The sequence below is a fragment of the Sphingomonas sp. genome (assembly GCF_039595165.1).
In the GTDB taxonomy this organism is placed as follows: Bacteria; Pseudomonadota; Alphaproteobacteria; order Sphingomonadales; family Sphingomonadaceae; genus Sphingomonas.
This window is the reverse complement of the sequence record NZ_JBCNMA010000015.1, coordinates 1-49,671: the sequence shown is the minus strand read 5'-3', so window position 1 is coordinate 49,671 and position 49,671 is coordinate 1. Positions and strand designations below refer to the sequence as shown.

The window sequence follows — 49,671 nt, the reverse complement described above, 5'->3', positions numbered from 1 at the left end:
CTCCGGGTTGCAGGGCATATCGGCCGTCCGACGAACCTACCCCTCCGTCAGCGCTACGCGGCGCCACCTCCCCCTCCGGGGAGGGTGCTTACCCGCCCACCCTCACGGCCAGTTGATCGCGAACCGCAGCGTTGTCGGCACCGCGCGCACGGGCACGGTCATGTGCCCCTCTCCCGCGAAGATCTCCGATTGCGTGCGCAGCCCAAAGGCCGACAGCGGCGCCATGCGCCGGACGAAATCCTCGGCATCCCAGCGCTCGAGGATCGCTTCCTCGCGGTCGCCCGCGACTACCAGCAGCCGGCTCGCCTTCGGTACGCTTCCCGCCCGCAGCCGGCCCACGAAGTCGCGTTCCTCCTTCAGGGTCAACGCCTCGTGCCAGAAGATCGACGGGCTCGCCGCGATGATCGCATGGAACGCGTCCGGTCGCGTATAGAGCACATGCAGCGCGAACAGCCCGCCTAGGGAATGGCCGAATAGCGACTGGCGGTCGGGATTGATCTTGTAGCGCTTGCCGATCTCGGTACGCAACTCACCGGTCAGGAAATCGCGGAACCTGTCCCAGCCCCCGCTCTTCGACTTGGCGAATTTGGCATAGGCGCCCGATGTCGTCGGCGCCCCGGTGAAATCGTCGATCCGCCGCACGTCATAGGCTTCGTCGGTGGGATAGCCCACGCCGACCACGATCGCCTTGTCGCCGGGCGACCATTCGGTCATCCGCCGCGTCTCCGCGAAGGAGGCGAACAGCGCGTTGCCGTCGAGCACGTAGAGCACTGGATAGCCCCCTTCGGGCGGAGCCGCTTTGGGGAAGGACAAGAAGATCCGATAGACCCCGCCATGCGCGGCCTTCATGTCGAACGTCGCGGTCTGCGGCATGGTATAGCCCGGCAGCGCCGCCGGCTTTTCCCGCCCCGATGCGGGCATGGCCAACGCCAGCGTCGCCATCATCGCAAGCGTCTTCGCACCAGTCATTGGCACCTCCCCAAGGATTCGCGCGTCAGGCTAGCCCCGCCCGGCCGATCGCCAAAGGCAACGCCGGGGTAAGCCGCAACGCAGAACGGGTAAGGTCAGGCGCCGAACGCCATCGGCGGCCACCGCCCCGCCCACGGGCTGGCGATCTCCAGCTCTTCGCCCAGCCCCAGCAGCAGCTCGTCTCCGCCCTGTGCCGCGGAGAACATCGCACCTACCGGCAGCCCTCCCTCCCCCGCGGACAGCGGCAGCGAGATGCTCGGCGTGCCGGTCATGTTGTGGAGGGGCGTGTAGTTCACATAGCCGAACAGCGCATCGAACAACGCGTCCGTCGGCCGAGTCGGCGCGAGATGGCCGAGCGGTGGCGGCACGCTCGCGGTGACTGGCGAGAGGACCACGTCGAACCGCTGATGGAATGCCGTGAGCGCCGTCGCACCGCGATCGATCTGCGCCAGCGCTTCGGCCAGCAGCTCCGGGGTCACGAGCGCGCGCCGCTCGGCCAGCCCGAGCGTCCAGGGTTCGAGCACGTCGTGCGCGCGATCGCCATAGTGATCGGCGACCTCGCCGCCGAGATAATCCCACAGCGTGGTGAAGCCGGTGAACATGGCCGCGCGGTCGATCGGCTGGCTGACCTCCTCGACACGATGCCCCAACGTCTCGCACAGCGCCGCCGCGCGCCGCACCACCGCCTCGACTTCGGCCTCCGGCCCGGTGCCGTCGAGGCCGATCAGGTCGAGCGCGATCCGCAGCTTCCGGCCGGCCGGAATCGCCGTGCCCTTCCCGGCAGGGCGCAGCAGCCGCGCCACCCAGATGGTGTCGCGCATCGACCGGCCATAGAGACTGTCGGAGCACAGGATGTCGTCGACCAGATTATAGGCGCGCGCGCGCAGGTTCCACCCGCGGCTCGGCTTGAATCCGACGATCCCACAGTTCGAGGCGGGAATGCGGATCGATCCGCCCGCGTCGCTCGCGGTGGCGAAGGGCACGAGCCCCGCCGCTACCGCAGCGCCGGCCCCGCTGCTCGACCCGCCCGAGCTGCGCGAGACGTCCCACGGATTGCAGGTCGGGCCGTAGAGCAGCGCCTCCCCGCTCGCGTTGAGCCCGAACTCGGGCATGGTGGACATTCCCACCGGCACCATCCCCGCGCGATCCAGCGCCCGTGCCAGGGGAAAGGCGCGGCGGGCGACCTCTCCCTGCTTCGCGCGCGATCCCGCCTCGCACGGGAAGCCGGGATATTCGAGCGAAGCCTTGAGCAGATAGGGCACCGCCGCCATCGCCGCCTCGCGATCCACCCGCGCCACGGCCTCACGCGCATGGCCGAAGGCGCGCACCGCCACCGCATTGAGCGCTCCGTCCAACGCCTCGATCCGCAGGATCGCCGCCTCGACCAGCGCCTGGACCGGCACCTCGCCGCGTCGCACCAGCTCGGCTTGGCCATGCCCATCGAGCCGCGCGATCGCGTCGGCCTGCGCAAGCGTCATCGACATGCGTATCTCATCCCCGAATTGCTGATCGATCTGCACAGCGAGCTCGACGATTCGTCCAGTCCGCCACCCGTTTCCCCGGCGCGTTACCCGTCACGCCGCGCGCGCGGCCACCTCCGGCGGCGCGACCAGCCCGAACAGGTCGCGCGGATCGGCGGGCGCGGTGATCAGGTCGAGCGTCTCGAACCGCCCGGTCTCCGTGGCGAGATCGCGCAGCAGCCGCAGCGCGGCGAAATCCTCGACCGCGAAACCGACCGAGTCGAACAGGGTGATCTCGTCGCGCCGTGTGCGCCCCGGCGCCGCGCCGCTGATCACCTGCCACAGCTCGGTCACCGGAAAGTCGGCCGGCATCTGCTGGATCTCGCCCTCGATCCGCGTCTGCTCGGTCAGCTCGACGAACACGCTCGCCCGCGACAATATGTCCTTCTGCAGCTCGGTCTTGCCCGGGCAGTCGCCCCCCACCGCGTTGAGGTGCATCCCCGCGCCGACCATGTTGTCGGAAAGGATCGTCGCATGCGCCTTGTCGGCGGTGACGGTGGTGACGATGTCCGCCCCCATCACCGCGCCGCCCGGCTCCTCGCACGCCGTCACGCGCACGCCCTGCGCGGCCATGTTGCGCACGAACTTGGCGGTCGCCGCAGGGTCGATGTCATAGACGCGCAGCGTCTCGATCCCCAGCACCGCGCGGAACGCCATCGCCTGGAACTCGGATTGCGCGCCGAGCCCGATGATCGCCATCGTCTTCGCATCGGGCCGGGCGAGATGCTTCGCCGCCAGCGCGGACATCGCCGCGGTGCGCAGCGCCGTCAGGATCGTCATTTCGGACAGGAACACGGGATAGCCCGTCTCGACCTCCGCCATCAGCCCGATCGCGACCACCGTCTGCAGTCCGCGCTCGAAGTTATACGGGTGCCCGTTGACATATTTGAAGCTGTAGAGCGCCTCGTCCTGCGTCGGCATCAGCTCGATAACGCCGCCGGGGCTGTGGCTCGCCAGCCGCGGAATGCGCTCGAACCGGTCCCAGCGGCGGAAATCCGCCTCGAGATAATCGGCCATGCGCGCCAGCACCGCTTCGATCCCGATCTGCGCTACGATCTGCCTGATCTGCGCCACGCCGACGAACTGCACCATTTGACGCCTCCTCTGCTCCGCCGGGATGCTAGGAGGCGTGGCGGCGCAGATGACAGAGGCATGCTGTGCAACTTCATGCGCACTTCTCGACAGCTTGCGCATGCACTCCGCGCAAGTTGCGGACCCGTCCGCGTGCGGAAACTGGCCCGTGACAAGCTGGCGCGGGGCGTCTCGACTGGATCGATGCACGAGCTCGACGATCTCGACCGCCGCCTGATCGCTGCCCTGCGCGAGGATGCGCGCATGCCGATCACGCGGCTCGCCGCGGTGCTCAAGGTATCGCGCACCACGGCGCAGGCGCGGCTCGACCGGCTGCTCGAGAGCGGTACGGTGCTCGGCTTCACGATCCGTGCGCGGCAGGCGAACGATCAAGTGCGCGCGGTGATGATGATCGAGATCGAGGGCCGATCGACCACCGCGATCATCAAGCGGCTGCGCGGCTTCCCCGAGCTCGCGGCGCTGCACACCACCAATGGCGGATGGGACCTGGTCGCCGAGATTACCGCCGCCAGCCTCGCCGATTTCGACCGCATCCTGCGCGAGGTGCGCCAGATCGAGGGCGTGCTGAACAGCGAGACGAGCCTGTTGCTCAGCAGCCTCTAGGGCGTCGCTGCGCCCATGGCAGCAGGAACACCATCGCGGCGGCGATCAGCCCGCCCAGCCCCATGGTGAGCGAGACGACGAGCAAGCTGCTGCCGCTCGCGAACAATGCGCCCGCGACGACGGGCCCAAGCGCCGATCCGCCGCGGCCCATGCCGATCACGAACCCCGTCCCGCTCGCGCGCAACGCTGCCGGATAGGTCTGCGCGAGGATCGGGTAGAGGCCGACCACCCCCGCATTGATGAAGAAGGCGGCGACGGCCGCAGTCGCGGACAGGCGCGCGAGGTCCGCGCCCGCAAGCCCGAACGCCCCGATCGCGACGAAGCCGACCAGCATCGCCCCACCCACCAGCGGCCGCAAGTTGAAGCGCTGGCTGGCCAAGCCGATCAGCACGGCGCCGCTGAGATTGCCGACATTGGCCCATACCAGCACGCGTCCGGCCTGCGCCGCGTCGAACCCCAGGTCGACGACGATCTTCGGAATCCACTTCTGGATGTAGTAGAAGAACAGGATCTGCGCGAAATACGCGATGGTCAGCAGGATCGTGATCCAACGAAAGTCGCGCGCGAAGAGCGACGCGATCGACGGCTTGACCTGCACCTTAGGCAGCGCTGGCAGCGCCGCCACCGCTGCATGCCCCAGCCGCGCGAGCGTGCGGTTGATCGTCTCCAGCGCGCCCGGCGGCCGCCGAGCGATCAGCGAGTCGATCGATTCGGGCAGGAACAGCAACGCGAGCGGGATCATCGCAGCGCTCGCCACGCCGCCCAGCATGAACACCGAGCGCCAGTCACCGGTCGAGGCGAGCAGCGCCGACGCCACCAGCCCGCCCAGGATCGCCCCGGTCGAATAGCCCGCGATGTTGAGCGCGACGTTCAATCCGCGACGCTTGTCGTTTGAGAACTCCGCCACCATCGCGCTGGTCGAGGAGAGCATGCCGCCGATGCCGACGCCGGTCAGGAAGCGGATCGCCGACAGCATCTCCACCCCGCTCGCGACGGTCGCCGCGAACATGCCCGCGGTCATCAGCGCAAGGCACCCCAGGATCGTCGGCCGGCGCCCGATACGGTCGGCGACGTTGCCGATCAGCACCGATCCCGCCGCCATGCCGAGCAGTTCCATCGACAGCACGATGCCCAGCGTGGCCCTGTCCACCTTCCATTCGGCGGCGATGCCCGGCGCGGCGAAGCTGATCGCCAGCACGTCGAACCCGTCGAGCGCGTTGAGCGCGACGCACAGCGCCACCACCACGATCTGCAGCCGGTGCATTGGCGCGGCCGCGATCGCCGCGCGCGGATCGTTGGTCATGTGCCCCTCCCGCCGGCGACGGTCCGCAATGGCCGCCCGGTCGCTTCGTTGAACCTGCCTGCTTGGCTTAGCCGAGCGTCGCGAGATGCCCGGCGACGATCGCGGCCATCTCGGGCCGCCGCTCGAGGCAGCGCGACACCGGCCCCACCACCACCACCGACAGTCGCCGGTCGCTCCCGGACAGCGGCATCGCCACGCCGGCCAGGTCGGGCGTGTATTCGATGTTGCTCTGGTGCCAGCCCATATCCGCGGCTTCCGCCAGCCGCGCCTCGACCGCCTCGGCGCTGTCCGGCGTAGTCGGCGACCAGCGCACGAAGTCGATCTTGCGGTAGAGCTTCTCGCGTTCCTCGCGCGGCATCTGCACCAACAGCGCGCGCCCGGCCGAGGTGGCGTGGATCGGCACCCGGTCGCCCACCTTGGCGAAGTAGCGCACCGGCTGTCGCGATTCGGCGACGTCGACGAAGGTCGCAAAAATCCCGGCCGGCGCGGAGATCGCGGCGGTCTCGCCCGTCGCCTCCATCAGGTCGCGGGCGAGACGCTGGAACTTCTCGGGCAGCGGTTCGGCCTGCGCCACCGCCTCGGCCAGCGCCAGCCAGCGCGGCGAGGGATAATAGGCGCCGCGCGCGCGCGGTTCGTAGAGATAGCCCATCGACGCCAGCGTGCCGATCAGCTTGAACGTGCTCGATCGCGGCCAGCCCAGATCGTCGGCCATCTCGGCAGGCGTCGCCGGGCGCAGGCGGCGCGCGAAATACTCCAGCACTTCGAGCGCGTTGGCGGCCTGACGGACGGTGTTCATGGCTGCCATATGACGCAAGCGCCGCGTCTTTGCGAGCGCGCCTGACGGCGCTGGGCGGCACCGGCCCGCTTCCCCGGCCGGCCATCCATAGAATAGTGGCGCTGGGTGGCCGGGTGGGGAAGCGGGCCGATGCCGCACTTGAATGCGTGAGCATTCGACAACAACTCAGCGCGCCGTGAAGCCGCCATCGACCGGCAACGCCACGCCGGTGACGAAGCTCGCCTCGTCCGAAGCCAGCCACAATGCCGCATCGGCGATCTCCTCCGCCTTGACCAGCCGCCCCATCGGGACATTGGCGATCAGCTTGGCCTCGTTGGCCGCGGCCTCCGCCGGATCGCCGCTACGCCCGGTGAAGCCGGCCTTCATCGGCGTGTCGGCGAGCCCCGGACACACCACGTTGACGCGGATCCCGTCGCCCGCCAGCGCCAATGCCAGGCTCTTGGTCAGCCCCACCACGCCCCATTTCGCAGCCGAGTAGATCGGGCTCATCATCGATCCCACCAGACCCGACACCGACGAGGTAAAGATGATCGATCCGCCCCCGCGCTTTCGCATGTAGGGTGCGACCTGCCCCGCTCCGAGCGCCGCCGCAGTGACGTTGAGGTCGATCGCCTTGCGATAGGCGTCGATGTCCAGATTCTCGACCGAGGCAGGGCCCGGCATCCCGGCATGGGCCCACAGGATATCCGCCCCGCCCAGCCATTCGGCGGCGGCGTGGATGCTGCCCTTCGCATCTTCCGGATCGAGCAGGTCGGCGGTGATGCCCGTCACCTTGTCCGCGCCGAACGCGGCGACGAGCGCGTCGAGCGCCTCGCGGTTGACGTCGATCGCCGCCACCTTCGCGCCCTCGCGCACGAAGCGTTCGACCCCAGCACGGCCTATCCCCGACGCAGCGGCGGTGACGATGGCGAGCTTGCCGTTCAGACGCATATGTACTTCCTCAGCTTGCGAAGGGATCGGGGAAGTTCCCGGTGGTGGAGACGATGGTGGTCTTGGTCTCGAGGAACGGATCGAGCCCCTCGATCCCGTTCTCGCGGCCCCAGCCGCTCGCCTTCACCCCGCCATAGGGGGTGGACCAGCGGATGTAGCGATAGGTGTTGACCCACACCATGCCGGCCTCGATCCGTGCCGCCACGCGATGCGCGCGCCCGGTGTCGCCCGACCACAGGCCCGCGGCGAGGCCGTAGGGTGTCGCATTGGCGATCGCGACCGCCTCCTCCTCGCCCTCGAACGGAATGATCGCGGCGACCGGACCGAAAATCTCCTCCTGCGCGATCCGCATGTCCGCCGAGACGCCGGCGAACACGGTCGGTTCGACGAAATAGCCGCCGGCGAGGCCGTCGCGATCGATGCGGTTGCCGCCGGTCACCAGCTCGGCGCCCTCGTCCCGGCCGATGCCGACATAGGACAGGGTCTTGTCGAGCTGCTGCGCGTGTGCCTGCGGTCCCATATGCGTCGCGGGATCGAGCGGCATGCCGACCCGCACCCGCCCCGCGCGCTCGCGGAAGGCCTCGACGACGCGCGCGTAAATCGAACGCTCGACCAGCACGCGCGAGCCCAGCGCGCAGCTTTGCCCGCACAATGCCCAGGCCGATCCGGTGGCAGCGTTGAGTGCGTTTTCGAGATCGGCATCGGCGAAGATGATGTGCGGCGCCTTGCCGCCGAGCTCGAACGTGCAGCGGGTCAGCGTGTCCGCGCCGGCCTTGAGGATCGCCTTCGCGGTCGATCCCTCACCGGTAAAAGTGATTTTGGCCACGTCGGGATGCGCCACCAGCCGCGCCCCCGCGACCGGCCCGTCGCCCGGCACGACATTGACCACTCCAGGCGGAAACCCCGCCGCCTCGAACAATCGCGCCAGCGCGAGCGAGGAAGCCGGCGTCGACTCCGCAGGCTTGAGCACAACCGTGCACCCGGCTGCCAGCGCGGGGCCGAGCTTCCACGCCGCCGCCATCATCGGCACGTTCCATGGCGTGATCGCCCCGACCACGCCGACCGGGTGTCGGGTGGTGAAGGCATGGACGCTCTCGTCCATCGGGATCGTCCGTCCGCCGAGCTTGTCGGCGAGCGACGCGAACCAGTGATAATATTGCGCGTGCAGCCCGATATCGCCGCGCGACTCGCGCACCGCCCGGCCATTGTCGCGCGTCTCGATCTCCGCCAGCGCATTCGCTTGGGTCGCATAGAGATCGGCGAAGTTGCGCAGCAGCGCCGCGCGCTCCCATGGCGGCATCGTGCGCCACGGTCCCTCGAACGCCGCCTTCGCCGCCGCGACGGCGCGATCGACGTCCGCCGCCCCGCCAAAAGCCACGTCGCCCCACGGCTCGCCGGTCGCCGGATCGATGCTCGGCCGCACGCCGCCATCGATCGGCGCAACCCATTCCCCGCCGATGAACAGCTTGTCGAAGGCTAGCCCGTTCAGCATCCCGACTCCAATAAATTTCTATATGGAGACTATTTTGTCTCCATATAGAAATTTATGTCAAGAGGGAGGAACCGAAGCCGCCCTGCTGGAGGAGATCCGAGTCATCGAGCTGAGCGCGAACAGCTGTACGGCGCCCGCCGAATATGGTTTCGATGCGGGCGAGATCGAACGGTGATCGCAGACGGCATCGTCAGCGGCTGAGGCACCCCGCCACGAACCGCGCCCCGTCGGCGATTCCCTGACGCGCCACCGCCGCGAGCGACATCGCCTCCAGAAAGCTGTGCGTCGTGCCGGGATAGACGATGGCCTCGGCCGCCACGCCTGCCGCACGCAGCCGGGCGTCCATCACCAGCGACTGCTCGGTCAGCAGGTCGCATTCGGGGATGACGAGAAGCACCGGCGGCAGCGCGGCAAGATCGGCGAGCAGCGGGCACGCCAGCGGATCGCTGCGCTCGCGCTCGATATCGGTCAGATAGTTGGCGTAATAGCTCACCGCTTCGGCGCGATCCATGATCGACCCCGGCCCGCCGAACCGCGCCTCGGCTTCGTCCGACACCGTCGTCGAGAAATAGCCATAATTGGACAGGATCGCACTGACCAAGCCCTCCTCCCCGCGGTCGCGCAACCGCAAGGCGGTCGCGAAGCTCAGATTCGCTCCAGCCGAGTCCCCGCCGATCGCCAATCGTGCCGGATCGACGCCGAGCTCAGCGGCATGCGTTCTCAGCCACAGCATCAGCGCCTCGATCCGGTTGAGCGCGACGGGATATTTGTGCTCGGGCGACAGCGGGTAATCGACCCCGATCACCGCGAACCCGCCCGCTGCCGCATATTCGCGCATCAGCCGGTCGTGCGTGTCGATCGAGAACAGCGTGAACCCGCCGCCGTGCAGGTAGACCAGCGCCGGCGCGGGATCGCCTGCGCCGTCGGGCAGGTACACACGCACGTGCAGCTTGCCCGCGCCGGGATCGAACACGCGCTCGATCGTTCGCGCCATCCGCGGCCCGCCCTCCGCCCAGCGCGCCCGTACCGCCTCGCATACCGCACGCTGTTCGGGGAAGCCGAGCGACTCCAGCGGCGGATGCTGCGCCCATTCCGCCCTCATCTCGCGCAGGAACAGCGCGATCTCCGGATCGAGCGTCACCTCACCGGCAGCCACTGCGCGTCCTTCCCCTCGGCGAACCACGGTGCGGGCAGCTTGCGCGCCACCGGCCACAGCTCGTCCAGCGTATCCGCATCGAACAACTGCCCGCCGCGCATCACCAGCTTCAGCGACCGCGTGTTGCGGATGTCCGCCAGTGGATCACGGTCGAACACGACCAGGTCGGCATATTTGCCCGCCTCCAGCGTTCCCATGTCGCCCAGTCGTCCGATCGTCTCTGCGGCGCCCGCGGTCGCCGCATGCAGCACCGCCATCGGCTTCATCCCGCCCAGCGTGTGCGCTTCCATCTCATAGTGGAATCCGATTCCCGGCTCGTCGCCGTGCGATCCCATCCCGACCAGCCCGCCGCTCTCCGCCAGCTTCGCCACGTCCGCTGCGAGCACCGGCATGCGCGAGGCATCGAGCGAGCCCCATTCGCGATGCCCAAGCTTGTGCGCGATCGCGGGCGGCGACCAGAAGCGCCTCACTTTCGCGTCCAGCGCGGGGTCGTATTTCGCGACATAGTAATGCCGCCCCGCCGGACCGCTGGTGTTGATCAGCAAGGTCGAGACATAGCTCGTCCGCGTCAGCGCATAGAGCTTGAGAACGTCCTCCTGCAGCGGCGCGATCGGCAGGGCATGCTCGTTGCCGGCATAGCCGTCGAGTATCTGCGTCAGGATCAGCTTGGGGTTATGGCTGCCCTCGGTGGTCGGCAGGATGCCCTGTTCGCGTGCAGCCATCGCGATCCATTGCCGCACCGTCCGGCTCTCGCCGCGATATTGCTTGATGTTCCTGAGGCCCCACGCCTCGCGATAGCGCCGCAGGATCGCGCGCGCCTCATCTAGCGAGGCGATCCGCTCCTTCGAGAACAGCGCCGGGCCGGTCGAGCGCAGCCGCGGCCCCACGATCAGCCCGGCATCGATCAGGTCCTGATAGGCGACCTGGTCGATCCCCAGGGTCGAGGGATCGAACGAGGTCGTCACGCCATAGGCCAGCCGCGCCCGCAGCCCCCAATCCTCGTACGAGATGACGTTGCGCCGCACTCCGCCGATATGATCGTGATCGTCGATGAAGCCCGGCGTAACCGTCTTGCCGTCGAGTTCGCGCACCGGCGTGCCGGGCGGCACCGCGAAGCTCCCGCGGGGCCCGATCGCGGCGATGCGGTCGCCGGCGACGAGGATGTCGGCATCCTCGACCACCTTGTCCCCGCCTGCCATCGTCAATGCGCGAGCGCCACGCAGCAACAAGCTCCCCGCCGGCTTCGCCCGCGGCAGCTCGGCGACCAGTTCGACATGAGTCTTCGGCACGGGCGCCTTCGCGTCGGGCAGCACCTGCACGAAATTCCCGACCGACCAGATCAGGCTGCCATCGGCGCGCCAGTCGAAATAATCGGCGCCCATGTCGGTCACCCGCCGCGCGGGATTGCCCGGCACGGTCAGGTCGACCTCGGCCTTGGGGTCGGCTGGCACCGGCACGACGTAAAGCTGCTCGCTGGTCTGCGCCGCGATCCACTTGCCGTCGGCGCTGATCCGCATATCGTCGGCGGTCGCCAGCACGTCGGTGAAGTAATAACCCTGCGCCTTCACCATAGCGACCCGCCGCTTGGCGCCGCTGGCGAGATCGATCGCCACCAGCCCGTCATCGCTCATCAGATGCGCGATCCCCGGCTGGCCGCTCACGAAATGCGGCTTCTGCCCCAGCCGGCCGCTGGCCACCACGCGCGCCACGCCGCCCGCCGCCGGGATCGCCACCAGCTCGCCCGGCCGCACCGCGCCGAACTCGAAGCTCGATTGCTGCCGCGCCGCCGCCGCGGAGCGCACCGCAAGGATCGTCCTGCCGTCCGGCGTGAAGGCAGGATGGGTATAGAAGGCCGGGACATCGCTCACCTTGACCGGCTTGCCCGAACCGTCCGCGGCGATCGTCCACACCGTCCCGCCCGCACCCTCGCTCCAGGTCACATAGACGATGCGCTTGCCGTCCGGGCTCCAGCTCGGCAGCGACGGTGGATCGCCGGCGATCGGCAAGCGCACCGCAGCGCCGCCGGCGAGCGGCTGCACATAGACGCTGCCCAGCGCCGCGAACGCCAGGCGCTTGCCGTCGGGCGACGGCGTCGTCCCCTGCGGCAGCTTGGCGCGCACCGGTCCATCTGCCTCGCGGAAGGAAATCCGCGTGGACGGTCCGACCTCGAGGCTCAGCTTGGCGGTGAATGGAACGCGCGTCGCCACCGATCCATCGACGGGTCGCCGCTCGATCTTGCCGTCCACGGCGATCAGGATTGCCTTGCTGTCGGGCGTGAAGGTGTAGCGCGGGATCAGGTCCATCCACGCCGCCCCGTTCATCAGATCGAGCGGCGCGGGGCCGAGGTCGCGATCAACGCCGGTCGCCAGCTCGCGCACCCGCAGCCGAGTCTGCGCCATCCGCCGCGTGGCGTAGGCGAGCAACTTGCCGTCGGGCGAGATCGCCGGGCGGAAGAAGGTCTCGCTCCCCGCTTCGCGCCCGCCCGAGCTGCCGACCACCGTCTCCTCTTCCCCGGTCGCCAGGTTGCGCCGGACGATCGTCCAGGGCACCGGCTCGTCGTACGACAGGTCGCCGACGCGCCGCGCGTAGTAGAGCCACTTGCCGTCGCGCGACGCGGCCGCGCCGAGCGTGCTCTGCCAAGCCGAGCGCGGCGCATCGGGCTTGAGCCTGGCCGGAGCGACCAGCTCGCCCAGGCCGCCGTCCACCGGATGCTTCCACAGTTCGTAGCGATCCCAGCGGATGCGCACCCGACTCACATAGATGTGGCGGCCGTCCGCACTCCATTCGGGCGAGCTGCGCACCGCACCGTCATCCTCCTCGGTGATCCGCCGCGCCCCGCTGCCGTCGGCGCGCGCGATCCACACATTGTCGCCGCCCGAGCGGTCGCTGACATAGGCGATCCACTTGCCGTCCGGCGAGAAGGTCGGCTGCACCTCGAACGCGATGCCTTGCGCGATCGGCACCGCGCGTCCGCCCTTGGCCGGCATCGCGTAGAGCTCGCCCAGCATGTCGAACAGGATCGTCTTGCCGTCGGGCGAAACGGCGAGCGACATGAAGGTGCCGCTCGACACTTCATATTCGAGCGTGCGCCGCTCCTGGAGAGGCAGTGCGTCGTCCGCCAGCACGGGCGCTGCCAGCACCGTCATCGAGAGCAGACCCAGCAACATGCGCTTCACGCCATCAACCCCGCGAATGATTCGTCGCCCTGACCCGCCGCGCCGGTGCTACCCGGCCAGCTCGCGCGAGCGCGCCGCCGCCGCTTCCACGACCGCCCGGGCAAGCCGGTCGATCGCATCGTCCTGATCCAGTTGCGCCAGCCCCGCCGCGGTCGTGCCGCCCGGGCTCGTCACCTGCCGCCGCAGCTCGGCAAGCTCGGCCGGGTCCGCGGCGGCCAGCGCCGCCGCGCCGGTGAAGGTCGCGCGGGCGAGCTGCATCGCCAGCGCCGCCGGCAGCCCTTCATCCGCACCCGCCTTCGCCAGCGCCTCGGTGAAGCGGAAGAAATAGGCCGGCCCGCTGCCCGAGACCGCGGTTACCGCGTCGATCTGCGCTTCGTCATCGAGCCACACGACCTGGCCGGTCGGCGCGAGCAGCGCATTGACCGCGGCAAAATCACCCATCCGGACCTCGCGCCCGGCGACCGCCGCCGTAATCCCCTGCCCGATCGCCGCCGGCGTGTTGGGCATGGTCCGCACGGTCCGCGCGCTGCCCAGCGCGTCGTCCAATCCCTGCAGCGTGATCCCGGCCATGATCGACACCAACAGCGCGTCACGGACCGCCAGCGGACGCAGCGATTCCGCGATGGACGGGAACACCTGCGGCTTCACCGCCAGCACGACCGCGAGCTCGCCGCTCGCTTCGACATCGGCGAGCGCGTCCAACCGCTCCGCACCTTCGGGCAGGTCCGCCGCCATCGGATCGAACACGCGCACGCGGTGCGCGCCCTGCCAGCCGCGCGCCATCGCTCCCCCCATGCGCCCGCACCCGACCAGCAGCACCTCCATCAGCGCACATCCCTGTAGCGTTCGGCCAGCAGGTCCTGCCGTGACCGGTTCGATACCCGACGCCCCTCGACGATCACGGCCGTCGCGTTGGTCGAAGGCTCGAGCGGGTCGCCGTCCCACACCACCAGATCGGCCTCGCTACCGGGCACCAGCGTCCCGCCACCCTTGCCCCAGATGCTGAGTGGATTGACCGTCACCGCGCGCAGCGCGTCGGCATAGGGCAGCCCGTTCGCCACCGCGATCCCCGCACCCTCGCGCAACGCCATCCCGGCATTGTAGTTGGAGTGGATCCGCCCGCCCGCGAGGCCGAAGGCGACCTTCACGCCCGCCCGGGTCAGGATCGCGGCATTGTCCTGCCGCGCGCCCAACTCGTCGAAGCTGCCGGGCAGGTTCGTCGAGGGATCGAGCACCACCGGGATCTTCGCCGCCGCCAGCGCGTCGGCCGCGCGCCACGCTTGTGCGCCCTCGACGATGATCACGCGGATGCCGAAATCCCCGGCCAGTTTGATCGCCTCGCGAATGTCGGACTCGCGGTTGGTGTGGATCGCCAACGGCGTCTCGCCCGCGATCACGCCGCGGATCAGCTCCTCGCCCGCACGGCGCGCGCGCCCCGGCGGCGGGCCGCGGCGATCGCGTTTCTTGGCGTCGCCCGGATCGCGAGCTGCCATCGCGTCCTTGGCGTCACTCAGCACCTTGCGCAGCACGGTCCATTGCTGCGCGCGCGAGCCGAGCTTGTCCCACGCCCCGCCGCCGATCACGGCATAGACCGCGACCTCGCGCTCGCCCAGGATGTCGACGCCCTCTCGGAAGCGTGCGATCACCGGCTCGCCGGCGAACACCGGGATGCGCGACAGCGCGGGATAGACCAAGGCACGGGTGATGCCGTCGGCGCGGATCAGGTCGACCAGGGTCGAATTGCCGTTGAGCGCGCGCGCCGGATCGAAACCGGGATTGCGATCGTCGGCCGATCCCTGATCGCGCGTGTCGGCCGATGCGGTCTCGATCAGCCCGACCTGCGTCGCGCCGTTCATCAGCCCCGGCGTGACCGGCTTGCCGCGCGCATCGATCACGGTGGCACCCTGCGGCACCGCGCCGCCCGGCGCGACCGAGGCGATCCTGCCGTTCTCGATCACGATCGTCGCATCCTTCACCGGCTCGCTCGCTTCCATCGTCCACGCTTCGGCATGCGTGACGGCGAGCGTCTGCGCCCCGGCGGGCGCGGCGGCCAGCGTCAGCAGCCAGGCGATGGTCCTGGTCATCGCACGCCTCCGCGCCCGAGCTCGAAGTCCGACACCGGCATACTCGCCGGCGTCGCCCGGTCCCATGCCACCGCACCGTCGATCAGCACGAGGTCGGCCTTGCTGTAGATGCTGAACGGATCACCCGACCACAGCACCAGGTCCGCGCGGTATCCCGGCGCGAGCGTGCCCACCTGCTTGTCCAGCCCCAGCAGCTTGGCCGGGTTGCTGGTGGTCCATTTGATCATCGTCTCGGGCGCAGTCTCGATTCCGATGCGTCGCCCCGCCGCCGCCGCCTTAGCTGCGGTGATGTTGAGGCGCTGGCCATCGGCGGGCGAGTCCGAATGCATCATCACGCAAACGCCGGCGCGTTCGAGGAGCGGCGCCTCGGCGCGCACCGCGTCCTGCGCTTCCATCTTGAAGCCCCACCAGTCCGCCCAAACCGCGGCACAGGTCCCGCTCTCGCGCAGCAGGCCCGGCACCTTGTACGCCTCGGTCGCATGATGGATCGCGCCGATGCGGAAGCCGAATTCCCTGGCGATCGACAGCACCGCGGCGATGTCGCCCGCGCGATAGCAATGCAGGTTGACCCGGATGTCGCCCGCCATGATGCCGAGCAGCGCTTCCTTCTTGAGATCACGCCCGACCTTGCCGGCGGCGCGCTCGCGACCATAGGACTGCGCATCAAGGAACGCCTGCCGCATATAGGCGATCACGCCCTGCCGGCTGGTCGGCCCCTCATTGTCCTTGCTGGCGCCCCAGCTCTTGGGGTTCTCGCCACAGGCCATCTTGAAGCCCTGCACGCCGTCGGCCACCTTCATCCCCCACACGGTCGTCGCGCGCACCGGCTTCACGATCACCGACCGGCCCGCGAAGATCGGGGTCGACCCGGGCAGGACCTGGATCGTCGTCACGCCCGCCGCGAGCGCGCGATCGAACGCCATGTCCTGCGCGTTGACCGCGGTCTCGATCCACGTATCGGCCGCATTGGGCGTCGCCACCTCGGCCACGTCGGAGGCTTCGCGGTCGATGTCCGTCAGCGGTTGCGTGAAGGTGCCGTCATGGCTGTGCACGTCGATCACCCCGGGGGTGATCCACCGCCCCCTGGCGTCCACCTCGCGCACGCCCGGATTGTCCAGTTCCTTGCCGACCGCCACGATCTTCCCGCCGCGCACCAGCACGTCCCCGCCATCGATCCGCCCGCCCGCGCCGTCGAGGATCGTCGCGCCGCGCAGCAACATGTCGTCGGGCGCCGGGGCCCGGTAGCGGCTCGGGAAGGGATTCTCTCTCCACAACGGGGTCAACATCTGCGCCCCGCCCGGCATCGGTGCAGCCAGGAGCGCTGCCGCCGCGATCGCCGAGCCGAACCGAATCCTCCCCATCGTCAGCGCCCTCCGTTGAACCTTCGCATCCACGCCACCGTCCCGGCGTCGGGCAGCGCCCCCAGGATCGCGTCCAGCGTGGCGCCGTCCTCGTCCTGCCCCAGCTTGAACTTGCCCGAAAGCCCCGTCACTCGCGCCCGGAAGCCGATGATCCGCGTGAGCATCCCCGCATAGCGCTCGCCGAGCTCCGCGACGTCCCATGGCGCCGGCCGGCCGGCCTCCATCGCGTCGATCAGCACCTTGAGCGAATATTCGGTCAGCGCCGCGTCGAACGCCACCTCGGCGCCGATCTTCACCTGGGCATAGTTCCAGGTCGGCGCCCAGTCGCGCCGCCCGGCATGCTCGGGGCTGACATAGGCGTTCGGCCCGCTGAACAGAATCGTCGCGCCCGGATCGCGCAGCAGCGCCGCGTGAAGCGGGTTGGACCGCATCAGATGCCCGATCAGCTCCGTCAACCGGCCCGCCTCGTCATATACGCCGACCAGCGGCAAGAGGCTCGCCTCGAGCGCCCCCGCACCGCCGCCGCACACCCAGGCGAGCGGATGGCCTTCGATCAGCGCGCGCACATCGGCATCGCCGAAACGCTCGAACAACGGCCGTCCGTCCCTGCGCTTTTCCGCCGCGCCTGCAGCTGTTTCAGCCCCGTCCATCTGCCCCGACGCCTGTGATTGATGGCCCCCTTCTTCCCCACGGTCCGGCGTGCGGCAAGCACCAAGACCGAAAAGCCGCGGGGTCCAGCGCGGCGTTGCCACCGGCGGTTCGCGGCATTAGCCTTGGCCCCCATCACGCTTTTCATTGATGGGAGGAACCGGTCCAATGCTGCGGCCATGGCAAGTCAGTCTGGGAGAGCGAATCGATCCCGCGCGCGACGTTCCCATCTATATGCAGATCATCCAGGCGCTGATTCGCGACATCGAACGCGGGCGCCTGACCTCGGGCACCTACCTCCCCTCCAGCCGCGAGCTGGCGCACGTGCTGGGCGTCAACCGCAAGACGGTCGTGCTCGCCTATGAGGATCTGATCGCCCAGGGCTGGCTCGATTCCGCCGGCACGCGGGGTACGATGGTCTCCGCCTCGCTTCCCGAGCCCGCCAACAAGCAGCGGACCGAAGCCGAGGCGACGATGAGCAACGTCCCGATCGACTATCGCTACGCCACGCCGCCCGAACGCCCGCTCGCGCTCCCGTCGGGTCCCGGGCTCAAGCTCGACGAGGGCGCGCCCGACGGCCGCCTGTTCCCTGCCGAGCTGCTCGCCCGCGCCTATCGCGCCGCCGCGCACCGCGCCTCGCGGGAGAACCGGTTCCAATATGGCGACCCGCGCGGCACGCCGGCCTTGCGCGAGAGCATCGCGGCGATGCTCAAGAGCCAGCGCGGTCTGCCCGTCGCCGCCGAGAATATCTGTATCACCCGTGGCAGCCAGAACGGTATCTTCCTCGCCGCGCACGTCCTCGTCCGCCCCGGCGACACGGTGATCGTGGAAGCGCTGACCTATGAGCCCGCGGTCGCCGCCTTTCGCGCGCTCGGCGCCAACGTCGTCGCGGTCGGGCTGGACGAAGACGGGATCGACATCGACGCGGTCGAGCATGCCTGCCGCCGCAATGCGGTGCGCGCGGTGTTCGTGACGCCCCACCACCAGTTCCCGACCACCGTCTCGCTTCGTCCCGAGCGCCGCTTGCGCCTGCTCGAGCTGTCGCATCAGTTCGGCTATGCGATCATCGAGGACGACTACGACCACGAGTTCCATTTCGAATCGCAGCCCCTTCTTCCCATGGCCGGTTATGGCCCCGGCCACGTCATCTATGTCGGGTCGATGTCGAAGCTGCTGCTGCCTGCGTTGCGCATCGGCTATGTCGCCGCGCCGCCGCCGGTGATCGACGCGATCGCGCACATGGTCTCGCTCACCGACGGCATGGGCAACGCACTGACCGAGGATGCGGCCGCCGAGCTGATCGAAAATGGCGAACTGCGCCGTCACGCGCGGAAAGTGCGGCAGGTCTATGCCAAGCGCCGCGAGAGCTTCGCCGCCGAGATCGATCGCACGCTCGGCGACATCGCCGACTACAAGATGCCCGACGGCGGCCTCGCCTTCTGGCTGCGCTTCCGCACCGATCTCGACGCGATGGAGGCGCGCGCCGCGGCGATGGGGCTGCGCTTCGCATCGTCGCGCTCATTCATGACCCGCGACGACGCCCCGCGCGGCCTGCGCATCGGCTTCGCCAGCCTCAACGAGCACGAGGCGCGAACCGCGGTCGTCGCGCTGCGCGAGGCGGCGGGGTAATTGGTCCCCTGATATAGTGCACAGTTGGATGTTTTCCGATCCAGGACGAAGGCAGAGGCTCGGCGAAAAGGGAGGACATCACATGAAGCGTCTCGCACTCGCCATTGCCGCCTTGGCCCTGCCGCTGGCTCCCGCCGCGGCACAGGAAGTACCCAAGCCTGCGCCTGCCGCGGAAGCCTGGCCCGAAGCATGGTTCGAGATCTTCAAGCTCGCGCCGGGCAAGCAGGAGGAGTTCATCCGCCGCATCGCCCAGGCGGACGAGGTCGCGGCGGCGGGCGGCCAGCCGCCGATCCAGCTGTTCTTCCATGAGAATGGCGCCGATTTCGACGTGATCATCTTCAAGCCCGTCACCGGCTTCAAGCCGACCCCGGCGCAGCAGGCGGCGATGGACGCCAAGCGCAAGGAACTCGGCATGGAAAGCGGCCCGGCCTATTTTGTCGGCATCCGCGAGCTGATCGCCGAGCATACCGATTCCAAGACCTATGGCCCGCTCTCCGCCGCCAAATGGCTCGCGCGGCTCGACAAATGGCGGGCCGAGAATCCGCCGCGCAAGAAGGGCGGCGAGTGATGCTCGGCCGCCGCAGCGTCCTTGCGATCGGCGTCGGCACCGCGGCCGCCGCCATGACTCGCTCCGCCTTCGCGGCGGAGGGCGACCTCGACGCCGCCTATATCAATGCCAAGGTGTGGACCGGCGCAGGCCCGGACACGCGCAGCGACGCGATCGGCGTCTCGGGCGACCGCATCGTCGCGATCGGCGCCGCCGCGGTCCGCGCGCGTACCGGCAAGCGCACCCGCGTCGTCGACCTGCAGGGCGCGTTCGTCACGCCGGGCTTCATCGATCCCCATGTCCATTTCGTGAAGGCCGCGACGATGCTGTCGCAGCCCTCGCTTCGCGACGCGGCCGATCCCAAGGAATTCGTCGCGCGCATCGCCGCCGCGGCGAAGGGGCTGCCCAAGGGCCAGTGGCTTGAAGGCGGCAATTGGGACCAGGATCGCTGGGGCGGCGAGATGCCGCACCGCAAATGGATCGACGCCGTCACCCCCGACACGCCCGTCGCGGTGACCCGCTATGACCTCCACATGCTGTTCCTCAACTCGCTGGCGCTCAAGCTCGCGGGGATCGACCGCAACACCGTCTCGCCGCCGGGCGGGGTGATCGAGAAGGACGCGGACGGCGAACCGACCGGCATCATCAAGGATTCGGCCAAGGACCTCGTCCTTCGCGCGATCGGGGAGCAGACCCCAGAACAGATCGACGCCGTCACGCGCCAGGGGATCGAGCTTGCGCTCAGCAAGGGCGTGACCCAGGTTCACCCGACCGAGCTCGAGACGATCAGCTTCGATTCCACTCGGCGCCTGCGCGCGAAGGGTGAGACGGGGCTGCGCTTCCGCCACTATCTCCCGCTCAAGGACTGGGAAGCGCAGGCCGCGCTGATCGCCAGGGAAGGCCGCGGCGACGACTGGGTCCAGTGGGGCGCGTGCAAGGTGGTGTTCGACGGATCGCTGGGCTCGCGCACCGCGCGCTTCTACGAACCCTATCTCGACGAGCCCGGCACCCGAGGCATCGTCGTCACCGATCCCGCCGATCTGCGTCGCTGGGTCGAGGGCGCCGACAAGGCCGGGATCCAGGTCACCGCGCACGCGATCGGCGACGAGGTGAACGACATCGTCCTCGACACCTTCGCCGCGGTGGCCAAGGTCAACGGCCCGCGCGACCGCCGCTTCCGCGTCGAGCATGTCCAGCACATGAAGCCCACGGCGATCCCACGCTTCAAGGCGCAGGACGTCATCGCCTCGGTCCAGCCCTACCACGCGATCGACGACGGCCGCTGGGCGGTACGCCGCGTCGGCGAGGAACGGCTCAAGACCAGCTTCGCTTTCGGCTCGCTCGTCCGTTCGGGCGCGCATGTCTGCATGGGTTCGGACTGGCCGGTGGCGCCGATCGACCCGCTCACCGGGCTCGAAGCCGCGGTCGACCGCGAGACCCTCGACGGCAAGAACCCGCAGGGCTGGCATCCCGAGCAGCGCGTCACGCTCGCCCAGGCGATGCGCTGCTACACGCGCGAAGGTGCTTATGCCGGCTTCAACGACAAGAAGCTCGGCCTGATCGCCCCCGGTTTTCTCGCCGATTTCGTCGTATGGGATTGCGACTTTTTTGCGATTGACTCGCATTTACTTCTCAAGGCAAAGGCCCTGCGCACCATCGTCGGGGGCGTCCAGCGTTACGGCTGAGGTGCTTACCCGCCATTGTTGCGAAGTTACCCGATTGGACCCTTGCGCATCACCAAACTGGATGTTTCACGGCCCAATCCCGACTCGCATGTTACCGTGGCGATATGAGTCTGGCCCAGAAGCAGGCCGTATCCGGAGGGACACGCAAAGGCCAACTGAGGCCAGTTTCGGGGGAAGTTGATATGGTTGCCCATCGCATCGCAGTTCGAGGCGCCGGCCTCACGGCTCTCGCCACCGCGCTTCTTGCCATGCCCGCCGTCGCGCAGGACGCTGGCGAGAGCGAAGACGTCGTCATCACCGCCCAGCGCGACAACCAGACTCAGGTCAGCCGCAACGGCTCGCTCGGCGCGCTGGGCGATAAGGACGCGATGGACACACCGTTCGCGGTCAAGAGCTACAATGAAGCGCTGATCCTCAACCAGCAGCCGCTGACGCTCGGCGCGGTGCTCGAGAACGATCCCTCGGTGCGCACCACGCTCGGCTTCGGCAACATGTCCGAGCAGTTCGTCGTCCGCGGCTTCAACCTGTTCGGCGAAGACATTGCGATCGACGGCCTGTTCGGTGTCACGCCGCGCCAGTTGGTCTCGCCTGAGCTCTACGACCAGATCCAGATCCTCAACGGCGCCAGCGCCTTCCTGTTCGGCGCCGCGCCGGGCGGCTCCGCGCTCGGCGGCACGGTCAACCTGACGCCCAAGCGCGCCAAGGACCGCAATACCAACCGCCTCACCGTCAACTATCTCTCGGACAGCCACTTCGGCGGTGCGTTCGACTTCGGCCGCCGTTTCGGGGAGGGCAAGGCGTTCGGGGCGCGCATCAACGGCGCGTTCCGTTCGGGTGACATCTCGATCGATGACGAGTTCCGCCGCTCGGCGGTGGTCGGCGGCAGCTTCGACTATCGCACCGACAACCTGCGCGTCAGCCTCGACCTCGCCTATCAGAACGTCAAGGCGCAGCACATGCGCCCGATGGTCCAGCTCAACAACTTCTACGGCGGCGCGACCACATTGCCGCGCGTCCCGCGCGCCGATATCAACTACGGCCAGAGCTGGTACAACCAGACGATCCGCGACGTCTTCGGTATCGTGAAGCTCGAATATGACGTGACCGAAAACCTCATGGTCTACGCATCGGCCGGCGCGCGCGACACCGCCGAGCGCGGCGTCTATCAGGGCTTCCAGGTCCTGAACACGACCGACGGGACGTTCACCGCGACCGCCAACGGGCCCGCCACGCTGGTTTCCGGCGCCGCGTTCGTCACCGGATCGAACATCCCCCGCAACGACAACAACGAAGCCGCGCAGGCCGGCCTGCGGCTGAAGGGCGAAGGCCTGGGCATCACCCACCAGCTCAACATGGGCTATTCGCACAGCCGCTACGTCAACCGGAACGCGTTCGAGTTCAGTTCGTCGGCGCCCGCCACAGCGCCGCGCAACAATCTCTACAACCCGGTGCAGGTCACGCGCCCGCCGCTGACCTCGCTCGTCTCCGGCAACCTCGCCGATCCGAACCCGGCCAACCGCACGCGGCTCGACAGCGTCTTCGTGTCCGACACGCTGGGCTTTGCCGAGGATGTCGTGCAGCTGACGCTCGGACTGCGGCACCAGAGCATTCATTTCCGCGCCTACAACATCAACACCAACGTCCAGACCAGCGAGTACAAGGAAAGCGTGACGACGCCGGTCGTCGGCCTGGTTATTCGCCCGAGCGAGAATATCTCGCTCTATGCCAACCGCATCGAAGGCCTGTCGCAGGGCCCCACGCCGCCGGCCACCGTGATCAACAACCGCGACGTCTTCCCGCCGTTTCAGTCTGTGCAGTATGAAATTGGCGGCAAGGTCCAGTTCGGCCGCTTCAATGCGTCGATCGCGGCGTTCCAGACCGATCGGCCGCAGGGCATCACCATTCCCACGGCGCCGGGCGTGACGCCCGCAGGCACGATCTTCGTCGTCGACGGCCTGCAGCGCAACAAGGGCATCGAGGTCAGCGTCGACGGCGAGCCGCTCAAGGGCCTGCGCATCATCGCCGGCTTCTCGATCACCGACGCCAAGCAGCGCCGCACCCAGGGCGGTCTGAATGACGGCCGCGACGCGGTCGGCGTGCCGGAATATACCGCCAACGCCAATGTCGAGTGGGACGTCTATGGCGGGCTGACGCTCACCGGCCGCGTGATGCAGACCGGCAAGCAGGCGTTCAACGTCACCAACACCATCATCCTGCCGGAATGGACTCGCTTCGATCTCGGCGCGCGCTACGTCGTCGCCGTCGCCGATGCGCCGGTCACCTTCCGCTTCAACGTCGATAACGTCGCCAACAAGCGCTACTGGGCGTCCTCGCTCGGCGGCTATCTCGTTCAGGGCATGCCCCGCACCTTCAAGGCCTCGGCCACGATCGACTTCTAGGGACGTTGATCCGGCAGCGATCGGGGACCAATTCCGATCGCTGCCGCGCCATTCGCGGCCTGCGACTTGGCCCCCTTTCCTTTCGGAAAAGTGGATGTTTTGCGGTCCTGCGCCGCACGTCACACCCGCGCAATGACCGCGCCTGCTTCCCCCGCGCGCCGCTCGCCGCGCCGCACCATCCTCAAGGTCCACCGCTGGCTCAGCCTTGGTGCGGCGCTGTTCTGGCTCCTTCAGGCACTCACCGGCGTGCTCATCGTCTTCCACTGGGAGATCACCGACGCCGGCATCGCCGGCGCGCATCGCCCTACCGATCTCGGCGCGATCGAGCGCCGCATCGGCGTGATCGCGCCGCGTGACAGCGGGGTGACGGTCAAGTCGGTGTGGACTGCGGCCGGCTATGCGGACCGCTACAACATCATCGTCGAGGATGCCGAGGGCAACGGGCGCACCATCCGCGTCGCGGGCGACGGCACCGAGCTTCGCACCACGCGCGCGGGCGAGACCACGCTGATGGGGTTCCTGGTCGGCTTCCATCACGACCTGCTCGGCAGCTGGGGCAGCTGGATCGTGTCGATCAGCGGCATCCTGCTGTGCACCAACCTGATCCTCGGGCTCGTGGCCGCCTGGCCGAAACGCGGCACCTGGCGCCTCGCGCTCAAGCCCGCGACGCGCGGTCCGGCGGCCGCGCGTCTCTATTCATGGCACCGCGCGCTGGGCCTGTGGGTGGCGGGCCCCGCACTGGTGATCGCCGCCACCGGAACATTGCTCAAGTTCGAGGGCGGAGTCGGGGACCTGATCGGTGCCGCGCCCGTCAAGCTCGCCGCCAACCCGCCGGTCGGCGACCCCGTCGGCTTCGCCACGGCCGCGAGCGCTGCGCTCGCCGCGATCCCGGGCAGCAGCCTCACCGCCGTCGCCTGGCCCAAGAGCGATGACGCGACCTATACGATCCGCGTCCGCGCGCCCGGTGAGATCCGCCGCGCTTATGGCGGCAGCATCGTGCTGGTCGACGCCAATACCGGCGTGGTGCGCGGCACCTTCCCGATCGCCCAGGCCGGGCCCGCCCGCGCGTTCATGAGCGCGCTCTTCCCGATCCATACCGGCGAGGCGGGCGGGCTGCCTGGCCGCCTCCTCTCGATCGCGATCGGCCTGTGGCTGATCACGATGATCGTCGCCGGCGCGCTGCTCTGGCTGCGCCGCCGCAAGCCGAGGAAGACTGCATGAAGCCGATCACCCTGCCGCTCGCCGCGATGGCGATGGCCAGTCCCGCGCTGGCGCAGGATTCGCGCCTCGACGCGCTCGAGCGGCAGCTGGCCGATCAGCAGCAACGCATCCGCCAGCTCGAGGCGCTGGTGGCGCAACAGGCGGCATTGCTGGAGCGGTTCAGCACCGCCGCACCGGTGCCGGTGCCCGCCCCCGCCGCCATGCCGCCGCCACAGCTCGCCGCCACCTCCGAAACACCTGCCTCGGCCCCGGCGTCTGCCCTGCGTATCCCGGGTCTCGACGTCGGCGGCGATCTGCGCATTCGCCAGGAATGGAATTATGGCGGCGCGCGCGATCGCTCGCGCTCGGTGCTTCGCGCCCGCCTCCGCGCCAGCTACGCCATCAACGACAAGCTCGCGATCGGTACCCAGATCGCGACCGGCGATCCCGACGATCCCAATTCCACGGACGTCACGCTCGGCAATTTCCTCGACGATTTCGCAGTCTCGCTCGATCAGGCCTGGGTCCGCTATGCCGATGGCGGCTTCACCGCGGTGGCCGGCAAGTTCCCGCAGATCTTCCAGCGCACCGATATGGTGTGGGACGGCGACGTCTCGCCGCAGGGCCTCGGCGCGAGCTATGCGGTCGATCTCGGCGGCGGCGCGAAGGCCGATGCTCGCGCGCTCTATTTCGTGATCGACGAGGCCTCGACCGCGCGCGACAGCGACATGCTCGGTGGCCAGGTCACGCTCGCCGCCCCCCTCGCCTCCGATCTCAAGCTCGGCCTCGCGGGCAGCTACTATCATTATCGCCTCGGCTCGGTCGCCGGCGCGGACATGGGCGATTTCCGCGGCAACCTGCTGAGCGGCGGCCGCTACCTCTCCGACTTCCACCTGGTCGAGGCGCTCGGCAGCCTGACCTATGCGGGCGTGTCGCCGCGCTGGCCGATCGCCTTCACCGCCGACTATGTCCGCAACCCCGGCGCCGCGGTTCCCGGCGACACCGGCTTCAACCTCGAGCTCGCCGCTGGCCGCACCGCGCAGCCCGGCGACTGGCGCCTCGCGTATAACTATTCGGAGGTCGAGGTGGACTCGGTGTTCGCCGCGTTCAGCCACGACAATCTCGATCTCTCGACCAACTATCGCCTCCACGGTCTCGGCCTCGGCTATGTCCCCATCCCGAACCTGCTGCTCGACCTCGCCTGGTATCATTATCGGCCACTCGACGCGCGCTACACCACCGCTCCGCTCACCTGGCTCGACCGTGTCCGGCTCAATTTGATGGTGAGCTTCTGATGCTGTTCTCCGCGCTAGCCCTGGCGGCCGTCTCGCCTGCGGAGGCGCCCGAGCCGCAGGATGGCACGCGCCCGCACAGCCACACCCACGCCCCGGCCGAGATCGAGGAGGCGCACGGTCCGCTGCTCCTCCAGCTCACCTACACCAGCGAGGTGATCGCCAGCGCCGCGGGCGGGATCGAGCGCGGCGCGCGCTATCTCGACAATCTCGACCTGGTGTTCGAAGCCGATCTGGAGCGTATCGCCGGCTGGACCGGCGCGCAGCTCCATCTCTACGGCCTGTACAACAACGGCAACACGATCAGCGACCTGGTCGGCGACAGCCATGCCGTCAGCAATATCGAGACCGGCGTGCGCGCGTTGCGCCTGTACGAGGCCTGGATCGACCAGAAGTTCGGCGAGCGCGTCTCGCTCCGCGCCGGCCTCTACGACCTCAATTCGGAGTTCGACGCGCTCGACGCCTCGGGCCTGTTCGTCGGCAGCGCGCACGGCATCGGCACCGATTTCAGCCAGACCGGGCGGAACGGCCCGTCGATCTTTCCCTCCACCTCGCTCGCCGCGCGGCTCCAGGTCGAGCCCGCCACGGGCTGGGTCGTGCGTGCCGCAGTGCTCGACGCGGTCCCCGGCGACCCTGCCCGCCCCGGCCGCACGGTGATCCGCCTGCGCGAGGACGAGGGCGCGTTGCTCGTCGGCGAGCTCCAGGCGCCGCTCGGCACCGGCGGCAAGCTGCTGCTCGGCCATTGGCGCTATACCGCCCCCTTCGACCTGGCCGACGGCAGTGGTACCGCAGCCGGCAATGCCGGCACCTATATCCGCGCCGAGCTGCCGCTCAGTGCCGCACCTGGCCGCCGCATCGACAGCTTCGCCCGCCTCGGCACCGCCGCCGGCCGCTTCAACATGTTCGATTTCTTCCTGAGCGCCGGGCTCAAGTTCACCGGCTGGATTCCCGGCCGCGACGCGGACGAGTTCGGCATCGCCCTTGCCGCCGGCTTTACCGCGGAGCCCTATCGCACTGCCACCGGCGCCACCGCCGCGGAAATCGCGGTCGAGGCGACCTGGCGTACCCAGCTCGCCCCGTGGCTCGCGGTGCAGCCGCATGCTCAATATATCCGCCGCCCCTCGGCCGATCCGACGATCCCGGATGCACTCGTCCTCGGCATCCGCACCGAAATCGGCATCGACCTGTTCGATCTCTAGCGGAGCGCGTAGGCGCGCGAGCCGCGAGCGCCCGAACCTCGCTACAGCCGTCCCTCGCGGCTCGGCTCGGGCATGAGCAGCGCCGTCAGGAACGCCGTTCCCGCCGCGAACGCGACATACCAGTAGAAGGCGCTCTCGACGCCCATCTGCTTGCAGAGCAGCGCGACCCATTCCGCCGTCCCGCCGAAGATGGCGGCGGCGACGCTGTGCGCGAAGCCGACGCCGAGCGCGCGGATATGCGCCGGAAACAGCTCGGCTTTGAACAGTCCGCTGACCGAGGTGTAGAAGCTGAGGATCAGCAGCGCCGCCACGACCAGCGCGAACGCCGCGCCCGGCGTCGCGCCCGCGCCGGCGATCAGCGACAGCAGCGGCACCGCGCCGAGCGTCATCAGGCCCGAGAAGATCAGCAGGCAGGTGCGCCGCCCGATCGTGTCCGACAGCCGCCCGATGATCGGCTGCAGCAGCATGAACACCACCACCGCCGCGGTCATCACGCCGCTCGCCACCTGGGCGGTCATCCCGGCGGTGTTGACCAGGAATTTCTGCATATAGGTGGTGAAGGTATAGAGGCAGATCGCGCCGCTCGCGCTCAATGACACGACGAAGAACACCGACCTGGGGTGCGCGGCAAGCGCCCGGAAGGTGCCGGCATCGACGTCTGGCGTGCCGATCTCGCCGGTCTCGTGCATGTGCTTGCTGAACAGCAGCACGGTGAGCGCCAGCACCGCGCCGATCGCGAACGGCACGCGCCACGCCCAGGCCCGGATCGCCTCGTCGCCCAGCGTCTGCTGCAGCGCGACCAGCACCAGCAGCGCGCTGAGCTGCCCGCCGATCAGCGTGACAAACTGGAACGAGGCGATGAACCCTCGGCGGCCCTTCTTGGAGATCTCGCTGAGATAGGTCGCCGCCGCGCCATATTGCCCGCCGGTCGAGAAGCCCTGCACCAGCCGCGCGATCAGCAGCAGCGCGGGCGCGATCGCTCCGGCCTGCGCATAGGTCGGCAACGCCGCGATCATCAGCGAGCCGAAGCCCATCATCAGCACCGACAGCACCATTCCCGCACGCCGCCCCTTGCGGTCCGAGAAGCGGCCGAAGAACCATCCGCCGAGCGGCCGGATCAGGAAGCCCGCGGCATAGATGCCCGCGACGTTGAGCAGCTGCGCGGTCTGGTCGCCCGCCGGGAAAAAGGCCGAGGCGAAGTAGAGCGAGGTGAAGGCATAGACGTAGAAGTCGTACCATTCGATGAGATTGCCCGCGGAGCCCGCAACCACCGCGCGGATGCGCTGCGCGGGAGTCAGATGCTCGGTCGACGAGCTGGCGGCGGGGGTGGCCACGGCGGCGCTCATGCCGTTTCTCCCGCCACCGCGGCGGAACGGCCGGGGCCTGCGCCGGCAACGCCGGCGTGGATGAGGCTCTCGATTTCGCTTTCCTCCACCCCGCATTCGCGCAGCACGTCGCGCGTGTCATGACCCAGCGCGGCCGGCGGCGTATCGTCCACGCGCGCGATTCCGGCGAACTCCACGGGCTGCGGCAAGGTGCGGCAAATCTCGCCGGGATAGGACGAGCCCACATCGAAGAAACCGACATCGGCGAGGTGGGGATCGCTCAGCAGGTCGTCGAGCAGATTGACCTCCGCGCACGGCACGTCGCGCGCCGACAACGCCTCGATCCAGGCCGCGGTGCTCCGCGCGGGCAGTACCTGGGCGACGATGGCGTACAGGTCGTCGATGCGCGACTGTCGCATCCGCGCATCGACGAACCACGGCTCCTCGCACACGCCGCTGCGGTCGGCCTCGGCGAGGAACCGGCGCCACTGCTCCCCGGTATATGGCAGCACGGCGATCCATCCGTCGGCGGTGCGATACGGCCGCCGGTCGGGCGACATCACGCGCGGATAGCCGAGCGCGCCGTCGGTCGCGAACGTCGCACCGGCGAGGTGCTCGTTGAGCACGAACGAAGCGAGCGCCTCGAACATCGGAACCTCGACGCGGAACGGGCCGGGATGGCCGTTCCCGCGCGCGACGAGCGCCGCGAGGATGCCGTAGACCACGTGCAGCGCGGCGACCTTGTCGGCGAGGATCGTGGGCATGAACTGGGGCTCGCCGCCGCGCGCCGTGGAGAGCCCCGCGACCCCGCTCGCAGCCTGGATGATGTCGTCGAACGCCGGGCGATCGCGGTATCGTCCGCGCTGGCCGAACCCGATCGCCGCGCAATGCACGATGCGCGGGTTGGTGGCGGCGACGCGGTCATGGTCCAGGCCCAGCCGCGCGGCGGCATCGATGCGCATGTTGTGCAGCAGCACGTCGCTTCGCGCGATCAGCCGATCGAGCGCCGCCCGGCCGCGCGGTTGCTTGAGGTCGAGCGCAATCATGCGCTTGTTGCGGTTGTTGTTGACGAACAACGCGCCGCCGCTGCTGGCGCCGGGATGGGAGTCGCGCGCCACGTCGCCCGTCAGCGGTTCCACCTTGATCACCTCGGCACCGAGATCGGCCAGGATCTGGCCGGCGAGCGGTCCGAGCACGACCGCGCCGACCTCCACCACGCGAACGCCCTCGAGCAGCGGGATCACGCAGCCGCCTCCTGTCCGTATGTTGGGTCCTGCACGATCCTCACCCTGCGATCCTCTTTTTTTATTCGGCGCCAGCGTAGATGAAGCGGTCCGGCGCTCAATGTCCGCGATGATATGATTTGATGTCGCGCGGGGTGCGGGTTTGACGACCGCGCGGCCGGCGATAGTCTGCCGCGTCATGCATCAGCGCCTGACCCTTCCCCAGCTCGAGGCCTTTCTGCAGCTCGAGACCAGCGCCAGCTTCCGCGACGCCGCGCTCCAGCTCGGCGTGTCGCAGCCCGCGCTGAGCCGGACGATCCAGCAGATCGAGACGCGGCTGGGCGTGCGCCTGTTCGATCGCGACACCCGGCACGTGCGCCTGACCGCGGCGGGCGAGCAGTTGCGGCCGATCGCGGTCCGGCTGCTCAAGGACTATGAGGAGTCGTTCAGCGACTTCGAGGCCTATGTCGAGGGCCGCGCCGGCCGCGTGCGCATTGCCGCGCTGCCGTCGGTCGCGGCCACGTTGCTGCCCGGCGCCGTGCGGCGCTTCCGCCAGTCGCACCCCGGCATCACCGTCGACATCTGGGAAGATGTCGGCGCGCCGGTGCATCGCGTGGTCGAGGAGGGCGAAGCGGACATCGGCATCGCGCCGCCGCCCGCCGAGACCCGCGGCTTGAACTTCCGCGCGATCTATCAGGACGCGCTGGTGCTGGTGTGCCGTGGCGATGATCCGCTGGCGAAGTCGACGCGGCATGACTGGACCGTGTTCCGGGAGCGGCCGTTCATCGCCATGTCGCCGGACACGGGGTTGCGCAGCCTGATCGACCGGGCATTCGCTACGGCCGACGTGACGGTCGACCCGCTCTTCAACTGCAAGCAACCGGCGACCGCGGCTGCGCTGGTCGTGGCCGGACAAGGCATCACCGTACTGACGCGACTGACCATCGAGCAGATCCGCGCGCCCGAGCTGACCTGGTGCGCCCTCGACAGCCCCAAGGCATCGCGCCCGATCGGGCTGGTGACCTGCCCCGCGCGGTCGATGATGAGCCCGGCGCGCGACTTCATGCGCGACCTGGAGATCGAAGCGCGCGCGCTCGCGCTCGCCGCCGAAGGCAGCTGACCACCAGGCGTCGTTCCACGCGACGTTATGAATAGATCAGCTAAATGTCATTGCTGCTGCGGGCGGCTTGCGAACACTCTCCCCCAATCCGGTCATACAGGACGCCGGCAGATCACGGTCACGAGGCCGTGACGCACATGGGGAGGTCGAAAAATGCGCAACGACGCGAGCAGCCCGCGTTTGTCGAGGATCCTGGTGTCGGCGAGCCCGGCGGCGCTGGCGGCCGCAATGCTGATCGCCGCCCAGCCCGCCCTCGCGCAAACCGCGCCTCAGCCGCAGACCGCTCCGCAAAGCGCGCCCGAACGGCCGAGCGGACTGCCGCCCGCGGCGCGCCAGGCGGAAGCCGAGGCCGAGGCCGCGGCACAGGAATCCTCCGGCACGCCCGAAATCACCGTGACCGCGACCCGCGTCATCCGCGACGGCTATTCCGCGCCGACCCCGCTGACGGTGTTCGGCGAGGAGGATATCGAGCGCGCGGGCGAGGCGAACGTCTTCTCCGCCGCGGTCCAGCTTCCGTCGCTCGCGGGCAGCAACTCGACCTCCACCTTCGGCACGACGCAGAGCACCGGCACCGGCGGCCTCAGCACGCTCAACCTGCGTGGCCTCGGCACCAATCGCACGCTGACCCTGCTCGACGGCCAGCGCGTCGTCGGCGCGCTCAACATCGGCGTCACCGACGCCGGCGCCTTTCCGCAGGCGCTGGTCAAGCGCGTCGAGATCGTCACCGGCGGCGCCTCGGCATCCTGGGGTTCGGACGCGGTTGCGGGGGTCGTCAACTATGTGCTGGACCATGAATTCACGGGGGTGAAGGCGAACGTCAATGGCGGCATCACCACCTATGGCGACAACAAGCAGGGCATGTTCTCGCTGACCGTCGGCACCAAGTTCCTCAACGACCGTGCGCATCTCATCGTCAGCGGCGAGATCCAGCGTAACGAGGGCATTCCGCGCGGCATCGGCAAGCGCGACTGGTACGACGGCACGCGCATCCTGCAGCGGACGATCGCGGGCACGCCCGCCGGGGAGCCGCAATATCTCGTGCTGCCCAACGTGGTCGACATGCGCCTCGCCCCCGGCGGCCTGATCACCGCCGGCCCGCTGCGCGGAATCGCGTTCGGCCCGGGCGGCGCGCCGTACAATTTCCAGTACGGACCGATCGTCGCCAGCCCGAACATGTCCGGCGGCGACCAGAGCGGCGACGTCGGCAACAACTCGAACCTCGACGCCGAGCAGCAGCGCGACACGCTCTATGTGCGGCTCGCCTATGACTTGAGCGACAGCTTCACGCTCTACGGCACCTACAATTACGGCGCGGTGCGCACCCGCGCCCATTCCTATCCGGGCCAGTACCGCACCGGCACGCTGACGATCCAATGCGACAACGCCTTCCTGCCGCAGTCGGTCCGCACGGCGTGCGCCAACAACAGCATCACGAGCTTCCAGTACGGCAGCTTCATCGCCGATCTGCCCGACACGATCGCCGTGAACGAACGCAACATGGACCGTTTCGCGGTGGGGCTCGACGGCAAGTACAGCCTGTTCGGGCGCGACTTCACGCTGAGCGCCTATTACGCGCACGGCACGACCTATACCGAGAGCCGGATCCTCAACAACACGCTCAACAACCTGCTGTTCGCGGCGATCGATGCGGTTCCGGGGCCGAACGGCACCGTGGTGTGCCGCTCCGCCGCGGCGCGCGCGGCGGGCTGCGTGCCGCTCAACATCATCGGCACCGGGGTCGCATCGCAATCGGCGATCGACTGGATCTCGGGCGAGCCGTGGCTGCGCACCTGGCTGACCCAGGACGTCGCCGCGATCAGCACGTCCGGCGAGCCGTTCGACCTGTGGGCCGGTCCGGTGTCGATCGCGCTCGGCGCGGAGTACCGGCGCGAAGCCTTCGAGCAACAGGCCGATCCGCAGTCGATCGGCAATGCCGGAAATCCGCTGCTGTCGGCGGGCGGCAACAACTGGTTCACCGGCAATTTCCGGCCCGCGGCGGGCGACTTCCACGTGTGGGAAGCGTTCATCGAGACCGTGATCCCGCTGGTCGACAGCGACGCGCTGGGCAAGGCCGAGCTCAACCTCGCGGCGCGCGCGACCGACTATAGCCAGTCGGGCTATGTCACGACATGGAAGGTCGGCGGCACCTGGGACACGCCGCTCAAGGGCCTGCGCCTGCGCGGCCTGCAGTCGCGCGACATCCGCGCGCCGAACCTCAGCGAGCTGTTCCGCGCCCCGGCGAACCTCACCGGCACGGTGATCGACCGCTTCCCGCCCTTCGCCGGCCTCGACCAGACGATCAACCAGGCGACGCTGTCGAACCTCAATCTCGAGCCGGAGATCTCGCGCACGAAGCAGGTCGGCGTGGTCTACCAGCCCGAATGGTTCCCGGGCTTCAGCGCGTCGGTCGACTATTACGACATCAGCGTCACCGGCGCGATCGGCACGATCAGCGCGCAGCAGACGGTCGACCTCTGCTTCCTCGGCAATACCGACATCTGCGACTTCATCATCCGCAACCCCGCGGGCCAGATCACCGAGGTGCAGCTCGTCCCAGTCAACCTGGCCCAGACCAAGACGCGCGGGCTCGACATCGAGGCATCGTTCCGCAAGTCGCTCGGCGACCTCATCCCGGGGGCGGGCGGCACGATCACCCTGCGCGGCCTCGCGACGCACGTCTTCGAATATGAGACCTTCTCGGGCCTGCCCAACGCGATCCCGTCCGAGGTGTCGGGCCAGAACAGCGGCAACATCGCGAAATGGCGCGTCTACACGACCCAGTCATACAGCGACGACCGGCTGACGCTCAGCCTGACCCAGCGCTATGTCAGCCCGGGCGTGATCAACAATGCCTGGATCGAGTGCACCTCGAACTGCCCGGTGCCGACGATCAACAATCCCACGGTCAACAACAACCGGATCGAAGGCGCGCTCTATGTCGACCTTGGCGGCAGCTTCAAGCTGACCAACCCGGATCGCGGCTTCAAGAGCGAGATCTATTTCAAGATCGACAACCTCTTCAACGTCGATCCGCCGCTCGCCGCCAGCGCGGGCATCAACCCCTATCTGGTGCGCTCGATCAACTCGGCGCTCTACGACGTGCTCGGCCGCACCTTCCGCCTCGGCGCGCGCGTCTCGTTCTAACGGCACGGTGCGACGGGTGGTCGCCCAAACAGGGAGCTGGAAATGGGTTTGACCCGGATGACGCCGCTACTCGCCGCGGGCACCGCGCTCGTCATGCTGTCGAGTGTCCCCGCGCTCGCCGGCACCACGGGCGTGCAACGCAAGAAGGCGCCGGCAGCCGCCACCGCGCCGCGCCACGGTCAGGTCGTGATCAAGCGCGACCGCTACGGTGTCCCGAGCATCCATGCCGACGACGTCTACAGCCTCTACTACGGCTATGGCTATGCGCTCGCCGAGGACCGGCTGTTCCAGATCGAATCCACCAAGCGCGCCGCGCAGGGCCGCGCCGCCGCGGTGTTCGGGCCCGAGTTCGTCGAGAAGGACCGCGACACGCTGACCAATTTCGACCCGGACACGCTGCGCCCGCAGCTCGCGGCGTTGACGGGCGAGCACCGCCTGGTGCTCGACGGCATGGTGGCGGGGATCAACGCCCGCATCCGCGACGTGCTCGCCGACCAGGTCCGGCTGATGCCGAAGCAGTTCAACGATTTCGGCTTCCGGCCCGAGCCGTGGACCGATCTCGACATCGTCATGACGTGGATGGGCCACCTGCTCTTCGAATTCTCCGACTATACCTCGCAGATCTCCAACGCCGCGCTGCTCGCCGAGCTGACCGAGCAGCACGGCGCGGCGGATGCCAAGCGCATCTTCTCGACGCTGCGCTGGCGCGACGATCCGCAGGCGGCGCTGACCGTCCATGTGGAGGACCAGCAATCGGGCCGCGCCGGCACGCCCGGGCGCCCGTTCCGCCCGGTCGAGCTGTCGCAGCTCAAGCCGATCTCCCCCGCCGCCGTGGCCGAGGAGAAGCGCCAGTCGATCTCGCTGTGGCGCGGGACCGGCCCCGACAAGACGCCCTCGGCCAGCAACACCTGGCTGGTCAACAAGGAGCGGCTGGCGGATGCCGACGCGGTGATGGTCAGCGGCCCGCAGGTCGGCGACCAGGTGCCGAGCAAGATCTGGAGCGCCTCGCTGCACGGCGCAGGGCTGGAAGTCACCGGCCTCACCTATCCCGGCCTGCCCTATCTTCACTTCGGCACCAACGGCACGATCGCCTGGGGCCGCACCGCGCTCGCCGGCAGCATCCTCGACACCTTCCAGGAGCAGCTCAACCCGTCCAACCCGCACGAATATCGCTTCAACGGCCGCTGGACGCCGATGACGAAGCGCACGGTGCGGATCGAGGTCAAGGGCGCGGCGCCCGTCACCGCCGATCTCTTCTCGACCGTCCACGGGCCGGTCTTCGTCTATGACGCGAAGAACCGCACCGCCTATTCGAAGCGCCGTGCCTGGGCCGGGCGCGAGCTCGAGACCATGTTCGCCTATTACGACGAGATGAAGGCGAAGAACTTCACCCAATGGTCGGCGGCGATCGCGCGCAAGTCGAACAACCAGAGCCAATATTATGCCGATCGCAACGGCAATATCGGCTACATCCAGGCCGGCCGCTACCCGCTGCGCGCCAAGGGTACCGACATCCAGCTACCGACCCCGGGGACGGGCGAGCGCGAATGGACGGGCTTCCAGCCGGCTGAGGACAATGTCCGCCTGCTCAACCCCAAGCGCGGCTACATCGCCAACTGGAACAACCGGCCCTCGATCGACGTCGCCAACACCGATACCTTGCTCTGGTCGCGCCTGCATCGCGTCGATGCGATCACCAACCAGCTCGACGCCAAGCCCAGGCTGACCGCGTCCGAGGTGTGGGACATCAACCGCGACGCCTCCTACGCCGCCGAGCAGCACCGCTATTTCGTGCCGCTCATCGCGCGCGCCGTCGCCGGCGAGCCGGCGGGCAGCCGCATCCGCGCGATCGCCGATGCGATCACCGGCTGGGATGGCCAGGAGCGTGATCCGACTCTGTCGGGCCGCTACGCTTCGCCCGGCGTCGCCGCCTTCTACCAATGGATGGAGACGGCGCTGACGCGCTTCTTCGCGCGCGACATGCCCAAGGCGCAGCTCGGCGGCTGCGGATCGGGCGAAGCCGTGCTCAACTGTCCCTGGGGCGGGCCGCTCGGCGCGCAAGTGCTCTATTTCGCGCTGATGGAGGGCAAGGACGGCACGATGAAGCCGCCCTACGACTTCCTCCACGGCACCGCACCCGACGCGTTCATCCGCGCCTCGCTCGCCGATGCCGAGGCGAAGCTGCGCGAGCGCTATGGCGCCGACCCCGCCGGGTGGCTGCTGCCGACGCGCCCCAAGCGCTGGCGCAACGTCGCGCCCAGCGGCGTGCCGTGGAGCGGCGAGGACGAGCGCCTGACCTATGGCGTGAACCAGAAGCGCGGCACGATGAACGCGATGTACGTCTTCCGCGACGGCAAGGTCACGATGTGCGAGTCCGTCCCGCCCGGGCAGAGCGGTTTCGTCGCGCCCGACGGCACTCCCGACCCGCACACCCGCGACCAGTTCGACCTCTATACCAGCTTCGCCTGCAAGAACCGGCCGGTGACCGCGGCCGAGGTCGAAGCGAGCACCGTCACCCAGAAGAAGCTGTCGTTCTGACCGGTTCCGGAAGGGATGGTCGGCTATCGATCAAGCGAGCCGCCCTGGGCAGCGCGGCCGCGCGTCAGCTGACCTTCGCGGTGGGCATGATCCAGGCCGTACCGCGGCCGCGCAGCTTGTAGACGAAGCCCTCGCCGCTGCGCAGCGCACTGCGCAGTCCCTTGACCAGCGGCCCGATCGCGACATCGAGATCCGCCGAATACATCAGCATGAAATCCCCATCCACGGTGAGCTCCCGCGTGCCGTCGAGTTCGACGATATGGATTTCCTCGACCGGTACGGGCGCTTCCACCGCGAACACGCCGGCCCCGCTCATCTTGGGCTGCATCAGCCCGTTGCCGCCCAGTACCCCGGCGATCGTGCTGTGGCGATGCGTGGTCAGCGAGATGCCCGACGCGCAGGCGTAGAAGGCGCGGTCGTCGAGCAGCAGCGAGTCGCCGTCGATCTCGCCGATGATGAAGTTGCGCCGCCCCGGCTCGGTCCAGATCTCGCCATGGCCGGAGAATTTGGTGGCGAAGGCGGATTCTCCGGTCCCGGCAGAGGCCAGGGCGCGACCCAGAAAGCCGCGATCCTCATGCTGCTGGACCGACGATTCGATCTTGCCGTGCATATATTGCAGCGCACCCGGCTCGAGCAGGACCGACCCGCCGGTGAGCGTGATGCAGAGCTGGAAGATGTCGGTGCTCTCGGCGACATAGTGGATACCGCCCTCGGCGGTCGCGATGCCGCGCGTGATCAGGCGCTTTTCGATGAACCGATATTTCTCGATCTTGACGCCGTTGCTCTCCACCGCGTCTTCCAGCCTGCGAAACTCGGCCATCCGAAACCCCCGATGCGTCGCCTATCCGAACGGATTGTCCTGGTCGGAATAGCGCTCGTTGATGAAACGCGTGTTGTTCGTGAACGCGTCGATGTCGTGCATGGCGAGATTGCGCAGGATCTCGTCCACGCGCTCCTGCATCCGATCGAGGCTGGCGCAGAGCAGGAAGCTCGCGGACTTGCCGGTCTTGCGGAAGATTTCGCTGCGGTGCGCGGCGGGCACGTCGATATAGCTCTGGACCAGCTTGGGCAGGTGCGTCTCGCGCATCTGGCGCGCGTCGACCTGGCTGAAGCTCGGCACCTGCTCGCGTTCCATCGCCTTCTCGACCGACTCGATCGAGGCGAGGATGGCGGCGATCTTTTCCTTCGCTTTCTGCGGGATCCGCTCGTCGCCATAGTCGAACGATGGCGGCGGCGGCGCGGGCTGCGGCGGCGGACTCGCCGGCTCCGTCGCGCCCCCGCCCAACAGGCGACCGAGCCGTCGCAACATGCTCATGACCGCGCCTGCCTCTTCCGTCTCACATCCGCTCCATAGCCGCTCATCGCGCGCCTTCCAACCAGCCTGTTCAGCTGAGGCGGGACACGCGCGGGGGCGCGATCGAATCGACGTGCGCCGCGACCTTGGCCAGCGCCGCGCGCAAGGCGGCGGCCTGCTCCGCCGCGGTCGTCCCCTCGTGCGGCGGCGGCTGGTCGGCCAGCACCGATCCGCCCCGGAGCCCGCCGATCCGCTCCAGGATCGCCCGCTGATCCCCGAGCGCCGATGCCGCGGCGACGGCGGTGCGCAGCGCCGCGATCAGTACCGTCAGGGTCTGGTCGATCCCCTTCGCCAGGTCGAGATTCTGGCGCTGGATCATGGCCAGCATCGCTTCGCCCTGCCGGGAGACGGCCATCTGAGTCGTCAGGTCGGCATGCTGGCGGCGGACCGGGACGAGCACCTCGCTCTGCAAGCGCTGCGCCTTGGCGGGGTCGCTCGGGCCGAGATCCTTGACCAGCTTCTCGAGCCGCTCGCCGAGCGCGGCGCACAGCAGCACCGCCTCGCCCAATCCCGCGAACAGCGGTGCACCGGCGGCGCGAACCCCCTCGATCCGGATATTGTCCTGCAGCAGGATATCCCTGCCCGTCTTCATCGCGGTCAGCGCGGCTGCGATCTCGCTCTCCGCCGCGCGATAGCGGTCGAAATAGCTGGCAACCTGATCGCTCGCCCTGCGGCGCCCGAGAAAGCCGCGCGGCCGGAACGGATCGTCATCGCCTGGGTCGAGGCGGCGGAGAAGCAGACGCAGCGCGCCCAGATGCGCGTGGATCGACGCCATCGCCGCCTCGCGCTCGGTACCCGACGGCGCGGCGCGGTTGGCGTGGTCGGCCAGCCTGGCGGCTTCGCGGCTCCCGATCGCTGCGATGCGATCCGCCATCCCGTCGAATTCGGGGCTGTGCGCCGGCACCGCGACGAACGCACCCGCCAGCTCGCGGGCGGTCGCCCGGATGCGCGCAACGCTGGTTTCGTCGAGTGCCGGATCGCCGCTCATGCCACCATGATGTCGGGCTGCTGCTCGGGCCCGGCCACGCCATGGACCTGCGCGCGCTTGACCACCATTCCCGCCCAGGGCGCGTGGCAGGCCGGCTCGCACATGCTGCCGTTGCTGCCGAACACCGCGGGAGCGTCGTTGCTCAGGATCGCCCGCGCCTCGGCCATGTCCAGCGCGTCGGGACGATAGACCGAATGGATGATCGCCACCTGATCCGGATGGATCGCGGTCTTGGTCAGCAAGCCATGTTCGACATCCTGCTCGACCTCGCGGCGCAAGATCTCGGGCGACGAAAAATGCTCGAAGACCGGCGCGGCCACCGAAAAGCCGTTGGGCGCGAAGGTGCCGACGATGTCGCGAATGACGCTGCCGAGCGGACCGTCATACGCGGTGCGATAGCGCGACCGACGAAGGCCGAGCAGCCCCAATATGTCGTTGCCCCCGATGCGCACCGCCGACACGCGTTCGGCATAGGGCTTGAGCTGGTCGCACAGCCGCGCCAGCGCCAGCCGGTCGAAGGCGTCCTCGCCCTCGATCGTCGGCATGATGCGGTGCTCCTCGTGCATCAGCGCGGTCAGCCAGACCGGCAGCGACTGAGTCGTCACCTTGGGCAGCACGAAGCCCTCGATGCGGCCGATCCCTTCCAGCTGGAGCAGCTGGGTCAGCATCGCGAAGTTGCGCGGCCGCACATAGACCGACAGCGTCGCCGGGTGCTCGGCGAGGTCGAGCAGCAATTGCTGCAAGCGCGCCAAGGCAACCGGAACCTGGTCTTCCCGGACCGAATCCTCAAGGCACACGACCATCGACCGGAGGTCGTCGATCGCGCCGTGCGCGACGCCGGTCACCGACGGATTGGTGGCGGGGACGTAGAGCGTGGCACCCAGTTCGACAGCGCTCATTGCTGCATTCCTCCCAGATCCTTGATGATCGTGACGGCGCGATAGGTCTGCAGGTCGCGTTCGATGACCGGCACGCCGGCACTTTCCGCGAGCAGGCCGATATGCGCCACGGCGGGGTCGCTCCGCCGCTGCACATAGATGCGATCCGGCACTCTGCGAAGGACCGCGCGCGTGGCTTCGGCGATGCCCGGCTTGATGCGGTTGATATCACGAACCCCGCATTCGGCGGCAATCGTTTTTATCATCTTCTCCGACGCCTCGCGCGCCGCGGTCGCCAGCGCCGGCGACCAGCCCGGCGACGCCGGCTGCCAGTCCGCCGCATCCTCGATCGCCGCGAGATAGGCGCGGCTGACATCGCTCGCCGCATGCTCGGGCATGTACAGGCAGGCATGGAAATCGCCCGGCCCGACCAGTGCGGAATTGAGCACCGAGCGGCTGACCAGCCCGGACACGATGCCGTTGAGCAGCCCGCTCGGAATGGCATAGTCGTCGCAGGTCGCCGCGAGGTCCGCGCGCCCCGCCGGGTCCGCGATCACCGCGAGAAACGGCGCGAAGCCGCTCCGCCCGCTCGCCAGCGCGCCATCCAGCTCGCCGCGGATGCTGCCCTTGCCGGTCCAGCCGTCGACGAACACCGCATTCGCCGTCCCGTGCCGCGCGGCGATATAGGCGAGCGCCTGCGCGTCGATGCCGCGGCCTCGGATGATGCTGATCGAATAGTGCCAGGCGGTGACGCCCAGCCGCTGCAGCGCGCGCTTGAGCAGGATGCCGATCGGCGTCCCGGCCCGCGCCAGCGAGACGACGACGCAGCTCTCCGCGGTCTGCGGCCGCGCGCGGATCGCCCGCGCCAGCGCGGCGACGTCGTGCCGGACGCGCGGCGCGTTGGCCGCCAGCGTATCGGCATAGAGCCGCATATAGCGTTCGTCGGGCACGGCTTCGGGCGAGAGCATCTCCGAATAATGCCGCTCGCCCGACTGGATCAGCCGCTCCTTCTCGGCAAGATCGATCGGCGTGATCGCCTTGGGATTGAGCAGGAACACGACGTCGTCGGGCGCGTAGGAGCCGGAGAAGCTCCAGTCCTTCCCCGCCTCCGGCTTCGCACCCTGTTCGACTGCGGCGATCATCAGTCGATCCATCCGTTGCCGTCGGCGATCTGCGCCCAGAGCTGCGACCGCGTCGGCGCCATCGCGAAGTCGCAAAGATCCATGAAGCCGACGTCGGAGATGCTGTCGCCGATGCCGATGATCGGGCGGTCCGGCGCCTCTTCGCGCATCGCCGCGATCAGGTAGCGCGCGGCGTGACGCTTGCTCAGCCAGGGCGGCAGATAGGCGAGGTTGTTGCCGTTGCGGTGGCAGCGCCAGTCCGCGGGCAGCCGCGCCGCCAGCTCGTCCTGCAGGACGGCCAGCGCGGCGGCATCGCCCTGGTTGCTCTTGATGACGACGTAGAGGTCCAGCCCGTTCTCATCGACCACCCAATGCCGGAACCGGTCCGCCGGCAGGCCCTCGGTAACGGCGTGATAGACCTGGTCGACCGGAGCGGTCTCCCGCGCATGGCCGCTCAGCCGGTCGTGCCAGTCAAGGTCGAGCTCCCCGCCGGCGCCGAGGATGCACCCGCCGTTCGAGCAGATCGCCGGCGCCTGTCCGATCGTCACGCGCGCCAGCACCTCGCGTCCGCGCGCGGTCACCGGAATGACGTCGCCATTCTGGAGCCAGCGCAGGAACCGCTGCTGCAGGGGCGTCGCGAAGCCGCTGGGGCTGCCGTCGAGCAGCGTGCTCATCTGCAGCAGCCCCTCCACGCCCGGCGGACATTTGGGCAAGGTCTGGAACAGCGTGTCGTCGAGGTCGGTGAGGATGACCGGAGCCATGGATCAGCCCTCCGCCCGATAGCTGCAGGCGACGATCTCGACCGGCGCCGCCGATCCGAGCTCGGTCAACGCCGCCCGCGCCTCGGCGAGCTGGCCGCCGGGCCGCTCGGTCGCGATCACCACGCGATCGGGCGCATGGCCAAGCAGATTGTAGAGGAAGCAGGGCGCCTGGCTGCCGTAGCTGTCGCTGAACCGCGACACGCTCGCCATCGCCGCGCCGGGCAAGGCCGGGCTGCGCGTGATGCACTGGACCGCGGCGATGCCGCCCTGGCGCTCGATCTCCTCGGCGATCAGCAGGGCTTCGTAGCTGTGCTCGCCCTCGCCCAGCACCAGCACGCGTTCCCCTTCGCTCGCGACGACCGGGACGCGCGATGCCATCTCGGGGCTTCGCAGCCCTGTACGGCTGGCCATGCCCCCGGGCGGCGCGACACCAGCGGCATTGCTGCCCGGCGTCAGCACGGACGGCGGCGCGGCGGCATCGGCCGACCACCGCATGCGGCCGCTGACGATCGCCCGCGCGGCGCTGGGGACCGGCATCGCGGCGAGATAGGCCCGGTCGCTCCAGTCGGTGATGCAGCAGGTCTCGACCCGCTCGAGCAGCGGCATCGCCAGCCGCATCGCGGCCGCGGCGGCGACGAAGGTCTGGCCGGTCGAGCATTCGTCGTCGACGATCACCAGCGTCCGCGCCGCGGCCAGCGCCGTCCGGATCGCCGGATCGGCGACCTGAACCATATGCGAGGTCGCATGGCTGTGACCTTCCTCGAACCGCGCGACGATCTCCGAACCGGCGACGCGCTGGCGCGACGATTGCAGGTAGATCGCGTCGCGCTGCGGATTTCGCGCGCGCCACGCGGCGAAGCAGCCCTGGCCGAGCGCGGTCGCGGTCTCGGCCATGCCCAGGAACGCCACCGGATCCGGCACATCGGACGCGACCCGCTCCGCCAGAGCATCCATCGCCGCGCGCATCGCCGACGGGCGCGCGGGCAGATGCCGGCCGAGCACGCGCGACACGACCAGGAAGCCGCGGCGCGGATTGGCGCGCGCCGCGATGTCGCACAGCGCCGCGATATCGGCCTCGCCGTCGCCGAACAGCTCCAGCGTGCCGGTCGGCAACCTGGCCATCATGTCCGCGCGCGGGTGCAGGTCTTGCATGAACGGCTCGTATCGAAGGGGCCCACCGGCTGGCGGACGATGAAGAAAATGGGATCGGTGCGGGAAAGGCGCGCGGCCGATTTTAGGCGCTGACGACGATGCTGACAACCGACTCGCGCAGCCGCTGGACCACGCTGCGCCGGTTGTTGTCGGTCGACAGCGGCGTGCCGGGCGCTTCGATTCCGGAGGCCGCCAGCATCTCGTGCACCAGCGCCACCTTGACCCCGAAATTGACGTTCTCGCTGCTCGAGCCGCGCTCGCGCACATGCCCGTGCGCGAGCGAGGAGGTGACGATGCCGATCAGATTGCCGCATTCGTCGAGGATCGCGCCGCCCGATGATCCCGAGCCGATCGGCGCGGTGAACTGGAAGCGCGCGACATCGCCCTCCCACCCCTTCATGCCCGAGACATTGCCCGTCGACACCTTGAGGTCCTCGCCCAGCAGGTCCATCAGCGGATAGCCCGCGGCCAGGATCGCCTCGCCCAGCCAGATCGCGGCGACGTTGCGCAGCGGCAGCGGGGTGCCGGAGACCTTGCCCTGCAGGATCGCGAGATCGTGGAGCGGGTCGACCGCCAGCATCGTCAGCGCCTGCTTGCCGCGCCCCAGCTTGAAGTCGCTGCCGCCGTCGATCACATGCGCGTTGGTGACGACGATGCCGGGTGCGACGAGCACGCCGCTGCCCGAACCGAGCGGCGTGCCCGGCGGCGCCGAGCGGCGATCGCTGCCCTGCGAACCGGCGCCGCTGCCGCGCCGGCGCAGCGGGATCGCGTCCACCGCGAAATTGCGCGCGCGCGCGAACGCCTCGATGCCGAAGGTGAAGCCCTCATTGGCGACCTTCACGCGCCGTTCGCCGTTGCGCAGATAGGCTTCGGCGACGATCACCGCCGCGAGCTGGTCGGTCGGCGCCGGGAAGCTATAGCGCGCATCGCCGAACTCGACCGTCACCGGATAGCCGGTATTGACGAACCCGCCGTTCCGCTCGTCGATGATGAACAGCAATATCTCGGCATGCTCGCCCAGGTCGGCCATCGACGACAGATGCCATTGCCCGGCACCGTCGCCGCGCTCCAGCGCCTGGAACTCGCCGTCGCGCGACACGGCGACCACGCCGATGCGGTCGGCATCCGGTCCCTCGACCTGGATCCGGCACGGGACGTTGTCCCCGATGACGAGCCGTTCGCCGGGCTGCGTTGTCTTCATGCCGCCAAGTCTTGCACGACGGTGGCGAACGCCACTTCGGTGTCGATCGCGCTGCGGTCGATCGTGTCGGCGGTCAGCCGCCCGGTCAGCAGCCCGGCCCAGTCCGCGACCAGCCGGCAGCCGACCTGATCGGCATAGATCACGCCGCCCGCCGGCCGCGCGTTGATCTCGAGCAGCTTCCAGCTCCCGTCGATCGCCCGCCGGAACTGGGCGTTGACCAGCCCGTGCAGCTCGAACCGCCGGACGATCGCGGTCAGCGCCGGCTCGAGCGGATGCGCGGAAGCGATATGCTGATGACCGTTCGCCAGTTTGGTCCGCGCCGCATATTTGAGCAGCCGGCCGTGATCGGCGAGGATGTCGAACGAGATTTCGGGGCCGGGCAGGAACGCCATCGCCACGATCTCGTCGATCGGCCCCCGCGCTTCCTGCTCGCGCAGCGCGGCGAGATATTGCGCGGTCTGGATCTTGCGCCAGTCGGGCTGCTGAAGGTGCAGCATCGGGCTGACATCGTCGAGGCGCCAGAAGCCAAGGCCGTTGACGCCGTTGCGCGGCTTGACGCAGATGCCGGCGCCGTCGTCCGGCCATTGCGCGATCAGCGCTTCCAGGTCGGCGGCGCCGCGCACGAGATGGGTCGGAAGGTGATAATCCTCGTCCGCCACCACCTCGGCAAAGGTGTATTTGTCGTCGAGCAGCTGGAGCACCGCCGGCGATGCGGGCAGATGGACGCGGCACGGCAGATCGGCCGCGGCGAGCATCGCCCGGTGACGTGTCGGGACGAACAGATCGATCGCATGTGCCGCGATCGTCGCGCGCACCCACGCCAGATAGGCCTCCGGGTCGTGCCCCGCCTCCCCTTCCGCACCGCCGTCGACCCAGGTCGCGGTCGGCCCCGGATAGCGTGCGGACTTGGGCGATACGCTGACGAACACGTCGAGCGCCGGATCGGCGGCGCGCATCAGCCCCGCGATCGGCGCCAGCGAGAAGCCGCGGTTGAACCAGATCCGCACGGGTCGAGTCAGCCGGACCGGGGCGCGGCGCGCGAATCAGCCAAGGTTCACGCCCATCGCGCTGGCGAGACCCGACAGGCCGCTCGCCCAGCCCTCGCCGATCGCCTTGACCTTGATGTCGCCCTGCGGCCCGCGATAGAGCTCGACGAAGATCAGCGAAGTGTTGGTGCTGCCGTCTTCGGACAGGTCGAAGCGTGCCAGTTCCTTGCCGTCGGCGTCGTTGAGCACGCGGGCATAGGCGTTCGACACCGATCCGAAGTTCTGGCGGCGCTCCTGCCCCTCGTGGATCGTGACCGCGATCACCACCTTCTTGACGTCGGCGCCGAGCCGGCCGAAATCGACCTTGATCGTCTCGTCGTCGCCCGCGCCCTCGCCGGTGCGGTTGTCGCCGCCATAGACGACCGCGCCGTCGGGCGACGCCTTGTTGTTGTAGAAGATGAAATGGGCGTCGCTCAGCACCTTGTCGTTGCCGCCGACCACGAAGGCGGAGGCGTCGAGGTCGAACGCGGCGCCGTCGGTCAGGCGCACGTCCCAGCCGAGGCCGACGGTGACCGACGACAGGCCGGGGGCCTCCTTGCTCAGCGAGACGTTGCCGCCCTTGCTCAACGATACTGCCATGTCCGTTTCTTCTCCAGAATGCGGGACCGGAGCCCGCCCGGCGCGACCGGCGCCGGGCGAGCTCGGTCCTGCCGCATCAGCCGATGCTGACGCCGTAATGGCTCGCGAGCGGGCCGAGGCCGCCCTTGAAGCCCTGGCCGACCGCGCGGAACTTCCACTCGCCGGCGTTGCGATAGACTTCGCCGAGGATCATCGCGGTCTCGACCGACGCGTCTTCCGACAGGTCGTAGCGCACGATCTCGGTCCCGGTCTTGTTGTCGACCAGGCGGATGAAGGCGTTCGACACTTGGCCGAAGCTCTGGCCGCGGCTCTCGCCCTCGTGGATGGTCACCGCGATGGCGACCTTGTCGACATCGGCCGGCGTCTTGGAGAGCGTGATCTTGATCTGCTCGTCGTCGCCATCGCCCTCACCGGTGCGGTTGTCGCCCTGGTGGATCACGGCGCCGCCGACATCCTTGTTGTTGTAGAAGCAGAAGTCGGAGTCCGAGCGCACCTTGCCCGACGCGTTCAGCAGGAAGGCCGAGGCGTCGAGGTCGAAATCCTGGCCGTCGGTCGCACGGACGTCCCAGCCCAGGCCGACCATGATCTCGTCGAGACCGGGGGACTCCTTCGACAGGCTGACATTGCCACCTTTGGAGAGCGAGATCGCCATGAACTGCGTCCTTTCTGACTGGGAAATGGAGGGCCGGACCGCCCGGCCTCCAAGGTTGACCAAGAGTAGCTCAGGTTGTGGCTTCGGCTTCCTCCGCACCGTCCGGATTGGCCTTGTTCCAGCGCACCGATGACCAGAACGCGATGCCGATCAGGACCGCGCCGATCAGCCCGGTCACGACCTCCGGAATGTGCTGGAAGGTGTTGACGTACATGATCACCGCGAGCGCCAGGATCGCATAGAAGGCGCCGTGCTCGAGATAGCGATATTCCGAGAGCGTGCCCTGCTTGACCAGGAAGATCGTCATCGAGCGCACGAACATCGCGCCGATACCGAGGCCGATGGCGATGATGAACAGGTTGTTGGAGAGGGCGAACGCCCCGATCACGCCGTCGAACGAGAAGCTCGCGTCGAGCACCTCGAGATAGAGGAACGCGCCGAGCCCCGCCTTGGCCACCTGCCCGGTGGTCGCCACCGGCGCCTCGAGCACATGGTTGACGATCTCGACCCCGATGAAGGTCAGCAGGCCGGCGATCGCGGCGATGAAGAAGGTCAGCGCATCGGCGTCCGACAGCATCAGCGAGGTGAGATAGGTGCCGAGCAGCACGATGCCGATCGAGACCGCCTCGATGTCCGCGACCCTGGCGAGCGGGCGCTCGATCGCGGCGATCCAGTCCACCTCCTTGTCGGCGTCGAAGAAATATTTGAGGCCGACCATGCCGAGGAACGCGCCGCCGAAGCCCATCAGCCCGACATGCGCGCCGTTGAGGATCCGCTCATATTGCTCGGGATCGTTGATCGCCAGCTTGAGCGCCTCGACCGGCCCCAGGCTCGCGGCGATCATCACGATCACCAGCGGGAAGACGATGCGCATGCCGAACACCGCGATCGCGATGCCCCAGGTGAGGAAGCGCCGCTGCCAGACCGGATCCATGTCCTTGAGCACGGAGGCGTTGACCGCCGCGTTGTCGAACGACAGCGAGACCTCGAGCACCGCCAGCACCGCGCAGATCCACAGGATGCCGAGCGCGCCGTCGACCGTGCCGGTCAGCTCCCAGCCATACCAGCCGCCCAGCGCCAGGGCGACCACGGTAAAGATCAGCGAACCACCGAAATGCTTGAACATCAAATACGTCCTCCCCGCCTGCGCGGTCTGAATCCTCAGTCCTTCGACCCCGCCGCCCACCGCAGGAAGATGCCGATATCGTCGGCATATTCCTTCTGGTCGCGATAATAGATCATGTGCCGCTTCATCCGCAGGCTGCCGCCCTCATTGTCGAGCAGGGCGATCCCGCACAGCCGGCAATTGTCGCGCCCTTCGTCGAGCTGGACCTCGACCTCGGGCTGACCGGGGATGGTCATTCGAACCACGCCGTCGGTCTTGTTCCAGTTGGGCACGCCGTCATAGATCAGCGCGAACACCGCGATCCGCTTGATCCGGTCGAAGAACTTGCCGTTGACCCGGATCGTCTCGCCGGCCGAGACCGCGCCGGTGCGGTCGTCGCCCGACAGCGCGATCCACGGCTCGCGGTCATAGTCGCCGAACGAGCGGCCGAGCGCCTGGATCACGCCCTTGTAGCCGTCCTGCAGCTCGAACAGCACGCCGAGGTCGAGGTCGATATTCTTGGCCCCGCCGCCGAAGAAGCCGCGCTTCTGCCCGCTCGCCTGGCTCCAGTTGAGATTCAGCGTGATCTCGCCGAACGTGTCCCCGGTCTTCTTGAGGCTGACGCTCGGGCTCGATTTCTCGAGGGTGATCTTCTTGAGGCTGACCGGCGCGGCCGGAGCCGCCGGAGCAGGCGGCGGTGGCGGTGGCGGCGCGGGCGGCGGCGGAGGGGGCGCCGCGTCGGCGACCTCGCCCCCGAAATGCCCGATCAGGCTCGCCAGTCCGCCGGCGAAGCCCGCCGCGATCGTCCCCAGCTTCCAGCCCGAGCTGTGCCGGTAGAGCTCGACCATCATCACCGCCTTCTCGTTGGTGAGATGCTCGGCGACGTTGAACTCGGCCTTGCCCCCGTCGATCGAGATCGACAGCGGTCGCGCCTCGGCGATCGGGCGATCGTCGTGAGTCGCGGTGAACACGATGCGGTCGATGCTGGCCGGCAATGCGTCCAGATCGAGCGCGAAGCTCGCCTTGTCCGGGGACGAGGTCATGGCGATCGCGTTGCCCGGCGCCTGCGGGTTGGAGAAGAGCACGACATAGCGGTCGTCGCCGATCTTGCGCGCGGCGTCGAGGCCGAACGCCGCGATATCGACCCCGGCGAGGCCGAAGCGCACCGCCACCTCGCAGCGCGAACCGATGCCGAGATCCGCGAGTCCGCGCTTTTCGCCGCGTTGCAGCTGCATCCAGGACGTTCCTTAGCTTGCCGCGGCGCACGGGCCGCGAAGGGAGGTCGATGTCGGTGCGGTGATCAGATCAGGCGGCGGGACTGCTCGACGAGCTGCTCCACCTGGACGCCCTCGGCGCGCGCGCCGATCGCCTTGTAGACCCACTCGCCGCCGCTGCGCTTCAGCGAAGCGAGGATCAGGCCGGTATAGGAGCCGCTCTCGCTGATGTCGTAGCGCGCGAGCTCGCGGTTGCTGGTCAGGTCGATGACGCGGCCGAAGGCGTTGGCGACCTTGTCGAAGGTCTGGCCGCGAAAGCTGGTGACGGTGAGCACGAGCGTCTCCGCCGCGGCGGGCAAACGCGTCAGGTCGATCGCGATCGTCTCGTCGTCGCCATCGCCCTCGCCGGTGAGATTGTCGCCGCTGTGCCGGATCGAGCCGTCGTCGCTGGTCAGCTTGCGGAACCACACGGTGTCGACGACGCGGCCGTTCGCATCGAACACGATGCACGACGCATCGAGATCGATGCTCTCGTTGCCGCCGGCGAGCTTGGCGAAGAACCCCTTGGGCGCTGCCATGTCCCAGCCGACGCCGAGGGCGATGCGCGACAGGCCGCTCGGGCCCGCTTCCTTGGCCAGGCTGACGCTCGAATTCTTGCTCAGTGAGATAGCCACGAATCCACTCCCCCCGCGATCGGCAACCAGATCAGGGTGCCGTCATAGATAGCCCATAGCAGCCTGTCCACATGCACCCGGCGCACGCAACGGCTGCCGCAACTAGGCGTATCAGCGGTTTACGAAAGATTGATGGCATCGCGCACGGCGCGGGGATCGGCTCCGGCGGGGACCGGTGGCTCGCGGCCGGCGCGTACGCGAAACGGCGCCGGCGCATCCGCGCGCCGGCGCCGCCAGCTTCAGCCGGCGGCTTGCGCGCCCCAGCCGCCGCCGAGCGCCTTGAACAGGTCGATCTGCGCGTCGGCGATGCCCGCGTCGATCGCCGCGAGCTGCGCTTCCGCCTCGGCGAAGGTGCGCTCCGAATCGAGCAGGGCGAGGCTGTCGACCTGCCCCTCGCGCTGCTGGGCGCGGACGATGCGCGCGGCGCGCTCGGCGGCGTCGCGCGCGGCCTTGTGCGCGATGCGCCGTTCGAGCGCGCGGGGATAGGCGGAGAGCGCGGTCTCGGTGTCGTGCAG

General features: G+C 68.7%; 41 protein-coding genes. 11 read left to right on the top strand and 30 right to left on the bottom strand.

Going from position 1 to position 49,671, the window contains the following annotated elements:
* Window positions 1-102 precede the first annotated feature (102 nt).
* From ABDV68_RS04750 to ABDV68_RS04740, 3 genes are all read right to left on the bottom strand, one after another.
* The gene (locus ABDV68_RS04750) at window positions 103-969 is read right to left on the bottom strand and encodes an alpha/beta hydrolase-fold protein (protein ID WP_343518508.1); all 867 of its coding nucleotides are present in this window, start codon (window positions 967-969) and stop codon (window positions 103-105) included.
* A gap of 95 nt (window positions 970-1,064) precedes the next feature.
* Window positions 1,065-2,453: an amidase family protein gene (locus ABDV68_RS04745; protein WP_343518507.1), complete on the bottom strand. Its 1,389-nt coding sequence runs from the start codon at window positions 2,451-2,453 to the stop codon at window positions 1,065-1,067.
* 90 nt (window positions 2,454-2,543) lie between these two features.
* Complete coding sequence (locus tag ABDV68_RS04740) at window positions 2,544-3,581, bottom strand: ornithine cyclodeaminase (RefSeq protein ID WP_343518506.1); 1,038 nt, start codon at window positions 3,579-3,581, stop codon at window positions 2,544-2,546.
* A gap of 132 nt (window positions 3,582-3,713) precedes the next feature.
* On the opposite strand from ABDV68_RS04740, the gene ABDV68_RS04735 reads away from it, so the two are divergent.
* On the top strand, window positions 3,714-4,184 hold the full coding sequence (locus ABDV68_RS04735) for an Lrp/AsnC family transcriptional regulator (RefSeq protein ID WP_343518505.1): 471 nt from the start codon (window positions 3,714-3,716) through the stop codon (window positions 4,182-4,184).
* Here ABDV68_RS04735 and ABDV68_RS04730 read toward each other — a convergent pair.
* From ABDV68_RS04730 to ABDV68_RS04685, 10 genes are all read right to left on the bottom strand, one after another.
* Window positions 4,171-5,487, bottom strand: a complete 1,317-nt coding sequence (locus tag ABDV68_RS04730) for an MFS transporter (protein WP_343518504.1) — start codon at window positions 5,485-5,487, stop codon at window positions 4,171-4,173. The two genes, ABDV68_RS04735 and ABDV68_RS04730, sit on opposite strands and share 14 nt — an antisense overlap.
* A 67-nt stretch (window positions 5,488-5,554) precedes the next feature.
* Complete coding sequence (locus tag ABDV68_RS04725) at window positions 5,555-6,283, bottom strand: IclR family transcriptional regulator (protein ID WP_343518503.1); 729 nt, start codon at window positions 6,281-6,283, stop codon at window positions 5,555-5,557.
* Between the two features lie 165 nt (window positions 6,284-6,448).
* The gene (locus ABDV68_RS04720) at window positions 6,449-7,213 is read right to left on the bottom strand and encodes an SDR family NAD(P)-dependent oxidoreductase (RefSeq protein WP_343518501.1); all 765 of its coding nucleotides are present in this window, start codon (window positions 7,211-7,213) and stop codon (window positions 6,449-6,451) included.
* A gap of 10 nt (window positions 7,214-7,223) precedes the next feature.
* The gene (locus ABDV68_RS04715; RefSeq protein ID WP_343518500.1) at window positions 7,224-8,705 is read right to left on the bottom strand and encodes an aldehyde dehydrogenase; all 1,482 of its coding nucleotides are present in this window, start codon (window positions 8,703-8,705) and stop codon (window positions 7,224-7,226) included.
* A 190-nt stretch (window positions 8,706-8,895) separates the two neighbouring features.
* Entirely contained in the window at window positions 8,896-9,861 is a 966-nt protein-coding gene (locus ABDV68_RS04710) for an alpha/beta hydrolase fold domain-containing protein (RefSeq protein ID WP_343518499.1), read from the bottom strand.
* Window positions 9,843-13,028 carry an amidohydrolase family protein gene (locus tag ABDV68_RS04705; RefSeq protein ID WP_343518509.1) on the bottom strand — a complete coding sequence of 1,062 codons (3,186 nt, stop codon included), beginning with the start codon at window positions 13,026-13,028 and terminating at the stop codon, window positions 9,843-9,845. Before ABDV68_RS04705 ends, ABDV68_RS04710 begins: the two co-directional genes overlap by 19 nt.
* Window positions 13,029-13,085: 57 nt before the next feature.
* Window positions 13,086-13,862 carry a pyrroline-5-carboxylate reductase gene (gene proC, locus ABDV68_RS04700; protein ID WP_343518497.1) on the bottom strand — a complete coding sequence of 259 codons (777 nt, stop codon included), beginning with the start codon at window positions 13,860-13,862 and terminating at the stop codon, window positions 13,086-13,088.
* Window positions 13,862-15,121: an amidohydrolase family protein gene (locus ABDV68_RS04695; protein ID WP_343518496.1), complete on the bottom strand. Its 1,260-nt coding sequence runs from the start codon at window positions 15,119-15,121 to the stop codon at window positions 13,862-13,864. The genes proC and ABDV68_RS04695 overlap by 1 nt, the downstream gene beginning before the upstream one ends.
* The gene (locus ABDV68_RS04690; protein ID WP_343518495.1) at window positions 15,118-16,482 is read right to left on the bottom strand and encodes an amidohydrolase family protein; all 1,365 of its coding nucleotides are present in this window, start codon (window positions 16,480-16,482) and stop codon (window positions 15,118-15,120) included. The genes ABDV68_RS04695 and ABDV68_RS04690 overlap by 4 nt, the downstream gene beginning before the upstream one ends.
* Window positions 16,483-16,484: 2 nt before the next feature.
* Window positions 16,485-17,075, bottom strand: coding sequence for an FMN-binding negative transcriptional regulator (locus ABDV68_RS04685; RefSeq protein ID WP_343518494.1), 591 nt, complete (start codon window positions 17,073-17,075; stop codon window positions 16,485-16,487).
* A gap of 223 nt (window positions 17,076-17,298) precedes the next feature.
* Here ABDV68_RS04685 and ABDV68_RS04680 point away from each other — a divergent pair, with 223 nt between their 5' ends.
* From ABDV68_RS04680 to ABDV68_RS04650, 7 genes are all read left to right on the top strand, one after another.
* A complete protein-coding gene (locus ABDV68_RS04680) occupies window positions 17,299-18,759 on the top strand; it encodes a PLP-dependent aminotransferase family protein (protein ID WP_343518493.1) in 1,461 nt (486 codons plus the stop codon).
* Window positions 18,760-18,841: 82 nt separating this feature from the next.
* On the top strand, window positions 18,842-19,327 hold the full coding sequence (locus ABDV68_RS04675) for a hypothetical protein (protein WP_343518492.1): 486 nt from the start codon (window positions 18,842-18,844) through the stop codon (window positions 19,325-19,327).
* The gene (locus ABDV68_RS04670) at window positions 19,327-20,991 is read left to right on the top strand and encodes an amidohydrolase (protein WP_343518491.1); all 1,665 of its coding nucleotides are present in this window, start codon (window positions 19,327-19,329) and stop codon (window positions 20,989-20,991) included. Before ABDV68_RS04675 ends, ABDV68_RS04670 begins: the two co-directional genes overlap by 1 nt.
* Window positions 20,992-21,173: 182 nt before the next feature.
* Complete coding sequence (locus ABDV68_RS04665; RefSeq protein WP_343518490.1) at window positions 21,174-23,390, top strand: TonB-dependent receptor; 2,217 nt, start codon at window positions 21,174-21,176, stop codon at window positions 23,388-23,390.
* A gap of 132 nt (window positions 23,391-23,522) precedes the next feature.
* Complete coding sequence (locus ABDV68_RS04660) at window positions 23,523-24,611, top strand: PepSY-associated TM helix domain-containing protein (RefSeq protein ID WP_343518489.1); 1,089 nt, start codon at window positions 23,523-23,525, stop codon at window positions 24,609-24,611.
* Complete coding sequence (locus ABDV68_RS04655) at window positions 24,608-25,885, top strand: putative porin (RefSeq protein ID WP_343518488.1); 1,278 nt, start codon at window positions 24,608-24,610, stop codon at window positions 25,883-25,885. The genes ABDV68_RS04660 and ABDV68_RS04655 overlap by 4 nt, the downstream gene beginning before the upstream one ends.
* Complete coding sequence (locus ABDV68_RS04650) at window positions 25,885-27,081, top strand: carbohydrate porin (protein ID WP_343518487.1); 1,197 nt, start codon at window positions 25,885-25,887, stop codon at window positions 27,079-27,081. The genes ABDV68_RS04655 and ABDV68_RS04650 overlap by 1 nt, the downstream gene beginning before the upstream one ends.
* Window positions 27,082-27,122: 41 nt before the next feature.
* Here the strand turns inward: ABDV68_RS04650 and ABDV68_RS04645 are convergent, their stop codons facing one another.
* Window positions 27,123-28,427, bottom strand: coding sequence for an MFS family transporter (locus ABDV68_RS04645; protein WP_343518486.1), 1,305 nt, complete (start codon window positions 28,425-28,427; stop codon window positions 27,123-27,125).
* The gene (locus ABDV68_RS04640) at window positions 28,424-29,650 is read right to left on the bottom strand and encodes a CoA transferase (RefSeq protein WP_343518485.1); all 1,227 of its coding nucleotides are present in this window, start codon (window positions 29,648-29,650) and stop codon (window positions 28,424-28,426) included. Before ABDV68_RS04640 ends, ABDV68_RS04645 begins: the two co-directional genes overlap by 4 nt.
* A gap of 178 nt (window positions 29,651-29,828) precedes the next feature.
* On the opposite strand from ABDV68_RS04640, the gene ABDV68_RS04635 reads away from it, so the two are divergent.
* From ABDV68_RS04635 to ABDV68_RS04625, 3 genes are all read left to right on the top strand, one after another.
* The gene (locus ABDV68_RS04635) at window positions 29,829-30,749 is read left to right on the top strand and encodes a LysR substrate-binding domain-containing protein (RefSeq protein WP_343518484.1); all 921 of its coding nucleotides are present in this window, start codon (window positions 29,829-29,831) and stop codon (window positions 30,747-30,749) included.
* Window positions 30,750-30,902: 153 nt separating this feature from the next.
* Window positions 30,903-33,893: a TonB-dependent receptor plug domain-containing protein gene (locus tag ABDV68_RS04630; protein WP_343518483.1), complete on the top strand. Its 2,991-nt coding sequence runs from the start codon at window positions 30,903-30,905 to the stop codon at window positions 33,891-33,893.
* A 42-nt stretch (window positions 33,894-33,935) separates the two neighbouring features.
* Entirely contained in the window at window positions 33,936-36,431 is a 2,496-nt protein-coding gene (locus ABDV68_RS04625) for a penicillin acylase family protein (RefSeq protein WP_343518482.1), read from the top strand.
* A 64-nt stretch (window positions 36,432-36,495) separates the two neighbouring features.
* On the opposite strand, the gene ABDV68_RS04620 is transcribed toward ABDV68_RS04625, so the two are convergent.
* From ABDV68_RS04620 to ABDV68_RS04550, 15 genes are all read right to left on the bottom strand, one after another.
* Window positions 36,496-37,251, bottom strand: coding sequence for an AIM24 family protein (locus ABDV68_RS04620; RefSeq protein ID WP_343518481.1), 756 nt, complete (start codon window positions 37,249-37,251; stop codon window positions 36,496-36,498).
* A 21-nt stretch (window positions 37,252-37,272) separates the two neighbouring features.
* Window positions 37,273-37,746: a hypothetical protein gene (locus ABDV68_RS04615; protein ID WP_343518480.1), complete on the bottom strand. Its 474-nt coding sequence runs from the start codon at window positions 37,744-37,746 to the stop codon at window positions 37,273-37,275.
* Between the two features lie 70 nt (window positions 37,747-37,816).
* Window positions 37,817-38,773, bottom strand: coding sequence for a toxic anion resistance protein (locus ABDV68_RS04610; RefSeq protein WP_343518479.1), 957 nt, complete (start codon window positions 38,771-38,773; stop codon window positions 37,817-37,819).
* Window positions 38,770-39,672, bottom strand: a complete 903-nt coding sequence (locus ABDV68_RS04605) for an HpcH/HpaI aldolase/citrate lyase family protein (protein WP_343518478.1) — start codon at window positions 39,670-39,672, stop codon at window positions 38,770-38,772. The genes ABDV68_RS04610 and ABDV68_RS04605 overlap by 4 nt, the downstream gene beginning before the upstream one ends.
* Entirely contained in the window at window positions 39,669-40,793 is a 1,125-nt protein-coding gene (locus tag ABDV68_RS04600) for a cysteine protease StiP family protein (protein WP_343518477.1), read from the bottom strand. Before ABDV68_RS04600 ends, ABDV68_RS04605 begins: the two co-directional genes overlap by 4 nt.
* Complete coding sequence (locus ABDV68_RS04595; protein WP_343518476.1) at window positions 40,793-41,533, bottom strand: sucrose-6-phosphate hydrolase; 741 nt, start codon at window positions 41,531-41,533, stop codon at window positions 40,793-40,795. The genes ABDV68_RS04600 and ABDV68_RS04595 overlap by 1 nt, the downstream gene beginning before the upstream one ends.
* Before the next feature lie 3 nt (window positions 41,534-41,536).
* On the bottom strand, window positions 41,537-42,685 hold the full coding sequence (locus ABDV68_RS04590) for a phosphoribosyltransferase domain-containing protein (RefSeq protein ID WP_343518474.1): 1,149 nt from the start codon (window positions 42,683-42,685) through the stop codon (window positions 41,537-41,539).
* 82 nt (window positions 42,686-42,767) lie between these two features.
* Window positions 42,768-43,886, bottom strand: a complete 1,119-nt coding sequence (locus tag ABDV68_RS04585) for a serine protease (RefSeq protein ID WP_343518473.1) — start codon at window positions 43,884-43,886, stop codon at window positions 42,768-42,770.
* A complete protein-coding gene (locus tag ABDV68_RS04580) occupies window positions 43,883-44,893 on the bottom strand; it encodes an ATP-grasp domain-containing protein (protein WP_343518472.1) in 1,011 nt (336 codons plus the stop codon). The genes ABDV68_RS04585 and ABDV68_RS04580 overlap by 4 nt, the downstream gene beginning before the upstream one ends.
* 36 nt (window positions 44,894-44,929) lie before the next feature.
* Entirely contained in the window at window positions 44,930-45,511 is a 582-nt protein-coding gene (locus tag ABDV68_RS04575) for a TerD family protein (protein WP_343518471.1), read from the bottom strand.
* A 76-nt stretch (window positions 45,512-45,587) separates the two neighbouring features.
* On the bottom strand, window positions 45,588-46,163 hold the full coding sequence (locus ABDV68_RS04570) for a TerD family protein (protein WP_343518470.1): 576 nt from the start codon (window positions 46,161-46,163) through the stop codon (window positions 45,588-45,590).
* Window positions 46,164-46,233: 70 nt separating this feature from the next.
* Window positions 46,234-47,289 (bottom strand): DUF475 domain-containing protein, encoded by a 1,056-nt coding sequence (locus ABDV68_RS04565; protein WP_343518469.1) that lies wholly within the window; start codon window positions 47,287-47,289, stop codon window positions 46,234-46,236.
* Between the two features lie 35 nt (window positions 47,290-47,324).
* A complete protein-coding gene (locus tag ABDV68_RS04560; RefSeq protein ID WP_343518468.1) occupies window positions 47,325-48,503 on the bottom strand; it encodes a TerD family protein in 1,179 nt (392 codons plus the stop codon).
* 65 nt (window positions 48,504-48,568) lie between these two features.
* A complete protein-coding gene (locus ABDV68_RS04555) occupies window positions 48,569-49,156 on the bottom strand; it encodes a TerD family protein (protein WP_343518467.1) in 588 nt (195 codons plus the stop codon).
* Window positions 49,157-49,395: 239 nt separating this feature from the next.
* The coding region (locus ABDV68_RS04550; protein ID WP_343518466.1) for a TolC family protein at window positions 49,396-49,671 on the bottom strand (276 nt) is incomplete at its 5' end.

Bases quoted from the DNA above. Each gene is read 5' to 3' on its own strand.
- ABDV68_RS04725 (WP_343518503.1), bottom strand. From the start codon at position 6,283: ATGAACACCGTCCGTCAGGCCGCCAACGCGCTCGAAGTGCTGGAGTAT.
- ABDV68_RS04675 (WP_343518492.1), top strand. From the start codon at position 18,842: ATGAAGCGTCTCGCACTCGCCATTGCCGCCTTGGCCCTGCCGCTGGCT.
- ABDV68_RS04635 (WP_343518484.1), top strand. From the start codon at position 29,829: ATGCATCAGCGCCTGACCCTTCCCCAGCTCGAGGCCTTTCTGCAGCTC.
- ABDV68_RS04560 (WP_343518468.1), bottom strand. From the start codon at position 48,503: ATGCAGCTGCAACGCGGCGAAAAGCGCGGACTCGCGGATCTCGGCATC.
- ABDV68_RS04665 (WP_343518490.1), top strand. From the start codon at position 21,174: ATGGTTGCCCATCGCATCGCAGTTCGAGGCGCCGGCCTCACGGCTCTC.
- ABDV68_RS04565 (WP_343518469.1), bottom strand. From the start codon at position 47,289: ATGTTCAAGCATTTCGGTGGTTCGCTGATCTTTACCGTGGTCGCCCTG.
- ABDV68_RS04670 (WP_343518491.1), top strand. From the start codon at position 19,327: ATGCTCGGCCGCCGCAGCGTCCTTGCGATCGGCGTCGGCACCGCGGCC.
- ABDV68_RS04705 (WP_343518509.1), bottom strand. From the start codon at position 13,028: ATGTTGCTGGGTCTGCTCTCGATGACGGTGCTGGCAGCGCCCGTGCTG.
- ABDV68_RS04570 (WP_343518470.1), bottom strand. From the start codon at position 46,163: ATGGCGATCTCGCTCTCCAAAGGTGGCAATGTCAGCCTGTCGAAGGAG.
- ABDV68_RS04690 (WP_343518495.1), bottom strand. From the start codon at position 16,482: ATGGGGAGGATTCGGTTCGGCTCGGCGATCGCGGCGGCAGCGCTCCTG.
- ABDV68_RS04660 (WP_343518489.1), top strand. From the start codon at position 23,523: ATGACCGCGCCTGCTTCCCCCGCGCGCCGCTCGCCGCGCCGCACCATC.
- ABDV68_RS04750 (WP_343518508.1), bottom strand. From the start codon at position 969: ATGACTGGTGCGAAGACGCTTGCGATGATGGCGACGCTGGCGTTGGCC.
- ABDV68_RS04740 (WP_343518506.1), bottom strand. From the start codon at position 3,581: ATGGTGCAGTTCGTCGGCGTGGCGCAGATCAGGCAGATCGTAGCGCAG.
- ABDV68_RS04585 (WP_343518473.1), bottom strand. From the start codon at position 43,886: ATGAAGACAACGCAGCCCGGCGAACGGCTCGTCATCGGGGACAACGTC.
- ABDV68_RS04610 (WP_343518479.1), bottom strand. From the start codon at position 38,773: ATGAGCGGCGATCCGGCACTCGACGAAACCAGCGTTGCGCGCATCCGG.
- ABDV68_RS04620 (WP_343518481.1), bottom strand. From the start codon at position 37,251: ATGGCCGAGTTTCGCAGGCTGGAAGACGCGGTGGAGAGCAACGGCGTC.
- ABDV68_RS04680 (WP_343518493.1), top strand. From the start codon at position 17,299: ATGCTGCGGCCATGGCAAGTCAGTCTGGGAGAGCGAATCGATCCCGCG.
- ABDV68_RS04625 (WP_343518482.1), top strand. From the start codon at position 33,936: ATGGGTTTGACCCGGATGACGCCGCTACTCGCCGCGGGCACCGCGCTC.
- ABDV68_RS04730 (WP_343518504.1), bottom strand. From the start codon at position 5,487: ATGACCAACGATCCGCGCGCGGCGATCGCGGCCGCGCCAATGCACCGG.
- ABDV68_RS04715 (WP_343518500.1), bottom strand. From the start codon at position 8,705: ATGCTGAACGGGCTAGCCTTCGACAAGCTGTTCATCGGCGGGGAATGG.
- ABDV68_RS04595 (WP_343518476.1), bottom strand. From the start codon at position 41,533: ATGGCTCCGGTCATCCTCACCGACCTCGACGACACGCTGTTCCAGACC.
- ABDV68_RS04600 (WP_343518477.1), bottom strand. From the start codon at position 40,793: ATGATCGCCGCAGTCGAACAGGGTGCGAAGCCGGAGGCGGGGAAGGAC.
- ABDV68_RS04720 (WP_343518501.1), bottom strand. From the start codon at position 7,213: ATGCGTCTGAACGGCAAGCTCGCCATCGTCACCGCCGCTGCGTCGGGG.
- ABDV68_RS04645 (WP_343518486.1), bottom strand. From the start codon at position 28,427: ATGAGCGCCGCCGTGGCCACCCCCGCCGCCAGCTCGTCGACCGAGCAT.
- ABDV68_RS04615 (WP_343518480.1), bottom strand. From the start codon at position 37,746: ATGAGCATGTTGCGACGGCTCGGTCGCCTGTTGGGCGGGGGCGCGACG.
- ABDV68_RS04590 (WP_343518474.1), bottom strand. From the start codon at position 42,685: ATGCAAGACCTGCACCCGCGCGCGGACATGATGGCCAGGTTGCCGACC.
- ABDV68_RS04745 (WP_343518507.1), bottom strand. From the start codon at position 2,453: ATGTCGATGACGCTTGCGCAGGCCGACGCGATCGCGCGGCTCGATGGG.
- ABDV68_RS04575 (WP_343518471.1), bottom strand. From the start codon at position 45,511: ATGGCAGTATCGTTGAGCAAGGGCGGCAACGTCTCGCTGAGCAAGGAG.
- ABDV68_RS04655 (WP_343518488.1), top strand. From the start codon at position 24,608: ATGAAGCCGATCACCCTGCCGCTCGCCGCGATGGCGATGGCCAGTCCC.
- ABDV68_RS04630 (WP_343518483.1), top strand. From the start codon at position 30,903: ATGCGCAACGACGCGAGCAGCCCGCGTTTGTCGAGGATCCTGGTGTCG.
- ABDV68_RS04695 (WP_343518496.1), bottom strand. From the start codon at position 15,121: ATGACCAGGACCATCGCCTGGCTGCTGACGCTGGCCGCCGCGCCCGCC.
- ABDV68_RS04650 (WP_343518487.1), top strand. From the start codon at position 25,885: ATGCTGTTCTCCGCGCTAGCCCTGGCGGCCGTCTCGCCTGCGGAGGCG.
- ABDV68_RS04605 (WP_343518478.1), bottom strand. From the start codon at position 39,672: ATGAGCGCTGTCGAACTGGGTGCCACGCTCTACGTCCCCGCCACCAAT.
- proC (WP_343518497.1), bottom strand. From the start codon at position 13,862: ATGGAGGTGCTGCTGGTCGGGTGCGGGCGCATGGGGGGAGCGATGGCG.